At 55.7% G+C, this 57,671-nt stretch carries 35 protein-coding genes (1 of these 35 running past the window's edge); 22 read left to right on the forward strand and 13 right to left on the reverse strand.

Features of this window, described 5'->3' with window-relative positions:
- A protein-coding gene (locus RZA33_RS11285; RefSeq protein WP_317507810.1) for a diguanylate cyclase crosses the window boundary here: on the reverse strand, positions 1–65 show its 5' end (the start). 1,744 nt of this gene lie to the left of the window's left edge; the window shows 65 of its 1,809 coding nt (coding positions 1–65); the start codon lies at positions 63–65; its stop codon lies beyond the left edge, outside the window.
- 193 nt (positions 66–258) lie between these two features.
- Positions 259–1,125, reverse strand: coding sequence for a LysR family transcriptional regulator ArgP (locus RZA33_RS11290; protein ID WP_317507811.1), 867 nt, complete (start codon positions 1,123–1,125; stop codon positions 259–261).
- Between the two features lie 242 nt (positions 1,126–1,367).
- Between RZA33_RS11290 and RZA33_RS11295 the strand changes: the two genes are divergently transcribed.
- From RZA33_RS11295 to RZA33_RS11310, 4 genes are all read left to right on the forward strand, one after another.
- Positions 1,368–2,663: an imelysin family protein gene (locus tag RZA33_RS11295; protein ID WP_317507812.1), complete on the forward strand. Its 1,296-nt coding sequence runs from the start codon at positions 1,368–1,370 to the stop codon at positions 2,661–2,663.
- A gap of 92 nt (positions 2,664–2,755) precedes the next feature.
- Positions 2,756–4,183: a di-heme oxidoredictase family protein gene (locus RZA33_RS11300; RefSeq protein ID WP_317507813.1), complete on the forward strand. Its 1,428-nt coding sequence runs from the start codon at positions 2,756–2,758 to the stop codon at positions 4,181–4,183.
- Between the two features lie 23 nt (positions 4,184–4,206).
- Positions 4,207–5,232, forward strand: a complete 1,026-nt coding sequence (locus RZA33_RS11305; RefSeq protein ID WP_317507814.1) for an imelysin family protein — start codon at positions 4,207–4,209, stop codon at positions 5,230–5,232.
- A 3-nt stretch (positions 5,233–5,235) separates the two neighbouring features.
- The gene (locus tag RZA33_RS11310) at positions 5,236–6,324 is read left to right on the forward strand and encodes a DUF1513 domain-containing protein (RefSeq protein WP_317507815.1); all 1,089 of its coding nucleotides are present in this window, start codon (positions 5,236–5,238) and stop codon (positions 6,322–6,324) included.
- Positions 6,325–6,395: 71 nt separating this feature from the next.
- Here RZA33_RS11310 and pncB read toward each other — a convergent pair whose 3' ends face one another.
- The 3 genes from pncB to RZA33_RS11325 all read right to left on the reverse strand — a co-directional run bounded on the left by pncB (position 6,396) and on the right by RZA33_RS11325 (position 9,617).
- A complete protein-coding gene (gene pncB / locus RZA33_RS11315) occupies positions 6,396–7,595 on the reverse strand; it encodes a nicotinate phosphoribosyltransferase (protein ID WP_317507816.1) in 1,200 nt (399 codons plus the stop codon).
- A gap of 257 nt (positions 7,596–7,852) precedes the next feature.
- Complete coding sequence (locus tag RZA33_RS11320) at positions 7,853–8,620, reverse strand: ABC transporter ATP-binding protein (protein ID WP_317507817.1); 768 nt, start codon at positions 8,618–8,620, stop codon at positions 7,853–7,855.
- 199 nt (positions 8,621–8,819) lie between these two features.
- Positions 8,820–9,617: an inositol monophosphatase family protein gene (locus tag RZA33_RS11325; protein WP_317507818.1), complete on the reverse strand. Its 798-nt coding sequence runs from the start codon at positions 9,615–9,617 to the stop codon at positions 8,820–8,822.
- A 303-nt stretch (positions 9,618–9,920) separates the two neighbouring features.
- On the opposite strand from RZA33_RS11325, the gene RZA33_RS11330 reads away from it, so the two are divergent.
- From RZA33_RS11330 to RZA33_RS11370, 9 genes are all read left to right on the forward strand, one after another.
- A complete protein-coding gene (locus RZA33_RS11330) occupies positions 9,921–10,436 on the forward strand; it encodes an RNA polymerase factor sigma-70 (protein ID WP_317507819.1) in 516 nt (171 codons plus the stop codon).
- Between the two features lie 266 nt (positions 10,437–10,702).
- On the forward strand, positions 10,703–10,921 hold the full coding sequence (locus RZA33_RS11335) for a FecR/PupR family sigma factor regulator (RefSeq protein ID WP_317507820.1): 219 nt from the start codon (positions 10,703–10,705) through the stop codon (positions 10,919–10,921).
- Positions 10,922–11,177: 256 nt separating this feature from the next.
- A complete protein-coding gene (locus RZA33_RS11340; RefSeq protein ID WP_144810397.1) occupies positions 11,178–11,423 on the forward strand; it encodes an MbtH family protein in 246 nt (81 codons plus the stop codon).
- Positions 11,413–12,153, forward strand: a complete 741-nt coding sequence (locus RZA33_RS11345) for a thioesterase II family protein (protein WP_317507821.1) — start codon at positions 11,413–11,415, stop codon at positions 12,151–12,153. Before RZA33_RS11340 ends, RZA33_RS11345 begins: the two co-directional genes overlap by 11 nt.
- Positions 12,131–12,892, forward strand: a complete 762-nt coding sequence (locus tag RZA33_RS11350) for a 4'-phosphopantetheinyl transferase family protein (protein WP_317507822.1) — start codon at positions 12,131–12,133, stop codon at positions 12,890–12,892. Before RZA33_RS11345 ends, RZA33_RS11350 begins: the two co-directional genes overlap by 23 nt.
- Before the next feature lie 11 nt (positions 12,893–12,903).
- A complete protein-coding gene (locus tag RZA33_RS11355; protein WP_317507823.1) occupies positions 12,904–17,526 on the forward strand; it encodes a condensation domain-containing protein in 4,623 nt (1,540 codons plus the stop codon).
- Between the two features lie 25 nt (positions 17,527–17,551).
- Entirely contained in the window at positions 17,552–20,749 is a 3,198-nt protein-coding gene (locus RZA33_RS11360; RefSeq protein ID WP_317507824.1) for an amino acid adenylation domain-containing protein, read from the forward strand.
- A gap of 58 nt (positions 20,750–20,807) precedes the next feature.
- On the forward strand, positions 20,808–27,320 hold the full coding sequence (locus RZA33_RS11365) for a non-ribosomal peptide synthetase (protein WP_317507825.1): 6,513 nt from the start codon (positions 20,808–20,810) through the stop codon (positions 27,318–27,320).
- Positions 27,320–37,885 carry a non-ribosomal peptide synthetase gene (locus RZA33_RS11370; protein WP_317507826.1) on the forward strand — a complete coding sequence of 3,522 codons (10,566 nt, stop codon included), beginning with the start codon at positions 27,320–27,322 and terminating at the stop codon, positions 37,883–37,885. The genes RZA33_RS11365 and RZA33_RS11370 overlap by 1 nt, the downstream gene beginning before the upstream one ends.
- 304 nt (positions 37,886–38,189) lie before the next feature.
- Here the strand turns inward: RZA33_RS11370 and RZA33_RS11375 are convergent, their stop codons facing one another.
- From RZA33_RS11375 to RZA33_RS11395, 5 genes are all read right to left on the reverse strand, one after another.
- Positions 38,190–40,361 (reverse strand): TonB-dependent siderophore receptor, encoded by a 2,172-nt coding sequence (locus RZA33_RS11375; RefSeq protein WP_317507827.1) that lies wholly within the window; start codon positions 40,359–40,361, stop codon positions 38,190–38,192.
- A 262-nt stretch (positions 40,362–40,623) separates the two neighbouring features.
- Positions 40,624–41,601: an ABC transporter substrate-binding protein gene (locus RZA33_RS11380; RefSeq protein WP_317507828.1), complete on the reverse strand. Its 978-nt coding sequence runs from the start codon at positions 41,599–41,601 to the stop codon at positions 40,624–40,626.
- A gap of 156 nt (positions 41,602–41,757) precedes the next feature.
- Positions 41,758–42,711, reverse strand: a complete 954-nt coding sequence (locus RZA33_RS11385; RefSeq protein ID WP_317507829.1) for an alpha/beta hydrolase — start codon at positions 42,709–42,711, stop codon at positions 41,758–41,760.
- A gap of 65 nt (positions 42,712–42,776) precedes the next feature.
- On the reverse strand, positions 42,777–44,072 hold the full coding sequence (locus RZA33_RS11390) for a lysine N(6)-hydroxylase/L-ornithine N(5)-oxygenase family protein (RefSeq protein ID WP_317507830.1): 1,296 nt from the start codon (positions 44,070–44,072) through the stop codon (positions 42,777–42,779).
- Positions 44,073–44,095: 23 nt separating this feature from the next.
- Positions 44,096–45,202, reverse strand: coding sequence for a GNAT family N-acetyltransferase (locus RZA33_RS11395; RefSeq protein WP_317507831.1), 1,107 nt, complete (start codon positions 45,200–45,202; stop codon positions 44,096–44,098).
- 209 nt (positions 45,203–45,411) lie between these two features.
- Between RZA33_RS11395 and RZA33_RS11400 the strand changes: the two genes are divergently transcribed.
- From RZA33_RS11400 to RZA33_RS11410, 3 genes are read left to right on the forward strand one after another with little or no spacing between them, the layout of a single operon-like run.
- Positions 45,412–47,088 carry a cyclic peptide export ABC transporter gene (locus RZA33_RS11400; protein WP_317507832.1) on the forward strand — a complete coding sequence of 559 codons (1,677 nt, stop codon included), beginning with the start codon at positions 45,412–45,414 and terminating at the stop codon, positions 47,086–47,088.
- A gap of 29 nt (positions 47,089–47,117) precedes the next feature.
- Positions 47,118–47,315: a stability determinant gene (locus RZA33_RS11405; RefSeq protein WP_317507833.1), complete on the forward strand. Its 198-nt coding sequence runs from the start codon at positions 47,118–47,120 to the stop codon at positions 47,313–47,315.
- Positions 47,312–47,587, forward strand: a complete 276-nt coding sequence (locus tag RZA33_RS11410; RefSeq protein WP_317507834.1) for a type II toxin-antitoxin system RelE/ParE family toxin — start codon at positions 47,312–47,314, stop codon at positions 47,585–47,587. Before RZA33_RS11405 ends, RZA33_RS11410 begins: the two co-directional genes overlap by 4 nt.
- Before the next feature lie 57 nt (positions 47,588–47,644).
- Here the strand turns inward: RZA33_RS11410 and RZA33_RS11415 are convergent, their stop codons facing one another.
- Positions 47,645–48,262 (reverse strand): cytochrome b, encoded by a 618-nt coding sequence (locus tag RZA33_RS11415; RefSeq protein WP_317507835.1) that lies wholly within the window; start codon positions 48,260–48,262, stop codon positions 47,645–47,647.
- Entirely contained in the window at positions 48,255–49,187 is a 933-nt protein-coding gene (locus RZA33_RS11420; RefSeq protein ID WP_317507836.1) for a siderophore-interacting protein, read from the reverse strand. Before RZA33_RS11420 ends, RZA33_RS11415 begins: the two co-directional genes overlap by 8 nt.
- Before the next feature lie 187 nt (positions 49,188–49,374).
- On the opposite strand from RZA33_RS11420, the gene fhuB reads away from it, so the two are divergent.
- The 4 genes from fhuB (at position 49,375) to RZA33_RS11440 (ending at position 54,609) form a co-directional block, all read left to right on the forward strand.
- Entirely contained in the window at positions 49,375–51,375 is a 2,001-nt protein-coding gene (fhuB, locus tag RZA33_RS11425) for a Fe(3+)-hydroxamate ABC transporter permease FhuB (protein ID WP_317507837.1), read from the forward strand.
- Positions 51,372–52,163 (forward strand): siderophore-iron reductase FhuF, encoded by a 792-nt coding sequence (gene fhuF, locus RZA33_RS11430; RefSeq protein ID WP_317507838.1) that lies wholly within the window; start codon positions 51,372–51,374, stop codon positions 52,161–52,163. Before fhuB ends, fhuF begins: the two co-directional genes overlap by 4 nt.
- A 19-nt stretch (positions 52,164–52,182) precedes the next feature.
- Positions 52,183–53,841, forward strand: a complete 1,659-nt coding sequence (locus RZA33_RS11435) for a multidrug ABC transporter permease/ATP-binding protein (RefSeq protein WP_317507839.1) — start codon at positions 52,183–52,185, stop codon at positions 53,839–53,841.
- A gap of 162 nt (positions 53,842–54,003) precedes the next feature.
- Entirely contained in the window at positions 54,004–54,609 is a 606-nt protein-coding gene (locus RZA33_RS11440; protein WP_317507840.1) for a LysE/ArgO family amino acid transporter, read from the forward strand.
- Here the strand turns inward: RZA33_RS11440 and ltaE are convergent.
- Positions 54,596–55,603, reverse strand: coding sequence for a low-specificity L-threonine aldolase (gene ltaE / locus RZA33_RS11445; RefSeq protein ID WP_317507841.1), 1,008 nt, complete (start codon positions 55,601–55,603; stop codon positions 54,596–54,598). The two genes, RZA33_RS11440 and ltaE, sit on opposite strands and share 14 nt — an antisense overlap.
- A 115-nt stretch (positions 55,604–55,718) precedes the next feature.
- Between ltaE and RZA33_RS11450 the strand changes: the two genes are divergently transcribed.
- Complete coding sequence (locus tag RZA33_RS11450; protein ID WP_317507842.1) at positions 55,719–56,933, forward strand: FAD-dependent oxidoreductase; 1,215 nt, start codon at positions 55,719–55,721, stop codon at positions 56,931–56,933.
- An 84-nt stretch (positions 56,934–57,017) separates the two neighbouring features.
- Positions 57,018–57,569, forward strand: coding sequence for a spermidine N1-acetyltransferase (gene speG, locus RZA33_RS11455; protein WP_317507843.1), 552 nt, complete (start codon positions 57,018–57,020; stop codon positions 57,567–57,569).
- Positions 57,570–57,671: the final 102 nt, after the last annotated feature.

Consider the following 57,671-nt stretch of genomic DNA (forward strand, 5'->3'; position numbering starts at 1 on the left):
AAACATCCCACCAATAGTAATAATAAACCGGTGCAAATACCGGCCGTCAAGCGTCGAGAATGCATAGGGGTCGCTTTAATGGTTTTCTTTACCCCGTTCCCTTTTGACTAGGCTCCTTTCCCGTGCCGGGGCACCACTGGCTGTCTAAGTGGTTTTGAGAGTGGGCTTTCCATCATCGCCGGGGCAGCAAAGTTCTCACCGTCCATTAATGGTAGTTTGAGTGTAGTCGTTTTTCCGCCGCCCTAAGGTATTATGATGCTAAAGCGTTAGACGTTTAAGCCTTTCTGTTAGTCGCTGTATGAGCTGCCCGCTATGCCGCCAAAAATGCCAATACAACGGCACGGTTAAAAAATGGCTAGGGGCGATACTCACTAGTTGGCCGCTCGCCATTAATTCACCGACCTGACGTTGCGGCATCATGCCGTAGCCGATTCCCGCCGAGGCTAAGCGCGCAAACCCTTCTGATGAGGGGCAGAGGTGGTAAGGAAAGTGTCCGTGGTAGCCGCACTGGGCAAGAAAGCGATGCTGCAACTGATCGTGAGGGCCGAAGACGATGGCTGGCGCGCGCTGAAAGCTTTCCGGCGTCGGGCCTTCTGGAAAATAGCGCTCTACATAGCTGGGTGTCGCCAAGGGGTGATAGCGCATTTCACCCAGCGCAACACAGCGTGCCCCAGCGATTGGCTGCGGCGCGGCGCACAAGCAGGCGGCCACATCGCCATCGCGTAAGCGCTTAAGGCCGACATCCTGGTCTTCAATCACCAAGTCCAGCAGTAACCCCTCTTCCTGGCAAATAGCGGCCACGGCATCGGCCCACCAGGTGACCAGGCTATCCGCATTGATGGCAATGCGCAGGCGCGGTGCTTGGTCGTCGAGCGTGGGTAGTGAGCCGCGCAGATCGCGCTCTAACAGCTGTACCTGTTGGTAATGGGTCAACAGCCGCTGCCCCGCTGGCGTAGGCGCTAAGTGAGGATGACGAATGAGCACCGGCTGACCAAGGCGCACTTCCAGCGCCTTGATTCGCTGGGAAACCGCCGATTGCGAAAGCCCCAGCAGGTCGCCTGCGCGCTCGAAACCGCCACATTCGACCACGGTTGCTAAGGCATGAAGCAGTTTGTAATCGAGCATAGCGGTGTTCCCAGGGCAGCAAAAAAGTGACGTAAAGCAAAAAAAGGTTATCTAACGCAGTAGCGCTCATTATCTGGGATTAAATAGGATTGAATCTCATGAGCTAATGAATTACATTCCAATGGTAAGCACAAGACGAGATCCCAGCGTCAATGTTTCAGCATTCTATTGTTTCAACGCCCTATCGTTTCAGCACTTTATGTTAGTGCTTTGTTTAACGCCATCGCTAAAAGGACACTGTAATGCCCGCCATTATGCTCCGTCGCCCGCTTGCTAGCATCGTTGCGCTTAGCGCAGCGATGCCTTTTGCCTTCGTTGCTACCGACATCGCTGCTGACGATACCGTTAGCGCAGATGCCGTGGTGCATCATTACGCCGACCTGGCGCATGCTAATTACGCCGATGCGCTCAACGCTGCCGAAGTGTTGAACGAGCGCATCGACGAATTGCTGGCCAACCCCACCGCCCAGACCTTGGACGCCGCCAAGCAAGCCTGGTTGCAGGCGCGTATCCCTTATCAGCAAAGCGAAGTATTCCGCTTTGGCAATGCCGTGGTCGACGACTGGGAAGGGCAATTAAACGCCTGGCCGCTCGATGAAGGTATGATTGATTACGTGGCAGGCGATGACTACCAACACGAGCTGGGTAATGAAGGCGCCACGGCTAATATTGTCGCCAATGAGCAAATTGAAGTGGGCGGTGAAAGCCTGGATGTTAGCGAGATTACCCCACAACTCATCGCCGACCTCAATGAAATCGGCGGCTCGGAAGCTAACGTAGCCAGTGGTTATCATGCCATCGAGTTTCTGCTTTGGGGCCAAGACCTGCATGGCTTCGAGCTGGGTAACGGCGAACGACCGGTGAGTGATTACCAAACCGGCGACGACTGCACCCATGGCCACTGCGATCGCCGCCGCAACTACCTGGACGCGGTATCCGACCTGCTCGTTGATGATCTTGAGTGGATGGTAGCCCAGTGGGCGCCGGAAACCGAGGGCAACTATCGCCAGGAACTGCTGGCGGAAAGTGACCAGGAAGGCCTGCGCCGTATGCTATTCGGTATGGGCTCGCTCTCACTGGGTGAGCTGGCGGGTGAGCGCTTGAAAGTTGCTCTGGAAGCGAACTCTTTTGAGGATGAGCACGACTGCTTCAGCGACAATACCCACAACTCCCACTACTATAACGGCCAGGGTGTTCAGAATATCTACACTGGCAGCTATCAGCGCCTCGATGGCAGCGTCGTGGAGGGGCCTTCTCTGCAAGACCTGTTGGCTCAACAGGATGAGTCACTTGCCGACACTCTGAGTGAGCAGCTTGACGCCACCATGGCACGACTCAATGCCATCAAACAGGCGGCCGAGGCGGAAAGCTCGCCAATGGCGTTCGATATGATGATCGCGCCCGGTAACGAGCAGGGCAACGAATTGATCAACGCAGCGATTCTCACCCTAGTGGCGCAAACCGGATCGCTTGAAGAGGCCGCCGGTGAGCTGGGCGTGACGTCGCTGCAGCCGGATGATGCCGGTCACCGCTTCTAGTCAACCCGATGCAAGTCCCTAAGCCGCCGATAGCTCTGCTGTCGAGCGGCTTTTGTCGTCCTGACAAGCGAGTATGCACATAAGGTAGAGCGATGAATCACTTTCTGCGCTTTTTGTATCCCAATCGTTGTTTCCAACACGGCTTTTTCCTAGTGCTGTTGGCCGCTCCTCTATACGCCAGCGATCAAGCGACTCCTATTCAAAGTACGCCCATGAGCGGTGGCGATGGGTCGGTGGAGCAGTTCGACCATAATGCCTATTCGCTGCCACTGGGTAATATGTCGATGACCAAACGCTTGGATTTCAGCGTTGGCAACAGCTTTTTCCGTAACCCTTGGGTGGCGGCGCCCGCTAGCACCGAGGCCCGAGATGGCCTGGGCCCATTGTTCAATACCAATAGCTGCCAGGGCTGCCATCTCAAAGACGGGCGCGGACACCCGCCCACCGGCGACGAAAACCCCATCGCGCTGTTTCTGCGCCTCTCGCTGCCCGCTAGCCAAGCAGATGCCACAACGCTGGAACAGCGCGGTGCGCTGCCGGTGCCGAACTACGGCCTGCAGCTTCAGACTGCGGCGATTCCCAGTGCAGAGCCTGAGGGCAAGCTGGTTATCGAGTATCGCCCACGGGAGGTTAGTTTCGCCGATGGCGCCAGCGTTACTCTGCAGGAACCACTTTACTCGATTGCTGAGCCTGCCTACGGTGAGCTGCCTGAGGAGCTCCAAACCTCGCCCCGTCTGGCGCCACCCATGATAGGTCTGGGATTGCTGGAAGCGATTCCCGAAGCGGACCTGATCGCCGCGGCAGACCCAGACGACGCCGATGGCGACGGTATCTCCGGGCGCGCCAATCATGTTTGGGACGCGCGTAGTGGTACCACCGTCATGGGGCGATTCGGCTGGAAAGCCGGCGAGCCCAGTATCGAGCAGCAGAGCATGCACGCCTTCGCCGGCGACATGGGGCTGACCTCCAGCCTGGTGCCACACACCGACTGTATGGCAAGCCAGAACTGCGATGACTTCCCTGACGGTGGAACGCCCGAAGTCAGCGATGACGTGGCCGACTTTATAACTTTCTACGCCTCCAGCTTGGCGGTACCGATGCGCCGTAATATGGATGACCCAGCGGTGAAACAGGGCGCCGAGCATTTTAACGCGCTGGGCTGTGCCAGCTGCCATACGCCGCGCCATCGCACCGCTGCGGATGCCGACCGCCCGGCGCTGGCGAACCAGATAATATGGCCCTATAGCGACCTGCTGCTCCACGACATGGGCGACGCCTTGGCTGATCATCGCAGCGAGTTCAAAGCCGATGGCCGTGAATGGCGGACTCCGCCGCTGTGGGGCATCGGCTTGACACAAACCGTTAACCCGCGCGCGGGCTTTCTCCACGATGGTCGCGCCCGCACGCTAGAGGAGGCAATTCTCTGGCACGGTGGCGAATCCGAAAAGGCCATCCAAGGCTACCGTGAACTGCCTGAAGACCAGCGAGCGGAACTTATCCGTTTCCTTGAATCTCTGTAAGTTATTGCTGTTAAGGAGTTAACGTGATCGCATCTCTTCGCCGCCTGAGTTTGCTGGCCTGCGCGCTACTCGCAGCGCCGCTCTCTTTTGCTACAGACACCCCCACGCCGCGTGATATCTGGCACGGTGCAGTGGAAATGCAGTATGCCGAGCTGAATGCCGCCTCCGAGCGCCTGGAAGCCAGCGCCACACGCTTTTGCCAGCGCCCAGACGAAGCACTCAAGCAGCGGCTGGAAAATGACTGGCTGAGCGCCTATCAAGCCTGGCAGGCGGTGCGCTTTATCCAGTTCGGCCCGATCGAGCAGAATAGCCGAGGCTGGCAGCTACAGTTCTGGCCGGACCGTAAAAACCTGGTGGGCAGTAAGGTGCGCGGCTGGCTGAAGGCAGCCGAAGCCCCGGATGCCCAAGATATCGCCAGTGACAGCGTGGCGATCCAAGGCTTCCCCGCCCTTGAATACTTACTTTATGACGACGCCATGAACGAACCGGCCCTTAGCGATCCTGCCGCCTGCGACTTGATGCAGGCCATCACGACGCATCTCGCAGATACCACAAGCGCGCTGCATCGCGACTGGCAGGCCTTCGGTGAGCACTATCTTGATACTGCTGACTACACCGAAACCACGCTGGCCAGCGCCATCCAGACCCTCGAAATACTCGAAGATAAACGGCTCGGGGAGCCCATGGGCCTCAAAGGTGCTCCCCCCAACAGTTATCTGGCGGAAGCGTGGCGTAGCGGACAATCGGTTCGTTTGATCGTGAGTAGCCTGGAGGGCCTGCGTACCGGCTTCTTGCCGGGCCTTACCGCGCTGCTGCGCAAGGCTGATGCGCTACCACTCGCCGAGGCTTTCCGTGAGCAGCTGGATAAGACACTCGTTCAGGCCAGCGAGCTACCGCCGGGCTTGGTGCCCTCCCTTGACGACGAAGAGGCGTTTCGTGGCCTGCAGTCGCTCTACCTCGACATCAGCCAGCTACGTCATCTGTTGGGTAACGAGATCGCTGGTGAACTGGGGCTGGTGCGCGGCTTCAACTCCAGCGATGGGGATTAAGCCATGCATCGACGGCAGATACTTAAAGCAGGGCTGGGAAGCGTCGCCATGGCGCTGACCCCGCTGAGCTGGGCGCTGCCCGCTCGGGAGGAAGCCGCTTGGTTGTTCAGCGCGGTAGACGACCCCAGCGGAGGGCATTTTATCGCTGGTGTGGCGCTGGATGGTCAGACTCGCTTTATGATCGACGTGCCCGAGCGTTGTCACGGCGGTTGTCTGCGGCCGAACTCCCGCCAAGCGATGCTGTTTGCCCGCCGCCCCGGTACGCGCATGCATGTGATTGATGGTGACAGCCGCCAACTCGCCCACACCATTGCGGCGGGAAAGGGCTACCACTTCTACGGGCATGGCGTGTTCGACCTAAGCGGGCGCTACTTGTATGTCACCGCCAATCGTTTGGAGGACAGCGCTGGGCTGGTGCGGGTTTACGACGCAACCAATGGCTATGCCCATCTGCGCGATATGCCGCTGAATGGTATTGGTCCACACGAGCTTCGGTTAATGCCGGATGGCGACACCCTGGTGATTGGTTTGGGGGGCATTCAGACGCATCCTGACTACGGCCGGGTTAAGCTCAACCTGGACACCATGGCACCGGCGCTGATGCTGATGGATCGCCACAGCGGCGAAATTCTAGCCCGCCACGAACCTTCACACCACCAGCTCAGCTGTCGTCATTTGGATGTGGCGGCGGACGGCACAGTCATTGCTGGCTACCAGTTTGAAGGCCCTGAGTGGGAGGCCCATCCGCTCATCTGCCGACTGGATGCCGACGGGCATTTCTCTGAGCTGGCGTTACCCGTGGATGTTACTGACAGTCTGAAGCACTACACCGCCAGCGTAGCGTTTAGCCGTGTTTCAACCACCGTTATCGTCACCGCGCCCCGTGGCAACCGGGTACTGCTGCTGGATGCCGCGCAAGGCAAGCTAGTTGCCAGCTTAGCGCTACCCGACGCCGCTGGCGCCCGCTGCGACGGCAACGGCGGCTTTCTGGTTTCCTCTGGTCAGGGTGGGCTCTACCGGGTAACGCTTGGCTCGGCAACGCCCGAGCTGATCGCTAGTTTAGAGATGCTTTGGGATAACCACCTGACTTAATACGCAGGATTAAACATAGAAGGGGGCATGGTTGTTGATACCCCCTTAACCCCTTTCGCTTCCGAGTAGCCTCAATGCTCCACTTGGAATACCTTCTTTAGGTATTTAACGAAGCTCTGGTCTCTTGAGGTGGTTTTACCGGGTTCATCGGAGATCTTGGCGACGGGCTGGCCGTTGCAGGACACCATTTTGATCACCATGTTCATCGGCTTGAGACCAGGCACGTCGCAGGTAAGGCTGGTGCCAATCCCGAAACTGGTCTTGACCCTGCCTTCCAGTGCCGTTTTGATCTCCATGGCCTTGTCGAAGGTCAAGGCGTCACTGAAGATCAAGGTCTTGCTGTGCGGGTCGATGCCCAATGCTTCGTAATGGCGAATGCATTTTTCGGCGAAGAGCATCGGGTCGCCGCTGTCGTGGCGCAACCCATCGAAGAGCTTGGCAAAATATAGATCAAAATCATGCAGAAAGGCGTCGAGGGTGATGGTGTCAGTCAGTGCAATGCCCAGGTGTCCGCGATACTCCTGCACCCAGGCTTCAAGTGCGGCACGCTGGCTATCCACTAAGCGGCTGCCAAGTTGCTGGTGGGCCATGACCCATTCATGGGCCATGGTGCCCATGGGAGCAAGCCCGTTACGCCGTGCGATATCCACATTGCTGGTGCCCACGAAGTTACCAGGAAACTCCTGGCTTAATATCGTGATGATGGCTTCCTGCACCGGCTGGGAAAGACGGCGGCGGGTGCCAAAGTCGGCAAGATTGAAGCCTGCCAACTGGTCGGGAGTATAGTGCTGACGCAGGGTGGCGAGCTTATGACGCAGCTGGCTCACTGCCTCTTCAATGGTAACTTCAGGGTATAGAACTCGATTGCGCACCTCGCTGATGATCGCCAAAATAACGATCTCAAACAAGATACTGTGCGTCCAGGGGCCATCGATGACGATGCATAGCTCTTGCCCCTCCATAAAGACGTCGACGTACTCGGGGCGGAAGCGAAACAGCTCCAGAAAACGTATGAAGTCGGGTGTGAGATAGGGAAACGAACTGAGATACGCCGATTCATCCGCACTGAGTTTGAGCGTCGCTAGCCGATCGATCTGCTCGCGAATCTCGCTGATGTAAGGCGCGAGATCCTCCGAATTACGGCAACGAAACTCCCAGGCCACACTGGCGTTGGGGTATCTGTGGTGTACCCCCTGCATCATGGTGATCTTGTACCAGTCGGTGTCCAGCAGCGAGGTAATGATCGGCCCTTTGCGGTAAGTAGCTGTCATGAAACCTTCCTGGCATGGCGCTGGGTAAACAGGGCGCTCACGTAGTGCATGATGCCTCCTTGATCATAGTGAGTACTGATTAAGGGTGCCGCTGTCATCAATGTGCTCTCGTGTATGAGTAGCAAGCGAGCGGCATCGTTGTTGTTAGGATAGTTGACAGGAAAGCGCGATGAGTAGCCTTTGTTAGCATCGCAATTATCAACAGCGCCGACTGCTTACCGAAGAGCGCCTAGTATCATGATAGGCAATATTTTAATTTACTGTGCCACGGCGATATTGTGCTCTCCATTAGGGTGTTTCATGACCTGCATGGGGAGTCCGTAAATCGCTTCCAGCGTGCTATCGCACATCAGGTCGCTTGGAGAGCCGCAGGCCAATAAACGGCCGCTGTGCAATGCCATCAGTTCATCACAGTAGCGCGAAGCCATATTGATATCGTGCAACACGATAATCACACCAAGATTTAGCTCGTCACACAGCTTACGGATCAGCGCCAGCACTTCGATTTGGTGGGCGATATCCAGCGCCGCTAGCGGTTCATCCAACAGCAGGAATCGACTGCCCTGTGCGAGTAGCATCGCCAGCCACACCCGCTGACGTTCACCCCCAGAGAGTGTGTCGACCAACCGGTCGGCAAAGGCCTCTGTGTGGGTCAGGGCAATGGCGCGATCAATGGCGTCTTTATCTTTCTGGGTATGGCGGCCCAACAGCCCGTGCCATGGGTAGCGGCCAAAGGCGACTAACTCGCGCCCGGTAAGGCTCTCTGCACTGGGTAATTGCTGAGGCAGGTAAGCCACCTGGCGGGCGAACTCACGATTTCCCCAATCGCTCAGCGGGCGCTGATCAAAGTGAATCTCCCCGTGACTTACCGGCTGCTGCTGAGCCATGAGCTTGATCAGCGTCGACTTGCCCGAGCCGTTATGGCCAATCAGACCGTAAACCTTGCCCTCATGAAAGCTGTGGTCAATGGGATTTAAAATCTGCTTACCATTGATTTCAAAGGTGGCGCCTTTGACCTCGAACATGAATGACTCCTGGCGATAGGGTTGATGATAATGCCTCCATTCTAGTGCTAATGGTTCTCATTTTTAACAAAAAAATGAAAAGATTTATGTGACAGATGACAAACGCCGCTTGGGGAAAGCTGGCAAGGGGTAGGTCTCAGGCGGTTAGCCTCTGCTTGATTGGCTAACCGATGCGATTAGAGAGGGCGTTGATCGTTTATCAGCAGGACGCTAAACACGCTAGCAGTTGGCTATGTTTTTCGGGGTGTGCCGCCAGTAAGCTATTCCATTGAGCGGGATTCGGCTCGCCAGTGAGATCCGTGACGATGTAGCCAGCTTCTCTGGCAATCACAATGCCAGCGGCGATATCCCAAAAGTCGAGCGCAGCGCCTTGAGACCAAAAAGCATCAAACCGGTCCACGCTGGTATAGGCGAGTTCCAGCGCCGCTGAGCCTGGGCTGCGGAGACCGGCCACCAGGGGCATTAGGGCAGCGAGTTGATTTAGGGCCGTCGTGCAGTCGCCTTTAGCGTGGTAGGGCAGGCAGGTGCTTACTAACATCTCGTTCAGTGGGCGCGGTTCAGGCGTAGTGAGCGGTGTGTCGTTGAGGAAGACGCCGGTGCCAAGGCTTGCCCAGAGCATTTCATCAAGCAGCGGTTGATAAACAACACCGATGATCAACTCATCGCCCTTGGTGACCGCGATAGAGACCGAGAAGTGAGGCACCCCATGCAGAAAGTTACTGGTGCCATCAAGGGGGTCTATGATCACGGTATAGTTGCTATCGGTGGGCGTCAGGCCGCTCTCTTCGCCGAGGAAAGCGATATCGGGAAAAACGCTGCTGATGCAGTCGATAATGATGTTCTCAGCGGCCGTATCGTAGTAGCTGACAAAGTCCGATGCCCCTTTTTGCTCAAAGGCAATTCTTCCCTTTAGCGAATATCCCTCGCGTAATAGCGCACCTGCCTCGTATGCCGCTTGCTTCACCGTTTCGAGTAGGTCGTTACTGCTATCGAGCATTGTATTTCCCCTGGGCATTCATCGTGTTTAGTGAATCGCAAAACTGTATCCATTCAATGTAACTAGCCATTCATGACGCGGAGATGACAGGAGTAAATTTGGTTTAATGGTAGATCATCTATGCATTTGGCGTCTGAGAGATGCCCCCGCTACATGTCGCTATTAACTGAGTCAACAAAAAATCAACAAGCATATCGTTATAAAAAGTGAGTTAGCTCTCACCAGTTGACTTGTCAGGCTCTAACGCAAATAATAATTATTTCCATTTATTCCGTGGTGTTAATCAAGGCAGGAGGCCGAGCTGTGGATACCCAGACCTGGAGCGCTGAGTTAGAAGATATCTTCGTTAATCAGCGGCCCCGGCTCTGCTGTGTCGCCGCAAGAGTCTTGGGCAATGCTGATCAAGCCGATGATGTCGTGCAGGATGCTTATCTAAAAATTTCGGAAGCAACCACACTTTTTGAGGTGAAGCAGCCCATATCCTACGTGTCACGTGTGGTGCGCAACCTCGCCATTGACCGCTGCCGCCGTTCGGCGTTTGAGTCAACGCTGTTTGCAAAAGAAGAGGAGGGGGATACCACCTCTTACGCGTCACACTCTCCAGAGGTGATCGCGATTGATCGCCAGGCCTTGGCCCAGGTGGTTAACGCGTTGGACGAGCTGCCCGAGCGTACGCGGCGCGCTTTTGAGCTCTATCGTTCGGGAAGTCATACGCAGCGGGAAGTGGCCCACTTGCTAGGTATTTCCACCACGTTAGTTAATTTTATGATTCGCGATGCACTGACTCATTGCCGCCAGTCGCTACAGGGGAACCTCTGATTAACTATTGCGCTTGCCTATACGGCGTTAAAAATCGCCTCAAAATGCTCATTTACGACTCGTAAACTCCGCTTTTTCGTTGATTTTTGCCTTGTCTAGCCTTCGCTCATTACGTTAATCAGAGGCACCCTAGGTCAGACGTTGCCAGATCGGTAAGCCCACGTTCCGTCCCTTCTTTGTTGTCGCTTTGTTACACTGTCAGCAAATAGCGTTGATAATATACACGCTCCCCGAGGCAGGTATTCAGCAGGCAGCAGTAGCGAGGTTTGACAGTAACGATGGATAACGACAGCGGCGATGATGCCGTTTGGCAAACGGCGCTAGACTGGCTGATGCGCGAGCATGAGGAGACGTTGAGCGCCGCTGATCGCGAGGCGCTTCATGCATGGTTAGCGGCTTCTTCTCAGCACCGCCGGGTATTTCGTGAAGCCGAACAGCTATGGCTGCTAACGGGGATGATCCCAAGTGGTGATGAGCGCAGCTGATCAAGTCACTGTTTTTTGCTCTTCCTCCTTCGGTTGTCAGGCTAACTCAATGGTCGCGAGCTAAAGCTGCTTGCCACTGGTGCAGTTTTTAGCCTGGCAAGGGTAATTCTATGCCGACGCCTTAGCGGCCCCTCTCCTTATTTTTTCTATTTTCTTCCCCCCAGCATTAAATTTTCTGACGCCTCACTCGTCATTAAGTAATGAGAAGCAATTGCGTTTTATTTCTCATTTCTTAGACAACGGTGAGGTTAGTCCCATGACAAGCTGTTTTGATCGTGAAGATGGTGTCTTCCGCGTATTAGTTAACCACGAAGAGCAGTACTCCCTCTGGCCAGAATGGAAAGCGATTCCCGCTGGCTGGACCGATACCGGTGTGCTCGGCGATAAGCCAACCTGCCTCGACTACGTCGAAAAGACCTGGACTGATATGCGGCCATTGTCGCTGCGCCAGTGGATGGATGCGCAGGCCAAAAGTGAGGCGGAGCAGGTGGATGCAGGTTAAGCGTTTAAGGTTGCTCTGCCTGCCCTGTGCCGGGGCTAGCGCCACTATGTATCTGCGCTGGAAGCGTCAGTTGCCCGCCTGGATCGAGGTATATCCCGTCGAGCTGCCTGGGCGTGGTGAGCGCCTGGGTGAGTCGCTCATCGATGACTTTGAGACCCAGGTCGTGCGGCTGTGCGAAGAGCAGGCAACGCGGATGCGTGGCGACTTTGCCCTGTTCGGTCACAGCATGGGGGCGCTGTTGGCCTACGGCATGGCAGCTCGCTTGCGCGATGTAGGGCGGCCTCAGCCGCGGATGCTGTTCGCCTCAGGCAGCGCGGCGCCCTCAATGCGCGACTCAGACCGCTTGGCGGGCCTTGATAACGACAAAGCCCTGATTGCGGATCTTCGCCAACAGGGCGGCACCCCAGAGGAGGTGTTCGAAAGCCCGGAACTGCTGCGCCTCACTCTCGATGTCTTGGCGGCGGACTATCGCCTCTGCCGCAGTTTCCGCTATCGCGGCGGGTCGACGCTTGCTTACCCCTTACAGGTGTTCGCTGGGCGCGATGACGATATCGAAAGAGAGCGTTTAGAAGCGTGGCAGCGGGAAGCAGGCGGGGCGTTCTCGTTGGACTGGTTCGAAGGAGGGCACTTCTTTATTCGCCAGCAGCAAGCACAAGTGCTGGAGACTATCGAACGGGCACTGATCCGACGGCTTGAGGAGGTGCCCCATGCAGCGCCTGCAGTTAGCTGAAGGGGCTCCTGAGGGGCTTGAGGTATGGCGCTTATCGCTCGATTTGAACGCCCCAGTGGCTGACGAAGATGATCGGTTGCTGAGCCGAGCCGAGTGGCAGCGTGCCCAGCGGCTTCGTCATCACGCTGATGTCGTACGCGCCGTGGCGACTCGCGCGGCCCTGCGGCGACTGCTATCAGCGCACACCGGTATAGCGCCAGAAAAGTTGGAGTTCACTCAGAACGCTTACGGCAAACCGGCGTTGGAAAACGCTGATGGACCTGCTTTCAATGTCTCCCACTCTGGCCATGTCGCCCTGATCGCACTTGCTCCCGGCGGCGCGGTGGGGGTCGATATTGAGCGCTGCCGACCCGAGGCCGAACTGGCGCCGCTGCAAGGGCTGGTGCTATCGCCGAGTGAGCAACTCGACCACGCACTGCCCTTTATGGAGCGCTGGGTGGTTAAAGAGGCGGTGCTCAAAGCCCTGGGCCTGGGCATTGCTGATCATTTGCGGTCGCTCTCGATCACTTCCTCTTTAGGGCCGCCAGGCGCCTATCACCTTGAGCACTCGCTTCCCATTTCATCACCTTTGCAAGCATGGCCGCTGCCAGCGCCGAGCGGCTATGCCGCTGCCCTGGGTTATGTCGATATGGCGCATGTTGCCTGCGGGGTTGGGACTATAAAGCGTGAGTACCCCGCGGCACTGCCAAATTACCAACGTCATTTACTGACTCACTATCTCCAGGATTCGAACTTTTAGTAGGTACGCATATGGATACAAGGCACGCCCAGACAACTCGCAGTAGCCAGTCCCACAACGATGTTTCTAAAGACTATGTTTTTAGAAGCTATGTCGAGCATTTAAGTCGCCTGGCCCAGGAAAGGCCCAGCGACAGGGCGCTGATTGTAGTGAACGCGCAAGGTGAGACCACCCTTGACTACGCCACCCTGGAGCGGCGTTCCCGTGCCCTGGCCAGCGAGCTCCAGCAGCGGTTCCCGGCTGGTGAGCGTGCCTTGATTCTGCTGGATAACGATGAGCACTATGTGGTGGCGTTCTTCGCCTGCCTGTACGCCGGGGTGGTTGCCGTGCCGGTCTTTCCACCGGAGTCGGCCAAGCAGCAGCACCTGGCGCGCCTGCTCGCTATTGCCGCCGACTCCCAGGCCGCCTGTGTGCTCACCTCTACAACGATTATCGATGTGGTCGCATCGGCAAGCGAAGGCTTCGGCAGCACCGAACTGATCCCTGTGGATAGCGTAGATGAGAGCCACGCTGAACACTGGGTCGAGCATCACCCAAAGCGTGGTGATATCGCCTTTTTACAGTACACCTCAGGCTCCACGGCCACGCCCAAAGGCGTTATGGTTAGCCATGGGAACCTGATGGCTAACGAGCGTGCTATCGAGACAGGCTTCTCGATTGGTGCCGACGATGTTTTCGTCAGTTGGCTGCCGCTTTACCACGACATGGGGCTGATCGGTGGCCTGCTGCAGCCCATCTATCGCGGTATCCCTGCGGTATTGATGAGCCCCACCTTCTTTTTACAGCGGCCGGTACGCTGGCTGGAAGCGATCTCCCGCCACCGCGGAACTGTTAGCGGTGGCCCCGATTTCGCCTATCGGCTGTGTCTTGAGCGTATCCGCGACGAACAGATTGAGGCACTCGACTTATCTAGCTGGCGAGTAGCGTTCTCAGGCGCTGAGCCGGTACGCCACGATACCCTCACTGGCTTTATTGAACGCTTCCGCCCAGCGGGCTTCGCCGCTGACACCGCAGCACCCTGCTATGGCTTGGCTGAAGCCACGCTACTGGTTAGCTGTAATCCTCGCGGTACGGGCGTGGTGGGCACTGTTTTTTCTCAACAGTCGTTGGCCGAGGGAAAGGCTGTTTCAGCGGTTGAAGGCAACACCCTGGTGGGCTGCGGTACACCGGAACCCGGTCATGCTACCGATATTGTCGATCCTGAGGGGCTTCACTCGCTGCCCGAAGGTGACGTCGGCGAGATCTGGGTCAATGGGCCCAGCGTGGCGCACGGGTATTGGCGGAATCCCGAGGCAACGGCCAACACTTTTGTCACCCGTGATGGGGTCAGTTGGCAGCGCACCGATGATAATGATGCACAGAACCATGACGCCCGCGATGATCGCTGGCTGCGCACCGGCGACCTGGGCTTTCTGCACGAAGGGCAGCTGTATATCGCCGGGCGCATCAAGGATCTCATCATTCTGCGCGGCCATAACGTCTACCCCCAGGATATCGAGAGCGCTATCGAAGCCGAGGTGGAAGCGGTGCGTAAGGGGCGGATTGCAACCTTTGCCGTGACCACGCCGGGAGGCGCCGAGGGTATCGGCGTGGCGGCAGAAGTCTCCCGCGGTATGCAGAAACTAGTGCCCGCCGAGAAGTTGGTCGAAGCGCTAAGCGAGACAGTGGGGAGCACTTGCCATGAGCCGCTTTCGGTAGTGCTACTGCTCAACCCAGGTGGCCTTCCCAAAACCTCCAGCGGCAAACTGCAGCGCAGTGCCTGCCGCCAAGGCTGGGAAGCGGGCAGCCTGGATGCCTACGCCATTTACGCCTTTGGGCGTTTTGTCAGCGGCGGCGACGATGAGGACGCTAGTAGTGGAGAGTCATCACAATCTACTGCGGAAGCTGGGAGCGAAACAGAGCAGACGTTAGCGACGCTCTGGCGCCAAGTGCTGGGAAACAACAAGGAAACGCCTCTGGGAAGCAATGCCCACTTCTTCGCCAGCGGGGGTAATTCTCTGGCGGCGGTGCAGTTGGCTTCGCGCATTAGCGATCATTGGGCGATTGATTTCCCGACCAGATCGGTCATGGAAAAGCCGCGCTTTAGTGATGTGGTTGATGAAGTAGAGCGCCGGTTGGCGAATCCTTTGGCCTCCCATCAGGGAGGTTTCCAGAATCCACTGATGCCGATTCCCCGCCTTGCGGAACTACCTTTGGCACCTGTCCAGCGCCGGCTCTGGTTAGTTGATCGCTTGGCAAGTCAGGCGGGCGACCGTGAGCGTGCCGCCTATAACCTTCCAGCGCTGTTTTCCCTGAAAGGGGAGTTGAATATAGAGGTTCTAGAAAGAACCGTTAATGCCATCGTTGCGCGGCATGAAGCATTGCGTACCCACTACCCCGAAAGCGAGAGTGGTGAACCCATCGCGGTTATCGAGGATCAGCGAAACATCGAACTTCCTGTTTTGGATTGCAGTGATCTTTCTGAACGGGAGCAACAGCGATATCTGCAAGATACCTTCACCGAGTATGCGAACACACCGTTTGATCTTGTCACGGGCCCTTTAATCAAGGCGGGCTTACTGCGTTTTGGCGCACAAGAGCATGCCCTGGTTCTGGTGATTCACCACATCGTCTTCGACGGCTGGTCCACGAGCGTATTCATCCGGGAATTTGCCTCTCTGTATGGGGAGTTGCTGGAAGGGAAGGAATCTGGGTTACCCAAGCTTGGTATTCAGTACGTGGACTATGCCGCTTGGCATGAGAAAGCACTGTCGGGAGAGGCCTTCGAGCAAAGCGCAACCTTCTGGCGCCGCTATCTAAGTGATGCTCCTCCGCTCTCAACACTACCGGGGGATTTCGCTAGGCCTAGCCAAGTATCGCATGCCGGTCGTGCCCTGAGCATGACACTGAGTTCAGACCTATCACAAGCGTTGAACAAGCTTGCTGCACAGCATGGCACCACGCTATTTACGCTTCTATTGGCGAGTTTCCAGCTGTTGATGCATCGCCAGACCCGTCAACACGACCTGATTGTGGGAACCGATGTCGCTGGCCGTAGCCATCCCGATGTTGAGCCGTTGATTGGCTTTTTTGTCAATGTAATCCCGCTGCGGTCTCGTTTGTCTGATGGCCAGATTGATTTCGGCCACTGGCTTGAGCACGTACAGACCAGCGTGCTGGATGCCTTCGATCATCAAAATGTTCCTTTCGACAGAATTGTCGAGCTTTCGGGGATTGGTCGTGAGCGGGATCGTACCCCGCTAATACAAACCCTCTTCGTACTACAAAACATGCCAACCGAGCGGTTCTCACTTCCGGGTCTTGAGGTGGAGGTAATGCCTCAGCCCCGGCAGGAGTCGAAGTTCGATATGGCGGTATTCGTTGATGAGAGCGATACCGGACTATCAGTCGAGTGGGTTTACGCCACTGCTTTGTACCGACGCGAAACCATTGAGCACTTGACCGGTGCCTGGCAGTCGCTACTAGCGCAGATCGTGGAAGCTCCCAGCACGCCCGTTGAGGAGTTTCGCTTACCCCTAATGGAGAAACACGCTATGCAAAACAAGCTTTCAAAAGGTTCCAAACTCAACAAGCTTGGCAGCTTGAAATCCCAGCCAGGTGCACGCCCCTCGACCAATAGTGACTCACCGGTACGAACGGCATTGCTCGATGAAAAAAGGGTCTTTCCTCTCATGATCGAAGCGACGGACCCTGACCTTGATGCGGTGGCGTGGGCAACGTCCCAGCGTGACTTTATCGAGCAACACTTACGCACGCACGCAGGCATCCTGTTCCGTAATTTTGGTCTGACCACACTGCAAGAGTTTGAAGCCTTTGCCGAGGCTATCCAGCCGGGCCTGTACGGCAATTATGGTGACCTGCCCAAGAAAGAAGGGGGGCGCAATACCTACCGTTCAACCCCCTATCCCGAGCGCCAGATGATTCTTTATCACAATGAGAGTTCGCATTTGGAGCGTTGGCCGCGCAAGCAACTGTTCTTTTGCGAATTCCCCTCTCCCGTAGGAGGTGCCACACCGATCGTGGACTGCCGGGAGATGTTGCGACAACTGCCCGCCGACGTGGTGGAGGAGTTCGAGCGCAAAGGGCTGCTTTATGTACGTACCTTCACCCGCAACCTGGACGTGAGCTGGCGAGACTTTTTCAAAACCGACAGCAAGGAGGAGGTGGAAGCGCGGCTCAAAGAAGCGGGCATCGAGTGGCAGTGGTTGGGTGATGATGAGCTGCAGACACGAACGCGCTGCCCTGCAGTGGTGACGCATCCCGTGACTGGCGACCGGGTGTTCTTCAATCAGGTGCAGCTCCACCACGTCAGCTGCCTTGAGCAAGATGTGAAAGAAGACCTGCTTGGCATGGTTGGCCAGGAGCGCCTGCCGCGCAATGTTTATTTCGGCGACGGCTCCGTGATTAGCGACGAGATGATGAAGGTTGTCGGCGAGGCCTACGAAGCCTGTGCCGTGCGCTTCGACTGGCGCCGGGGCGATGTGGTGATGGTCGATAACATGTTAGCGGCCCATGCCCGGGATCCCTACGAGGGGCCACGCAAGATTGTAGTGGCGATGGGAGACATCTATGAGCGTTCGGCGCTGGAAGAGGCCCAAGGGGCAAGCGCCGATGCCGAGTTGGTCGATCAATAAAGTCACGGGTATGGGGAGTCGATAAATGAATGCGATAACGGAACAGCAGAACCTTGCCCATTGGCCGCTTAGCCCTGAGCAGCGCGCGGTGCTGACGGTGGCGGAAGCTAATGAAGGTGACACCCAGCAGTCAGCGTCGACGCAGGTCAACGTCATGGTGGTAGATATTCAGGGGACGGTCGTTAAATCACGGCTGAAGCGCGCACTGAGCGACCTTAGGCAGCAGCATGAAGTCCTATCAACGGCTTTGAAGAGCGTGGCGGGGTATCGCGGGCTTCGTCACCAGGCGCTTGAAGAACTACCTGCTATTGAGTGGTGGTATGAGGACTTACGCGGCAGCGATGACCAGGAACCACTGCTCGACGGCGATCTCAACGACGCTCTCAAAAACTATAGTGAGGCGCTCAAGCTTCGGCCCATGGCCGTCGAGAGTGGCGAGCTGCTACGTCCAGCGCTGCTGCGTACTGGTGAAAAAAACTGGGTATTAGTGCTGGCTGTTTCGGCGTTGGTGGCGGATCGCGGCAGCCTGGAGTCGCTGTTCTCGGCGTTGGTGGATGCTTACGAGCAGCGTGGCGGAACCGACGATGAGGCTGCGCTGCAGTATTCCCAATTCATCGAGTGGCGCGCTTCCCTCGAAAACGACGATGACGCCGAAGAGGGCCGAGAGTATTGGCAAAACCGCCAGCAGCATGCCGAGCAGGCAGGAGCATGTCGTTTACCCGCCAGGCAAGTTAACCGCCATGACGTGCGGGTAGAACATGAATATGTGGCCTGTCCGCTCGGACCAGACCTAGTAGCGCGTATCGATAGCCTGGCAGATGAGCTTCAAGTATCCGCAGAGGCAGTATTGCAGGCGGCCTGGTGGGCGCTACTCGCTAGGATTAGCAGCAACGAGTTTGTGCTGGGCGGCTGGCAACACGACTGCCGCCAGGATTACGAGGTGATGCAAGGGGCAATCGGGCTCTTCGACAAGGTGCTGCCGGTGCTGGTTGAAGGTGTCGCTGATAGTGACTTCTCTAGCTGGATTACCCGTTTAGCAGAGCAGCTAGAGGCGCATACCCAGGCTCAAGAGTATTGGTCGATTGATGCGCTGCCCGATAAGCGCCACCTCGCAGCGGGGTTCGCATTTTCAGAGGGTGTGAGTGAGTTAAAGTCGGCGGGTTTGCAGTGGCGCTTGCGAGAATTGCCAGGGCCATCAGCAGAATTTGAACTTGCCTTGCACATTGACCGCAGTGAGAGCGGCGTGGTGGCGACGCTCTATACCGACCCATCATGCTATAGCCGAGCGGCGGCCGAGTGTTTGCTGGGTCAGTACCAGACGCTGCTACAGGCGGGCCTAGCCGACCCCGCGCAAAAGCTACTTTTGGTGCCGCTTGTTTCCCCTGAACAGCAGCGGGCATTGTTGTTGGCCGATGATGAAGAAGTTGATGTTGGGGAACGTAGCGTAGCGGCCCATATCGCTGCCTGGGCGGCTTCGACGCCGGATGCCATTGCCATTGAAGAGCAGGGCCGCACGCTGAGCTACGCCCAATTAGAAGCCCGCATCAATGGTATCGCGCGGTGGTTGGATAATCAGGGCGTCAAACATGGAGATTATGTAGCGCTCAATTTGCCCCGTTCCACTGATTTGGTCGTGCTGCTACTGGCAGTATGGCGTGTAGGTGCCTCCTACCTGCCGCTTGATCCAGAGTGGCCCGTAGACCGTAAACGGCGGGTGCTTGAGGATGCCCAGCCTGCGCTAGTGGTGAGCGCTGAAAGCGTGGCGGAACTCGCAGCACTGGCCCTTCCGGGTATCCACAGTGTAGGGCTGCCACAAGAAGTGGATGAAGCGGGTAGTGAATTGTCGTTTCCAGAGCCTGTCCTCGGCGAGGTGGCTTACCTTCTTTATACCTCTGGTTCCACGGGCACGCCAAAAGGCGTGGTAATTGAGCATAGCCAACTGCTCAATTACGTCGCCGGTGCCACAAAGGCCATGGGGCTATCGGCATGCCAGCGCTGGGCATTGACCGGGTCGCTGGCTACTGATTTGGGTAATACGGCGCTGTTCGGCGCCTTGTTCAATGGAGCCCGCCTGGTGATCGCCGCACCTGACGATATGCAGGATGGTGACCACTTCGCGCGCTTTATGTCGGCGGCCGATATCGATGCGCTCAAGATAGTGCCGTCTCACTTGGAGGCCCTGCTGGAGTGCGAAGCTCCCCGGTTACCGCAAACGCTGATTTTAGGCGGTGAGGTAACTTCACCTGCCTTACTTTCGAGCATTGCGCGGATCTCGCCCGATTGCCAGCTATTCAACCACTATGGCCCTACAGAGGCCACGGTGGGCGTTATGGTGCACCCGGCATCGCTGGCGCAAGATATTACAGGCCCGCTTCCGCTAACCCAGCTGCTGCCGAACTGCCGCTATCGCGTGCTTGACGATAACTTGCACGCGACCCCCACCGGTGCCGTGGGTGAGCTGTATCTGGGCGGCGCCCAACTGGCGCGCGGCTATCTCAATAGCGATGCTTCCGCGTTTGTCGAAGATCCCTTTATTGCCGGTGAGCGTCTCTATCGCACCGGCGATCTGGCGTGCGTGCTGCCTGAGGGTGGCGTACGCCTTATTGGGCGAGCCGACGATCAGATCAAGCTGCGTGGTTTTCGGATCGAACCGGCGGAAATCGAAATTATGTTGCAAGCACAGCCAGGGGTTAAGCAGAGTCTGGTTCGTCTAATAGGGCGGGGCGGTGATACCCAGGAACTCGTAGCGTTCCTGATCGCTGACTCCGAGGTAACGTCCATTGAGGGCCAAGCCCAGCTTCGCGAGCAGCTGGCTGTGCTATTGCCTGAGCCCATGCGTCCTTCTCGTTTTATCCCTGTTGAGCATTTCCCTCGCCTAGGTAACGGCAAAGTAGACACCCCCGCGCTGGAAGCCTTGGCCCAAAAAACAGCGGAAAGCAAAACCTTGGTGAAGCCCCGGGATGCCGTGGAAGCCAACCTGTGTCAGGCCATGGCTGAGCTGCTTGGTCGTGATGAGATCGGCATTGATGACGACTTCTTCGAGCTGGGTGGGCACTCCTTGCTGGTGATCAAACTGGTGGCCCGCATTCGTAAGCAGTTTGGAATCGAGATAGCTCCCGGCGTGGTATTCGATCATCCCTCTGTCGCTGAGCTGGGTGCCGCTCTACGCGAGAGTTGTGCTGAGGCCAGCACGAGCGGCCTAGCCGAGCTTGATAGCAACTGAGTAGACAAACTTGCCTAGTAACATCATTTGTAACGCGGTACATGAAGAGGATTTAGCGATGAAGGAATTGGCTCATCCACAAGATGTGGCAGCACCTGGTAATTGCAGGGAAGGGCAAGAAGGAGTGTCTGAAGCAGTTCGTGAAGATGATGTATTGCCATTGTCATACTCCCAGCAGCAGCTTTGGTTCCTGCATCGTTATTCGCCGGATCTTACCGCCTACAACCAGCCGCGTGCTTACCGGCTTACCGGAAATGTGGATGCGAGGGCTTTAGAATGTGCTTTTCAAGCGCTGATTCAACGCCATAGCGTATTTAGAACACGATTCTTTGAGAGCAACGGCGTACCGCAGCAGGTCGTACTCCCCGGCGTCTCTTTTTCTATTCATAGACAGGATCTCTCTGAGTTGGCTGCACCAGAGCAGGACGAAAGGCTGGAGCGGTCGATCAAGAAAGTCGCGCAGCATGTCTTCGATCTTGGTGAGCCACCGTTGCTAGTGGCTCGGTTGATAAAGATGGAAGAGCGCCGACACGTTCTGGTTGTCTGCCTTCACCACATCATTTCAGATGCTTGGTCTAACCGCATCATCGAATCCGATCTGAGTGAAGCCTATCGTCAGGCGTTGGGCCAAAACGAAGATGCGCAGCTTCCAAGCTTGCCCGTGCAATATGGCGATTACGTTCGACAACAACAGAAGAGAGTGGCGTCGGGCGATATTGACAAGGAACTTAAGTATTGGAATGAGCATCTGGGGGATGATGTCCCACCGTTAGAAATCACTACTGACCATGTCTATCCCAAACAGCAAGAGTTTCGGGGTGCCACAAAGCGTTTCGTGTTGGATAGCAGCCTCGCCAGTTCCCTGCAAGCCTTTTGCCAACAACAGCGCTTTACTCCTTTTGTGCCACTTTTCGCCGCCTGGCAAGTAGTCCTGGCCCGCTATTGTGGGCAGCAAGACTTTGCCATTGGCGTTCCTTCGTCAGTTCGCCAGCAAGAGGAGTTTCAGGAGGTCGTTGGCTTTTTCATCACGACATTGCCTTTTCGAGTACGAGTGAATCCAGCCATGACGCTGCGTGACGTATGTCAGCAGGTTAAAAAAGATGCAGTGGGATCCCTCAATTATGCTGATATGCCATTGGAGGTCTTGCTCGAACAACGGAAAGTAAAGTGCGATCCCGTTCGACAGCCGCTGTTTCAGGTTATGTTTGGTCTCCAGTTTAGGTCTGATGAGGAGCAGCTTCAGTTAGATGATGTGTCTGTCGAACTGATCGATATTTCGCAGACGAGTGCAAAGTTTGAGTTATCTCTGGATATTTTCATCGAGCAGGAGCAAGTGGTTGGCGCTCTAGAGTTCAATTCCGATCTATTCGATGAAAAAACCATCCACCGATTGATTGGTTATTACCAGGAAGTACTAGGAGTCTTATTAGAGAAGCCAGAAACACAACTCTGCTCTATCGAACTACCTGACAATGCGGAAAAAGCATTGCTGCTCGACTGGGGAAGCCGCGCAGCAACCGATAGTTCGGTCGAGCCCATCCATCACGTGATAGAGCGCCAAGCTGCGGCAACCCCAGACGCTACGGCACTAGTATTCGAAGATCAGTCGCTCAACTACACTGAGCTCAATGCCCGCGCCAACCAGTTGGCCCACTACCTGATCGGTCTAGGCGTAAAACCTGAGACGCGGGTGGGCATTGCTGTTGAACGTTCCATCGAGATGGTGGTGGGGCTGCTGGGTATCCTCAAAGCGGGTGGGGCATATGTACCGCTAGATCCCGATTATCCAAGTGATCGGTTGGCCTATATGGTCGAGGACAGTGGTATTGAGCTTTTTCTTACCCAGCAGCACCTGCGCGACATCTTGCCGGTGGCGGAAAGGCTGAACGTTATTGAGCTGGATCAGTTGGATGTGACGCCTTATTCGTCAACCAACCCTGAAGTGGCCCTGCATGGCGAGCATCTTGCCTATGTCATTTACACCTCGGGCTCTACCGGGCGCCCCAAAGGCGCGGCCAACCACCACCATGCACTGTCCAATCGCCTACAGTGGATGCAAGACGCCTATGGCCTAACGACCGACGATGTGGTGCTACAGAAAACACCATTCAGTTTCGATGTTTCCGTGTGGGAGTTCTTCTGGCCGCTGATGCAAGGCGCGCGGTTGGTGATGGCGCCACCAGGTGCTCATCGCGAACCGGCACACCTGGTCGAGCTGATCCGTACCCACAAGATCACCACGCTGCACTTCGTGCCCTCGATGCTGCAGGCCTTCCTGTCCCATGGCGAAGTAGAAGCCTGCACCAGCCTGACACGCTTGGTATGCAGCGGTGAAGCGCTGCCTGCGGAGCTACAGAATCAGGTATTTGCCCGCTTACCTCAAGTGAAACTCTACAACCTCTATGGCCCCACCGAAGCGGCCATTGATGTTACCCACTGGTCTTGCCAAGACGATGGGCGCAACCAGGTAGCGATAGGCCAACCGATTGCTGGTATTCGTACCTATGTGTTGGATGGCGATCTTAACTTGGCACCGCCTGGCGTCGCGGGGGAGCTCTATCTCGGAGGCATTGGGTTGGCTCGGGGCTACCTACACCGCCCCGACCTTACTGCAGAACGTTTTGTCGCTGATCCATTTGCGCAGGGCGAGCGCCTCTACCGCACCGGTGACCTGGTGCGCTGGCGGGAGGATGGCCAGCTCAAGTATCTGGGCCGCCTTGATCATCAGGTGAAAATACGCGGTCTACGCATCGAACTAGGTGAGATCGAAGCCGAACTACTCTCTCAGCCGAAGGTTCGCGAGGCGGTGGTGGTGGCACAAGAAGGCCCCGTTGGTTCTAGGCTAGTCGCTTATTTGGTTCCCCAAGCCGATAGTGAGCTCGATACTAGCTCACTACGTGAAGCGCTGGGCCAAAAGCTACCGGACTATATGGTGCCGGGCGTTATGGTAGAACTCGATGCACTCCCGCTGAATGCCAACGGCAAGGTAGACCGCAAGGCGCTGCCCTCACCGGATTTGGTCAGCGGCTCGGAGTACGAGCCGCCTCAAGGCGAAGTGGAGGAAGCGCTGGCGGAGATTTGGTCAGAGGTACTTGGCGTCGAAAGGGTGGGCCGCCACGACAACTTCTTTGAGCTGGGGGGCCATTCGTTGTTGGCTCTAAAGGTATTGGAGCAAATGCGGCATCGGGGACTAACGGCGCAGGTGCGTACGCTGTTCCAACACCCGGAACTAACAGCTTTTTCGCAAGCGCTGATGCAAGCACCTGAGCAAACTGAGATCACCATCCCACCCAATCTGATTCCTCACGATTGTCAGGCTCTCATGCCCGAGATGATGACGCTAATCGAGCTCAATGCCGAAGAGCTTCGTGAGATCGAAGCGGGAGTGCCCGGCGGTGCCAGTAATATTCAGGATATCTATCCGCTAGCACCGCTGCAGGAGGGGATTCTCTTCCACCACCGGCTGCAGGAAGAGGGCGATGCCTATGTCACCCCGCGTCTGCTTGGCTTCGACAGCCGAAAGCGGCTGGAAGCCTTTATTGCAGGTTTTAACCAGCTGATTGCCCGCCACGATATTCTACGTACAGCGGTGCTCTGGGCTGGGCTCCGCCAGCCTGTACAGGTAGTTTACCGCCGTACTGCATTAGCCCTCGAATGGTTAGACTTAGAGCGAGATGGTTCTCGCTGCGCCGCCGAACAGCTGAAAGCCGAGGTGGATTCTGAGCATCATCGTATTGATGTGCGTCGAGCCCCTATGCTTCGGGCAGTTGCTGCATTCGATGCCGAGCAAAATCGCTGGCTGCTGCAGCTACCAAGCCACCACCTCGTCATGGACCACACTACCCTCGAACTACTGGTGGAAGAAATTTCCCTGATCCAGCAAGGCCGCGAAGATGAGCTGCCTCAACCACTTCCATTCCGCAATTTCGTTGCCCAGGCCCGGCTAGGAGTAAGCCTGGACGAGCATGAAGCCTTTTTCCGCGAGCAGTTGGGCGATATTGAAGAACCGACCGCACCCTTCGGGCTACTAAACGTTCGTGGCGATGGCAACGATATCGAAGAAGTAAGTGTTCCTTTGTCGACGAAGCTGGCCCAGCAGGTACGGCAACAGGCCCAGCGCTATGGTGTTAGCACGGCTAGCCTATTCCATCTAGCCTGGGCCTTAGTGCTGAGCAAGACCACTGGTCGGGACGATGTGGTGTTCGGCACCGTGCTGTTCGGGCGTATGCAGGGCATCGAAGGTGCTGAGCGGGCGCTGGGGATGTTTATCAATACACTCCCTGTGCGTATCAAAATGGGGACTCAAGGTGTCAATCAGTCCTTGCGAAAAACCCACGAGGCTTTATCTGCCCTGTTGCACCACGAACATGCCAGCCTTGGACTAGCGCAGCGCTTCAGCGGATTGCCCGGCGGAACGCCGCTCTTTACTAGTTTGCTGAACTATCGTTACAGCGCACCTCAGCAAGAGGGAAGCATCGCGCATACCTGGGAAGGTATGGAGGTGCTGGGGGGCCAAGAGCGCACCAACTACCCGATCACGATGTCGGTGGACGATCTAGGTAACGGCTTCCAGTTGGTAGGGCAGGTTAGCCGAACGATAGGTGCACAGCGGCTGTGTGACTATCTGAGCGCGGCCATTGCAGGCATCGTAGAAAATCTGCAAGCGGCGCCGCAGCGAGCGATGAGCGATATCGAGCTGCTTGATAAAACCGAGCAGCATCAATTGCAGGCATGGGGAGTCAATACTCAGTATTACTCCGATGCTCCGCCGATTCACCACCTGATTGAGCGCCAAACTGTGGCAACCCCAGAGGCCCCGGCGCTAATCTTTGAAGATCAATCACTCAACTACGACGAACTTAACTCCCGTGCCAATCGCTTGGCACATTATCTGATAGGGATGGGAGTGCAACCTGAGACCCGCGTTGGCATTGCTATGGAGCGCTCCATTGAAATGGTGGTGGGGCTGCTGGGCATTCTCAAAGCGGGTGGTACTTATGTGCCGCTGGATCCAGAGTATCCGACTGATCGGTTGGCATACATCGCTGAAGACAGCGACATTGCGCTGCTGCTGATACAGCAGCATCTTCGCGATACGCTTCCGATGGTTGAAAGCCTGAACGTCATTGAGCTGGATCAATTAGACGTTGATCACCATGCATCGACCAACCCGGGTGTGGCGCTGCACGGTGAGCATCTCGCCTATGTGATTTATACCTCAGGTTCTACTGGGAAGCCTAAAGGTGCGGCCAATCGCCATCACGCGCTGACCAATCGGTTGCAGTGGATGCAGGAGGCCTATGGACTGACGGCCGACGACACGGTGCTTCAGAAAACGCCATTCAGCTTTGATGTTTCTGTATGGGAATTCTTCTGGCCGCTGATGCAGGGCGCACGGCTGGTGATGGCCCCACCTGGTGCTCATCGAGAACCAGCCGAACTGGTCGAGTTAATCCACACCCACAAAATCACCACGCTGCACTTCGTACCTTCCATGCTCCAAGCCTTCATGGCGCATAGCGATGTGGAAGGTTGTACCAGCCTGATGCGCTTAGTGTGCAGCGGTGAGGTGCTACCGGCGGAGCTGCAAAATCAGGTATTTGCCCGTTTGCCTCATGCGGTGTTCTACAACCTCTATGGCCCCACCGAAGCGGCTATCGATGTTACCCACTGGACGTGCCAAGACGACGGGCGCAACCACGTAGCTATCGGACGACCAATCGCTGGTATCCGTACCTACGTGCTGGATGGCGATCTTAACTTGGCGCCGCCCGGGGTCGCGGGCGAACTCTATCTTGGTGGTGTGGGCTTGGCGCGGGGCTACCTGCACCGCCCTGACCTTACCGCAGAACGTTTTGTCGCCGATCCATTTGCGCAGGGAGAACGCCTCTACCGCACCGGCGATCTGGTGCGCTGGCGAGAGGATGGCCAGCTCGAGTATCTGGGGCGTCTTGATCACCAGGTGAAAATCCGTGGGTTGCGTATCGAATTGGGCGAAATTGAAGCTGGACTACTGACGCAGCCAGAAGTTCGCGAGGCAGTTGTGGTGGCCCAAGACGGCCCCAGTGGCTCAAGGCTGGTGGCATATGCGGTACCCCAAGCCGACATTGAACTCGACACGAGTGCATTACGCGAGCGACTGGGACAACAGCTACCGGATTATATGGTGCCGAGAGTGATAGTAACGCTCGATGCACTACCGCTAAATGCCAACGGCAAGGTAGATCATAAGGCGCTGCCCGAGTCTGACTTGGCTAGTGGTTCACAGTATGAACCGCCCCAAGGCGAGGCGGAAGAAGCGCTGGTAGCGATCTGGGCCAAGGTGTTGGGTGTGGATCGGGTAGGGCGTCATGACAACTTTTTTGAGCGTGGTGGGGATTCGTTACTTGCTGTGCAAATGGCGGCTCACGTTCAAGCTGATATGCAAGTTGAGTTCAAAATATCAGAGGTGTTTAAAAAACCACTACTTCGCGACTTAGCAGAATGCATTACCAAGATAAACAGTGGGCATTCCTTTGAGCAATCGCTTTCTGACATTGATTCCTTTATCGACAGCATGGATACCGTTTAATGAGTAATATCGATCCCCATCGTATTGCGGAACGCTTTGCCGGATTGCCTGTCGAGCAGCGCCGCGTGGTTTACGACAAAATTCGTACTCAGGGTTTGGGTATTGGCCAGTTCCCAATTCTTTCACGCCCTGCATCAGAACAGAAAACTTGCTCACCCTCTTATGCCCAACTTCGCCAGTGGTTTCTGTGGCGCCTGGATCCCCAAAACAGCGCTTATCATATTACTGGTGCCCTGCTCCTTAAGGGGGCTCTTGATTCTGAAGCCTTGTGGGGTAGCTTCGCCGATTTAGTAGCTCGCCATGAGGCATTGCGCACGACGTTCCGTGACGATGGCGAGGGTGGGGTGATGCAGGTGGTGCAGGCCGAGAGCAACTTCGTATGGCATGAAGTTGACCTAACTCATATGCCGAAAGATGAGCGAAAAGCGGAGATAGAGAATCAAGTTACGCAGCTATGTGGTGCTCCCTTCGATCTGGAGCAGGGGCCGCTATTGCGGGTGGCGTTGCTGCACTTGGCTGAAGATGAGCACATGCTAGTGGTGGTGATGCACCACATCGTCTCTGATGGTTGGTCGATGCAGTTGATCATTGATGAGTTTACAGCTGACTACCACGCCTGGGTGACGGGGAAGGCTTGGCAGCCGTCAGCCTTGCCGATTCAATATGCCGATTATGCGCTATGGCAGCGTCAATGGATGGAAGCGGGTGAGAAAGAGCGGCAGCTGGTTTATTGGCAGCAGGCATTGGGAGATGAACACCCGGTACTGCAACTGCCGACTGATCGCCCGCGTCGTAACGATGGACATTATCATGCTGAGCGTCACCAACTGATGCTCCCTGCATCGCTGGTGAGCGGATTGCGTCAGCAGGCACAAGCTAAGGGTGCCACCCTGTTTATGACGCTACTGACAGGCTTCCAAGCGCTGCTGTATCGCTATACAGGGCAGGAAGATATTCGGGTCGGCGTGCCAATCGCCAACCGCCATCGGATGGAAACCCAAGGTGTGATAGGGCTTTTCGTCAACACCCAGGTACTGCCCAATACGTTATATGGTCGCCTGAGCTTGTCCGAGGCGCTGGATCAGAGCAAACGTGAATCACTAGGGGCACAAGAACATCAGGATCTACCGTTCGAGCAATTAGTGGAAGCGCTGCAACCCGACCGTAGCCTGAGCCACACGCCGCTGTTCCAGGTGATGTTCAATCACCAGCGGCAAGATCATGGATCGCTGCAGACGCTACCAGGACTGGAACTGAGCACCTGGCCACTGGAGCAGCGAAGAGTACAGTTAGAACTGACGCTAAATGTGGTAGAACGCGAGGATGGTTGCCTGGAGGCAAGCTTCGTTTATGCAAAAGAGCTTTTTGATGCAACCACCATTGAGCGTCTAGCTCAGCACTATAAGGTCATTCTACAGGCGCTGGCAGAGATGCCGGAGCGCGCGTTGAGCGATATCGAACTGTTAGATAATGATGAGCAGCTGAAATTACAGGAATGGGGCGTAAACACACAACAGCATTCCGCTGCCCAGCCAATCCATCACCTAATTGAACGGCAGGCTGAGGCAACCCCAGAGGCCACGGCGCTAGTATTTGAAAAGCAGTCACTCAGCTACTCTGAACTCAATGCCCGTGCCAACCAACTGGCCCACTACCTGATCGGGCTAGGTGTCAAACCTGAAACCCGGGTGGGCATTGCCATGGAGCGTTCCATCGAGATGGTGGTGGGGTTACTGGCGATTCTCAAGGCGGGCGGCGCCTATGTGCCGCTGGATCCCGAGTATCCCGCGGAGCGGCTGGCCTTCATCGCCGAGGATAGTGGCATCGAGCTGTTGCTGACTCAGCACCACTTGCGCGAGTCATTGCTGGTAGCTGGTGGCCTAAGCGTCGTTGAGTTGGATTTGCTGGATGTTGCCCATCACGACGCTACCAATCCAGCGGTAGAGCTTCACGGCGAGCACCTCGCCTATGTGATTTACACCTCAGGCTCTACCGGGCGTCCTAAGGGCGCGGCCATCCGCCATGATGCCTTGACCAACTGCATGGTCTGGATGCAGAAGACCTACCAACTCACCGATACTGATGCCGTACTACATAAGGCGCCATTCGGGTTCGACGTCTCGGTATGGGAGATTTTCTGGCCGCTAAGTGTTGGGGCACGTTTGGTGATCGCCCAGCCGGGCGACCATCGAGATCCAGAGCGCATCATCGAGCTGATCCAGCGGCACGGCGTTACTACGCTCAACTTTGTGCCCTCAATGCTCAAGGCCTTCCTGGCCTACCCCGATGTTAAGACCAAGACGCGGCTCAAGCATATTATGTGCGGTGGCGAGGCCGTGCCAGCCACGTTACAGCAGGACGTGGCTGATTGCCTCGATGGCGCTAACCTTCACGATCTCTATGGCCCCACCGAAACCACCATTCATGTCACGCACTGGTGGTGTCGTGATGACACTCACCGCCAGATCCCCATCGGGCGACCCATTAGTGGTACCCGCACCTACGTCTTGGATGGTGAGCTCAACCTGGTACCACAGGGTGTCGCAGGAGAGTTGTACCTGGGCGGGGTAAGCCTGGCCCGTGGCTATCTCAATCGCAGTGATCTGACGGCGGAGCGATTTATCGCCGATCCGTTCACGGCGGGCGAACGCCTCTACCGTACGGGCGATCTGGTGCGCTGGCGGGAGGATGGCCAGCTTGAGTACCTGGGTCGCCTTGATCACCAGGTGAAGATCCGCGGCCTGCGTATCGAGCTGGGCGAGATCGAAGCCGAACTGCTCTCTCAGCCAGAGGTACGCGAGGCGGTGGTGGTGGCCCAAGAAGGCCCAACCGGCTCTAGGCTGGTGGCCTATGGGGTTGCCCGGACTGACAGTGAACTTGATAGCGCTGTACTGCGTGAGCGACTAGGGCAAAAGTTACCGGATTATATGGTGCCGAGCGCGGTGGTAGAACTCGATGCACTACCGCTGAATGCCAACGGCAAAGTAGACCGCAAGGCTCTGCCCGAGACTGATCTTGCCAGTGGCTCGCAGTACGAGCCGCCTCAAGGTGAGGTGGAAGAAGCGTTAGCGGCCATCTGGTCAGAAGTCTTGGGCGCTGAGCGGGTCGGTCGTCACGACAATTTCTTCGAGCTAGGGGGCCATTCGTTGTTGGCTCTGAAGGTGCTTGAGAAAATGCGGCATCGGGGACTGGCGGCGCAGGTACGTACTCTGTTCCAACACCCGGAACTAACAGCCTTGGCTCAAGCGTTAATGCAAGCGCCCGAGCAAGCAGAGGTTACCATCCCGCCCAATCTGATCCCTCAGGATTGCCAGACTCTCCAACCTGAGATGTTGACACTAATCGAGCTCAATGCCGAAGAACTTCGTGAGATCGAAGCCGCTGTGCCCGGTGGCGCTAGCAATATTCAGGACATCTACCCACTGGCACCATTACAGGAGGGGATTCTCTTCCATCACCGGCTGCAAGAAGAGGGCGATGCCTATGTGACGCCCCGGCTGCTGGGCTTTGATAGCAGGGAGAGGCTGGAAGCATTTATTTCTGGTTTTAATAAGCTCATTGCCCGTCACGATATTTTACGTACTGCGGTGTACTGGGAAGGACTCCGCGAACCGGTGCAGGTAGTGTATCGACATGCCATGCTGGATATAGAGTGGCCGACCGCTCCAGATGTGGCCACCGGCGGTGTGGCCGAATGGTTATACACCCAGGTGGATCCTGAGCACCATAGCCTTGATGCGCGCCAAGCGCCTATGATTCGGGCGCTGGCTGCATACGATGCTGAGCAGGGACGCTGGCTGCTACAGCTACCTAGCCACCACTTGGTCATGGATCACACCACCCTCGAGCTACTAGTGGAAGAAATTGCCCTCATCCAGCAAGGCCGTGAAGATGAATTGCCCAAACCACTGCCCTTCCGCCACTTTGTAGCACAGGCCCGGCTAGGGGTAAGCCTGGAAGATCACGAGGCTTTCTTCCGTGAGCAGTTGGGCGATATTAAAGAACCGACAGCGCCCTTTAGGCTACTAGACATTCGCAGCAATGGCAGCGATATCGAAGAAGTACACGTTCCTTTGTCGATGGAGTTAGCCCAGCAGGTGCGGCAACAGGCTCAGCGCCATGGTGTTAGCACGGCTAGCCTGTTCCATCTAGCCTGGGCATTGGTGCTCAGCAAAACGACTGGGCATGACGATGTGGTATTTGGCTCTGTGCTGTTCGGGCGTATGCAGGGTGCTGAAGGGGCCGAACGGGCACTGGGGATGTTTATTAATACGCTACCAGTACGTATTAAAATGGGAGCTCAAGGTGCCGATAAATGCCTGCGCCAAACCCACGATGCCCTATCTGAGCTAATGCACCATGAACATGCCAGCCTTGGCCTCGCACAGCGCTGCAGCGGGCTACCTGGCGGGACGCCGCTATTTACCAGTTTGCTGAACTATCGTTACAGCGCACCTCAGCAAGAGGGAAACATCGCTCATACCTGGGAAGGTATGGAAGTGCTGGGTGGTCAGGAGCGTACCAACTACCCGATCACGATGTCGGTGGACGATCTGGGGAACGGCTTCCAGTTGGTAGGGCAGGTGAGCCGTCTAATCGGTGCTCAGCGGTTATGTGACTATCTGAGCACAGCCATTGCAGGGATCGTAGGAAATCTGCAAGCGGCGCCTCAACAACCATTAAGTGAGATCAACCTGCTCAGAGCAGACGAACAGCAGCTGTTGAGCGAATGGGGAGAGAATACGCAAGAGTATTTAGGCACTTCTCCAGTCCATCACCTAATTGAGCGCCAAGCTGCGGTAACATCCACGGCCACTGCGCTAGTATTCGAAGATCAGTCACTTAGCTACGCCGAGCTCAACGCTCGTGCCAACCGCTTGGCTCACTATCTGATCGGAATGGGAGTGCGTCCTGAAACCCGAGTGGGTATCGCTGTTGAGCGCTCAGTTGAGATGGTAGTGGGGCTGTTGGGTATTCTCAAAGCGGGTGGTGCTTACGTACCGTTGGATCCGGATTATCCGAGCGACCGATTAGCCTATATGGTCGAAGACAGTGGCATCGAGCTGTTACTCACTCAGCGACATCTGGTTGAGTCTCTGCCTTTGACCGATGGTTTAAGTGTTATCGAGCTGGATCAGTTGGACGTCACGCATCATGCTTCGGCCAATCCGAAAATTACACTGCACGGTGAACATCTCGCTTATGTGATTTACACCTCGGGTTCTACCGGGCGTCCCAAGGGCGCCGCCAACCGTCACCATGCGCTGACTAATCGCCTACAGTGGATGCAGGAGGCCTATGGCTTAACGGCCGACGATGCGGTGCTACAGAAGACGCCTTTTAGCTTCGATGTCTCTGTATGGGAATTCTTCTGGCCGCTGATACAGGGCGCCCGGCTAGTGATGGCGCCACCAGACTCCCACCGCGAGCCAGCCCAACTGGTCGAATTGATCCGTACCCATGGAATCACCACGCTACATTTCGTACCTTCAATGCTGCAGGCCTTCCTGGCCCATGGCGAGGTCGAGACCTGCACCAGCCTGACACGTCTGATATGCAGCGGTGAGGCACTACCAGCTGAACTGCAAAACCAAGTATTTGCTCGGTTGCCTCGCACGGGGCTCTACAACCTCTATGGCCCCACCGAAGCGGCCATTGATGTTACTCACTGGTCTTGCCAAGACGATGGACGCAACCACGTAGCCATAGGTCAACCGATCGCAGGTATCCGTACCTACGTACTGGATGGCGATCTTAATTTGGCGCTGACAGGAGTCGTTGGTGAACTCTATCTCGGTGGCGTGGGTTTAGCACGAGGTTACCTCCATCGCCCTGACCTTACCTCAGAACGTTTTGTCGCCGATCCTTTTGCGCAGGGCGAGCGCCTCTACCGCACCGGCGACTTGGTGCGCTGGCGTGTCGATGGTCAGCTCGAGTACCTGGGCCGCCTTGACCACCAAGTGAAGATCCGCGGCCTGCGTATTGAACTGGGTGAGATCGAAGCCGAACTATTAGCTCAGCCGGAGGTTCGCGAAGCAGTAGTGGTCGCCCAAGAAGGCCCCGGTGGTTCTAGGTTAGTCGCTTATGTGGTTCCCCAGGCCGACAGTGAACTCGATACCAGCTCACTACGTGAAGCGCTGGGTCAAAAACTACCGGATTATATGGTGCCGGGCGTCGTGGTCACGCTTGAGGCACTGCCGCTGAATGCCAACGGAAAAGTAGACCGCAAGGCATTGCCCGAGCCGGATTTGGCCAGTGGCTTGCAGTACGAGCAGGCTCAGGGCGATGTGGAAGAAGCGTTAGCGGAAATTTGGTCAGAGATACTTGGCGTTGAGCAGGTGGGCCGACACGACAACTTCTTTGAGCTGGGGGGGGATTCGATTCTCAGTCTACAGATCGTCTCCCGGTTGCAACGGGCTGGTTGGACAGTTACTCCTCGGCAAGTCTTTGAGCATCAGAGCATAGCCCAGTTGGCGCTGAACTCGACCAGTGCGCAGGTGGAAGCGCAAAAACGTAAAGTCGAGCTAAATGGATTGGCGGATTATCTGAGCAGTGAGCAGATCGAAGCCCTAGGATTAGACCAAGACAATATCGAAGATGTTTACCCCCTGTCGCCCACGCAAGAGGGGATGTTCTTCCACTCTCTTGAAGCGGAAGAGCCGGGGCTCTACGTCAATCAATTGAACGTAGACGTCAGTGGCCTGGATGCCGATAGGCTAGTAAGGGCTTGGCAAGCTATGGTCGAGCGCCATGCCACGCTAAGAACGGGGTTCTTATGGCAGGCGGGTATGGCGCGTCCACTACAACTCGTCTTTACGCAAGTGGAGCCAGAAATAATTCAGTTGGATTGGCGCGATAGGAAAGGTGAGATCGAAGAATCCTTAGCCACCTATGCTAAGCAAGTGCTCAAGCGCCAAATTGACTGGTTGACACCACCCTTAGCCTGGTTGCATTTGATTCGACTCGATGATGACCGCTATCAACTGATATGGACTCGGCACCATATCTTGTCCGATGGCTGGTCAGAAGCCCATCTAATCAACGAGTGGCTGGCCAGCTATGCGGAAGAGCCCTTGGCGGCTGTTGGGCGACCCTACGGTGACTATATTCGCTGGTTGCAGCGCCAGGATGCCGCTTCGACTCAAGCCTTCTGGACATCGGAACTGGCGGGGCTGGAGGGGCCGACACTGTTGGCCGAGTCGAGCCGTCAAGAGAGTGAGGCCCAAGGCTTCGCCAAACGCTATACCCATCTAGGACGGCAAGATACCGCGCTACTAAAAGCTGCTGCTCAGCGGCAGCGAGTGACCCTAAATACTTTGGTACAGGCAGCCTGGGGTGTGCTATTGCAGCGCTACTGTCATCAGGAACGGGTGGTGTTTGGCGCGACGGTATCCGGTCGCCCACCAAGCCTGCAAGGCGCTGAGGAGATGGTCGGCCTGTTCATCAATACCATCCCTGTGGCGTTGACGGCGCGCCCTGAGCAGAGTGTGAGTGCTTACTTGCAGAGTGTGCAGGCGACCAATCTGGGCATTCGTGAGTATGAACATGCCGCGTTAGCAGATATCCAACGCTGGTCTGGGTCATCGGGCCGCGCCTTGTTCGACAGTATCATTGTATTTGAGAACTTCCCCGTCGATAGAACAATGCGTGATCAGCAGCGGCATGGTCTGCGCTTTGGTGAGGTTGCCGGGGAAGGCATAACTGGCTACGCGATGGATCTGCAGGTGGTGATCGACGATGAGCTGGAGATTGAGTACTGTTATAGCCGAAGGGATTTCCCTGAGCCGTTCGTTGATGAACTGAAATATGCTATGGAACTGCTCATTCGTCAGATGTCGGAGTCGCCGGATCGGCCTGTGGGTGAGTTGGAATGGATTGAGTCGACTCAATGGGATGCACTAAGTGAATTGGGCCAGAGTGGCCGCGGTGGGTTCTCACGCATGCCAGTGCATCGCCGCATCGCCGCGCATGCTGTTACTCGGCCAGATAATATTGCGCTTCGAATGGGTGACCAAGCTTTAAACCATGCGCAGTTGAATGCTCAGGCTAATCGCCTTGCCCATTATCTGTGCGAGCAAGGTGTGGGGCCAGATGTGCGGGTTGGCGTGGCGCTCGAACGCTCGCCTCAGGTCATTGTGACCTTGCTGGCTGTGCTCAAGGCGGGCGGTGCCTATGTACCTCTCGACCCGGCCTACCCACCCGAGCGCTTGAGTTTTATGATTAAAGATAGCGGTATGACCATGCTGCTAACGCAACGTAATGTACTGCCGCGTTTAGCAAAAGTGGACGGTATACCTTATGTCGATTGCGAAGCGCTCGATCTAACCCATTATAACGATACTGACCCCGGCCTGGCAGTGCACGAAGAATCACTGGCTTACGTGATCTATACTTCGGGCTCCACCGGCACACCGAAAGGCGTCACGGTGGCTCATGGCCCGCTGGCGATGCATTGCCAGGCGATCAGCGAGCTCTATGATATGGAACCAGACTCCTGCGAGTTACATTTCATGTCATTCTCCTTCGATGGTGCCCATGAGCGCTGGCTGACAGCCCTGTGCTCGGGGATGAGCCTAGCAATTCGGGAAGAAGAGCTATGGACAGCGGAACAGGCCTACACGGCCCTGCAACACTATCATGCTGCGAATGTGGCCTTCCCGCCGGCCTATTTGAATCAAGTCGCTGACTGGGCAGAAGGTCGTGATGATACGCCACCGGTGGAGTTATACGTTTTCGGTGGTGAAGCGATGCCCAAGACAGCCTATGACAAGGCGCGCCGCACGTTGCGGCCTCGCTGGTTCATTAATGGCTATGGGCCCACCGAAACAGTGGTGACACCACTGCTGTGGAAGACACCCGCCGAGGAGACCTTTGACTGTGCCTATGCACCGATTGGTCGCCCCGTTGGCGAGCGGTCGCTCTACGTGCTGGACGACAATCTACAGCCGGTACCCAAGGGCATTGTGGGCGAGTTGTATATCGGCGGTTATGGTTTGGCGCGGGGCTATCTTGGACGTACCGGCTTGACCGCCGAGCGCTTTGTGGCCGATCCCTTCGACACCTTGGGTGGGCGCCTCTACCGCACTGGAGATCTGGTGCGCTGGCGGGAAGATAGCAATATGGAGTATATGGGCCGTGCAGATCACCAAGTGAAGGTACGCGGCTTCCGTATTGAACTGGGTGAGATAGAAGCACGTGCCCGCGAGATACCTGGCGTAAGTGACGTCGCCATCGTTACCCATGAAGTCTCGAATGGACATCAATTGGTTGCTTATCTGGTAGCTGATGAGGCGGATGACACTCGATTAGTGCGCCGTGCACGCCGACACTTCGAAGCGCATCTGCCCGACTACATGGTGCCAGCACATATGATGGTGCTGACAGCCCTGCCACGTATGGTCAATGGCAAACTGGATCAGTCGGCGCTGCCTGAGCCGCAGCTAGATGAAAACCGCGAGCATGTGGTTCCCTCTACACCGGAAGCCCGCCAGCTCGCCGAGATTTGGCAGGACGTATTGGGCATTGAGCGGGTCGGAGAAACCGACAACTTCTTTGAGTTGGGTGGAGACTCTCTACTAAGTCTGAAGGTGTTGAGCCGAGTGCGCGCTCTAAAGGAGAGTACGCTTGATTTCAAACTGCGAGACCTGATGCAGAAACCAACCATTGCTGGCTTGCTGGGGCTGAGCGAATCTTCGGACGCCTCGCTGGATGGTGTGGTTATGCTCAATGGCGAGAGTCAGGGGCAGTCACCGCTGTTCTGTGTTCATGCTGGTATGGGCACCCTTTACGACTACCAGCCGCTGGCACGGAGTCTACAGGGAGTATGCACGGTTTACGGACTGCCTTGCCGAATGCTGACCGACCCTCAGCATTGTGATACGTCGTTTGAAGCGATGGCTGATGACTATGCAACCACTATCCGTAGCTTGCAGCCTCAGGGGCCTTACCGGATATTAGGCTGGTCTCTAGGTGGTACCTTGGCAGCAATGGTTGCGGCACGGCTTGAAAAGCAAGGCCAGGAGGTGAGCCTGTTGGCGCTGGTGGATCCCTATATCCCCGGTAGCGGCCAGAAGAGCGTTGATAACTGGCAGGAGGATTTTGCTGCTTATGCGTCGGTAATCTTGCCAGGTATCCCGTCCGAGATGATAGCCAATATTAACAACGCAACACCTCATGAAGAGCCGGGTGAAGCGGAACTGGCCATTATGCTAGAACGCCTGCTGGCGTCGGATAAGTCCTACGGGCGTGAAGGTTATGCCGCTCTGGGTGGTGAGGAACTGGCACGAATCTTCTGTGTAGCACGGCATCTGAAAAGGCTCTCTCTGCAGACCGGTACCTTGCCAGCGTTGTTCTGTGAAGCGGATTGTTGGTGGTCAGAAGGGCGTCCGCAAAAGGAGCGGCAAGCATTAACACATCAGTTAGGGCAAGCGCCACGTCGCACTCTTGAAACTTCTGAGGATCACTTCTCGATTGTATCCAGTAATTCGCTGTTGCCACAGGTGGTGGAAAAACTGCAAGTGGAGCCCCACCCATCAAAGCGTGTAGTAGAGAACTCACTAGTCTAAGGGGTAATGCCAATCAGTTAAGGATTTTTTCAATTAGTTCGTAGTGACGTGTTCCGGTGTCAGTTATCTTCTGATACCGGATTTTTTTATGCATCTTAGTCAGTCGATTGATTCAATCGCCTGTTTTTTTTAAATTACTTGTAGGGAAATCTATAGAGCTTTATGATCTCTATAGACTAAGGAATAAGAATTCCTGGAAGTAAAAGATTAAGATAAATATATGCATCGTTTGAGAAATGTTTTTAATAAAAAAACAGCCCCTTATAGGGGCTGGTTAATATATAAAATATTCTTTTTCTAATCTTTAGAAGTCATACTTCATTGTTATCATGAAGTTGCGTGGCGCTCCATAGTAGTTGTTTCGTGTTGCTCCCCTAACTGAGGAGTAATACTCTTTATCAGTTAGGTTGTTGCCATTTAATGAAAGATCCAAGTTCTCATTTACTCGATAGCCTACCATGGCAGACACAGTGGTATAGCCTCCTTGTTCGATACGAGTATCACCGCTTTCGGTATACATGTTGCTGACAGTATTTAAACCAGCACCAAGGCGCCAACCCTGATTTGGGTTTTCGCTGAAGCGGTAACGTGACCATAGGTTAAAGTTATGTTCTGGAGTGTCCGGCGAGAACGTGAGCCCCTCGGAGCTAGCATCTCTCACGTACTCAGTTTGTGTATAGGCATAACCTGCACTGAGATCCAAGCGGGGTAACAGTTGACCGCTGACTTCCAACTCTAAGCCCTCACTCTTTGTTTCGCCAATGGGAATAGAGAAACCAGGGTTGTTAGGATCCGTATAGGCGCGATTTGAGTCTTCAATTCGGAAAACTGCGGCATGCCAGTTCAAGTCGCCTCCTGCATGGGAGCCCTTAATGCCGACCTCGTACTGCTCACCTTCTCTTGGTTTGATAGCATCGCCATTGCTACCCACAGCCGTTTGCGGCTCAAGTATACCCGTGTAGCTAGTGTATAAATTGAGTTCTTCGTTCAAGCGATAGATCAAACCGGCATAAGGAATGAACTCAGTGCCGTCATCACCGGATGCATTACCACTAGTAAAATCAGTGTAATTGTCAGTTTTCCATCGATTGAAGCGGCCACCAAGGGCGACAGTAAGGTTATTTCGAACATTGAAGCGTGCTTGAGCATAAGCAGCGTACTGTTTGGTGTTAAATTCAGACCTACTGCGGTCTCCATCGAAATCTGGTTCAGAGCGTCTGTATACGGGATCAAACAAATTCTGGGGAAGGTATATAGGGTCGCCGTATACCCAATAGCTATTCCGGTCTCGATTCTGATAACTCGCGCCTACTACTACTTCATGGGCACGTCCTGCTAGTTGGATGGGGGATCTAACTTGCGCCTCTAGATAGTCGTCCTGCTGTTCAAAATCGAGATCGATTTGTCGGATAGCAAAGTCGCCAGTATCTTGATCGGCTGTAAGCACACCTTCACTGCTTTTCCTTTGGCTTGCATCGCGCTCCAACCTGTTGGCTTTGAGCGTTAGTTCGCCACCGTTGGTGAGGCGATGTTCAATCTCCAGAAAATAGCGCTGTGAATCTGCCGTTTGTTTGTCCCAGTCGGATCCGAGGAAGGTAGAGCGGTCTACATTAGGCAGGGAGCCATCACTGTATGCCGGTAATCCAGAGTTGGGTCGGAACTCTTCATCTTGTACCGTAACGCCCAGTGACATTGTGGTGCTAGGAGATAAGTCGAACTCAAGGGTGCCATAGCCGATTTGATTCTCTGAATATACGTGGTCAATAAAGGATCCTCTATCATCGTAGACGCCGACGAAGCGCCCCCGAATTCGCCCTTCGCTGTCTAGTGCGCCGGTAACGTCGACAACGCTTCGATAAGCATCTTCCGTACCTGCAGAAAGAGAGGCAGAAGCTTGGTTTTCAGCTAAAGCACGTTTGCGAACCAAATTGATGGTGCCGCTGGGTTCCCCGGAACCATGGAGAATGCCTGCTGGCCCACGCAGCACTTCAATACGGTCTAGTAGTGCTGTATCAAATACCCCGGTGCTTCCCCATGCGCCGCCAACATCCTGGACTGGACTACCGTCCATGAGAAAGGAATCAATAGAGTAGCCTCGTGCCTTGATCTCGAACTGATTGGTTCCATACCCGTTTACGGTGATGCCCGTGACGTTGCGCATGGCTTCAGAGAGAGAGGTAGTTCCTTGGTCGTCTAGGCGTTCTCGTGTCACAATGCTAACTGACTGAGGTGTTTCCTGTACTAATTGTGGCACCAAACCGATGTTAGTACTTTCACTCGTATAAGAATTACTATTTTCGGTCATTCCATAGGGCAAACGCTCTCCGGTAACCGTTAGCTTAGAAAGTTCACTGTTATCACTGTCCGAGCTATTTGCCGATGTAGCATCCTGAGCAAGCACAGTCGCGGAAGCACTATAAGCAGCAACCGCAATGGCGGTCGTTAGCCACCGCTTACGGTAAGTGAGTTGACTCATAAATGTTCTCCTTGGATGATTTTCGTTTTATCTTTAGTAAATATTAATTGTTATCGTTTGTATTATCATTATATGTGGCTCGAAGTCAACACTAGGGATGTCTGAAAGTTAGAGAGTGTGGTTTCTTGCTAGAAGGAGGACGCGATCAATCCTATCGTTGCCTGAATGCTTGCCGGACAATATTTTCAGGCGAAGAAGAGCTGGCTTATGTTGCTAGAAGCATGCTTTTTCTTGGGCGTCAAATGTCGTTGACCAAGAGAATCTATGTATCCTCAAGGACTTCTACAAGAGCCTCGGCGAATCGCATGGCAGAGGGGAGCCCCCCTAGAGGCCAGTAGTCTACGGGGATATAGACAGTACTGCTGTTACGTAGACTTAATAAAGCTTGCCAGAGTCCACTGTGATTGAGGCGATCACTAATGGTAGAAATATAAAGAGGACTCCTCATAATAACCAGTTGTCCTTCAATGGTAGGTAGTTCGTCAATGCTGACGACAGAAACTCCAGCGTGGCTGGTTGGCTTATCCCAGGCATTGGTAAGACCGAGTTGATCTAAAACACCCTGAAGTAAACTGTTCTGACCATATATCCAAACGTGCCGCTCATCTCTGAACTGGGCTATAATAATTGGCTTCTGATTGTCAGGTAGCCGATAGCTTAATCTGGAAAGCTGCTGCTCAGATTCATCAATGAAACGCTGAGCAACTTCCTGAAGACTCAGGCGCTCCGCTAACGCCATAGTGAAGTCTAGAGTCGCCGTCCAAGGGGCTCCCGTAATAGGAAAAAGGGAGACGTTTTCGGTGGGGGCGATGCGCGCAAGAGCTTGGCTCAGGCGTACATTGTTTACCAATATCAGAGAGGGCTCTATGTGTGACATTAGCTCAAGGTTTGGCATAGGAGTTAAGCCTAGATCTATAGTCCCAACTGGAATTAATTCTCCGTTTGTCCATGTGTTGTATCCTTTCAGTAACGTTACACCGAAAGGCTTGACATCTAACATGGCTAATGTTTCTGCTGTAGCCCAGTCGAAGGTTAGGATTGGCTGCTTTGTATCGGAATGAGCTATGTTACAAAATGTAAAATATGTGATCAATATAACTGCAAGTTTTGTCAGCCGCATTTTGAAACCGTATCGTGATTTATAAATAAAATTTATAATGACGTGTCGATGGTACTTACTATTCAAATCGAAGGTTCTCTCTTTCTGATGATGACTTCTCATTATTAACGTTGAGTGCATTTACCCATAACCTTAACGAAATAAATGTTAATTACAATTATTATCATTAGTATTATGCTCTGAGTTTGCGCTTACATGCAACCACCTGTTGCTCAAAATGGTGCCTGCAGCAAGAGGCGCCACGGCACCAATCATGCCGTGCCCCATGGGAGGAAATTAAAAATCAACAGGGCTGGGGTGCTTACTAAGATGGTGCTGAAGTGCTTTGGCGATATCCGCGCGTACTTGACCGGTAGCATCGGGCGTAATGCTGCCCAGGCGTGCGAAGTCATGCACCATGCCGGGGTATATAGTCAGTTGGGTATCCACGTTCGCTTCCTGTAAACGATTCACGTAGGCGATGCCTTCGTCGACTAGGGGGTCGTGTTCGGCCAGGGCGATGAAGGCAGGTGGTAGGTTTTTGAGTTTCGCAGCCTCCAACGGCGCAAAACGCCAGTCGTGGCGTTCCTCATCGCTATTTAGGTAGTGGCCAAACATCCACTGCAGGGTGTCTGCTTCCAGCAGGTAGCCTTGTGCGTATCGGCGGTGAGACTCGCTGTCCTGCCAGGCACTGGTACAGGGGTAGAGCAAAATCTGGCAGCGTGGAAGGTGCCAACCATTATCACGCGCTGACATGCAAAGAGCCGTGGCCAGGGTGCCACCTACACTGTCACCACCCACGGCGATACGTGAGGTATCGATGCCCATCGCTTCGCCATGCTTCAGCAGCCAGCAATAGGCATCTTCAGCATCGTGAAAAGCCGTCGGAAACTTGTGCTCGGGGGCCAAGCGATAGTCGACAGCCAACACTGTGTAGCCAGTTGCTTGAGCGATGCTTTGGCAGAGCGAATCGTGAGAATCCAGGCTGCCCAGTAGGTAGCCGCCACCATGGAAGTAGAGCAGGGTGGGCGCTAAAGACTGCTCGCCTTGGTAGCGGCGTAGTTCAAGAGGGTGGCCATCTCGACAGGTAATGCTCAGTGCCGTTGCATCGTTAGATATTGGCTCATCAAGCATCTGTGATGATGCCTCGTAGGCAGCGCGTGCCTGTTGTGGTGAGAGCGAGTGGAAAGGCGGATTGCTGCTATCGGCGACCAGGTCTAAGAAAGCGGCGACATCAGGATGTAAGGACATAATGGGCGTAAGTCTCGGTATTAGGGGCCGCTCTGAGAAAGCGGCCATGCGTTAATAGTGCTTGGTTAGTCCGCGCCTACTAGTGAGGGAGTTGATACTCCTGAATAGGATGTTGGCAGTGCCTCATTAAGCACTTCACAGATCTCACTTGTCCTGGCTGCCAAAATCGACAGCAGGGTATCGCTTAAACCATGGGTGGGCTCGCAGCTGCCTTGCAGGAAGATCGCAGGTTTGAACTCAGGCTTGGTATAGAGCTGATAGTGGCGGTTGACGGCAAATTCAGGCAGGTAGTCTGCAACAGGGGCCAGTAGCTGTTTATGGGTGTCGCGTACATAGCCGGTGGCTAACACCACGGCATCGTAGCGGGTGATATCCGTATGGCCACTCTCCAAATCACGCACATTTAGCTCAACGCCTTCAGGGCCTGCTTGGCTGCCGATCACCTCATGGCGGCGGCGGAAGCGGTGGCGAGCCTGGCCGGTCACTTTTTGCTGATAGAACACATCGTAAATCTCCTGAATCAGCGCCAAGTCAGGGGCTGAGTAGTTGGTGCTTTTGTACTCCTGCAGCAGTGCTTCCCGCTGGCCGGTGGGGTTGTTGAACACGTAATCGGTGTATTCGGGGTTGAATATCTCGTTGACGAAGGGGCTATCGTCGGAGGGTTTAAAGGCCCATGCCCGGCTAATAAGATCCACCTGGATGCCTTCGCGGCCGTGCAGGTCAAGGAATATCTCAGCGGCGCTCTGGCCGGCACCGATCACGGCGATGCGTTTGGGGGCGTCTTGCTTCGCCAGCTCTCTCAGATAGTGGCTGGAGTGGAAGACCCGTGGGTCGTCTTTTAGCCCGGCGAAGCATTCAGGCACATTGGGCGCGCCCCCCACGCTAATTACCAATGAACGGGTGAGTCTTTCCTGCACCGCGCCACTCTCATCCCGTGAACGCACGCGGAGGTAGGCGACCTCGTCGTTATCAGTTTCGGGCAGCACTTCAAACACATCCTCTCCATAGGTGCACTGGTGTTCAAAGTGGCTGGCAGTCCAGCTTAGGTAGTCATTGAACTCGTGGCGGCTGGGGAAGAAAGTTTGTAGATTGATAAAGTCCTGCAGGCGGCCTTTGCTGTGGAGGTAATTGAGGAAGCTGAAACGGCTCCCAGGGTTGCGCGGCGTGACGAGGTCTTTGAGAAAAGAGATCTGCATATGGGCATTTTCCAGCAGCATATGCGGGTGCCAAGCAAAGCAGGGCTGGCGCTCAATAAACAAGGCATCCTTCGCTTGCCCTGCCTGGCGCTGTTCGTCGAGAGCTATGGCCAGGGCAATATTGGAGGGGCCGAAGCCGATGCCGATCAAATCGTGAATATGCATAAGAGTCCTCGTGGCTGATGTGTCTATGGGGTGAAGCGTGGATCGGGTCGTGGGGCTGACCCAGGGTGCGAGGGCTGCGGAACCCAGCAGCGCTCGTTGAAAAAGTGTTCGCGTAGCTGCATGCCGAGCATGGCCCGCTTATGGGGGAAATCGAACGCCTTTACATGGGCATAACCGCACTGGGCAAGGTTGCGCAGCATCTTGGCGTTATCCACGCGGGGTTCAATCACCAAGCGCTGGGTGCGGCAGTCGTCCAGGAACAGGTAGTGAGAGATAGAGGGCAGCCAAGCGGCGACATAAGGCCGCCCGCGAAAAGCGGCTTCGCCGATCAGCACGTGCCAGCCGCGGTCAAAGTCACCGACGTCATAATAAGCGCCGATGCGATCCTCCTTGGCCCAGTAGGTCTCGAAATAACCGAAGGGCTCACCGTCGATACAGCCAATCAGCGGTACCACGCTGGAATTTTGCAACGTGCTCTCCAGCCGTTCGCGGTGCTGTTGCAGATCACCCTGCTCTTCCCAGAAGTGGGCGACGACCGGGTCGTTCATCCAGCGGTTAAAGCGTTCAAGATCAAGTTCCAGGTCAAGCACTCGGAAACTCAGGGTGGCATTCAGCCAGGCAATATGGCGCTGATAGACCGTGCCACTAGGGCGCGGCGGACGGCGTGGGTGTCGCTTTCCATTCTCCAATATGGGTTGCTGCGGGTAAGGGCGCGTGGGGGGCGAGTTAAGCCAAAGCGTGGGTAACTGCCAAAAGAGCTCTGCATAGGCCCAGAGCTCTCCATGGCTATCTTTAACCGCGATGCCGGCGACACAAAGGTTGGCGTGCAAAGCACTAGGTAGCTGAAGGCGTAATGCAACAGTGCCTGGGTAAAAGGCAAAAGCGCCTTCGATAGCGGCAAGCAGTGCCGGGAACGGTGGTGCTGAGCGCTGCGGCCAGCGCAGCGTCAAGCAGTGGTTGTCATCCACCAGTGCCCACTCAAGGCGCTCTTGATCACCCTTCACATAAAGCGACTGCGTGGTGACCTCGTAGCTGACTTGATAGGCGTAGCCCTCGGGGCGTGAGATCAGCGAGGCCACCGCGTGACTTTCAGAGGGTACCTGTGGTTGTGCCTGGACAGAACTGGACACCGCTAAGCTCCTATCAATAAGAACGAATCAAAGAAACGAATTAAAATCACCCCGCCGGAGGGCGGCGTTACTGACTTCCTTATTTAATGACGAATGAGAATGAGGCTTGTTTACATAAAATTGGTTAACTTTTTACGCGAGCGGTTCGTCATTAGAGATAGGTGCCGATTTCCAGTCGCTTTTTCTAATGGCTTTCCAATGAGGTGAATGTGCTTCCCTATCTGATTCGTCGAACTCGCGGGTTGATGACCGCTGCTGCGCTGGCCAGCATTCTCTCGGGGCTTTTCAGCGTGATGCTGATTGCCCAAATTAATGCGGCGTTAACCAGCGACTCCGCCAGCCGTGCCAGTGCGGCTTGGGCTTTCGCGGGTATCGCCGTGGCCCTAATGGTCTGTCGGATGGTGTCGACGGCGCTGTTTGAGCGGTTAGGGCAGCGTGCTCTGGCGGAGTTGCGCAGTTTTGTCGCCCAGTGCGTGGCCGAGACCCCCTTTGCTCAGTTCGAGCGTGTGGGCAGTGCGCGGATCCAGTCGGCACTCACCGAGCACAGCAACAACGTGGCGGTGCTGTTCGTTAGCTTGCCGGTGATTTTGACCAATACGGTCATCGTGGTGGGGTGCTTGGGCTATCTGGCAATGCTTTCATGGCAGGTGTTTTTGTTTGCACTGGGGGTGATTGGGCTGGGTGCTGTCGGTTACCACCTGGTGCACTTACGCGCTATTCATTACCTCCAGTCCGCATCATCCGAGCAGGATCGTCTGTTTGGACATTTCCGCGCGCTGACCGATGGTGCAAAAGAGTTGCGGCTACACCAACGCAAGAGCCGGGTCTTTATGGATCAGATACTGGGGGAGTCGGTTGAAGGCGTGCGGCGACTGCGTACCTATGGCATGTCGCTGTTCGTAATCTCGACCAGTTGGGGGCAGTTCCTGATGTACGCCTTTATTGGCCTGGTGCTGTTTGTGTTAGCGGGCGATGGGCCTAACCAAACCCAGGTAATGACCGGTTTTGCCCTGGTGTTTGTGTTTATGGTGACGCCCCTTGAAGGCTTGCTGATCAATATTCCGCGGATCAATATGGCGCGGGTAGCCGCTAGTCGAATTGATGTCATCACACGAGAGATGCCCCAGGGGGAGGGGAGGCAAGCGTCACCTCAGGTGCCTGCTTTGCAGCGTCTTGAGTTGCGCGACGTCACCCATCAGTACTACCACGAGCAGAGCGATGACTTCTTTGAGTTGGGGCCGATTAATCTGAGCTTTACGCCGGGGAAAGTGGTGTTTCTGGTAGGAGGTAACGGTAGCGGTAAGACCACGCTGGCCAAAGTAGTGGTGGGGCTTTACCCGCCTGAAGGTGGCGAGGTATTGCTCAATGGCGAGCGGGTCGAAGCGGATGGCTGGGATGCCTACCGGCAGCTCTTCTCGGTGGTTTTCTCAGACTTCCATCTCTTTGAACGCCTGTTAGAGGCACCGCGTGATGGCCTGGACGAGGAAGGCAATCGCCTGCTGGCCAAGTTGCACCTGCAGCACAAGGTGCGGGTTGAAAACGGTGCGTTTACCACCCAAGCACTCTCCCAGGGCCAGCGTAAGCGTCTGGCGCTGGTGGTTGCCTACCTTGAGGATCGGTCCTTCTTGGTGTTTGACGAGTGGGCGGCGGATCAGGATCCGTTATTCAAAGAGGTGTTTTACTGCGAGGTGTTGCCCGAGCTAAAACGCATGGGCAAAGCGGTGCTGGTCATCACCCACGATGACCGCTATTTCCACCTCGCGGATCGGTTGGTGCGGCTAGAGAGCGGCAAGCTGTTGGGTGCTGAGCAAACGGCTGACGAGCAGTCGACTGGCGCGGAGCTGGGAGCTTCTGAGGAAGATGTTAAAATAAGGAGTATCAATTAGACTGTATAGGTAACCGAGGAGAGATGATCATGAATACCCAGCTAGATCCTATCGTTTCGGAATTCGAGACGCAGGAACAAGCCGATAGCTATGATCGTTGGCTCAAGGCCAAGGTTCAGCACAGCATTGACAACCCGGGCCAAGGAATGCCTCATGACCAAGTTATGACCAAGATTGATGCGATCATCGCCGACGCGGAGCAACGCCAAAGCGGCGGAGTTTCGTGAGTCTGCTTATCCACTGGCATGACGAGGCGATTAACGACTTGGTTGAGCTTGTTGTATACATCGCTGAGCGCGATCCTCAAGCCGCTCGGCGGCTGCGTATTCGTATTGAAGCAGCTGTCTCCTCAGTGGCTGAACATCCTTACTTACATCAAGTGGGCCGCTTGCCGGGTACGCGAGAAATTGTTGCTCATCCAAATTTTATCGTTGTCTACCAAGTGACGGATCGCATTGAGGTCATATCAGTGGTTCACTCTCGCCAAAATTATCCCTGACGCCTAGCCGCCTTGAGTTAGCTTTTAGTAATTTTTAAGCAGTTGGTTAAAATTTTATTAATTCGCCCCCACCATACGCGCCAGTACCCGGTCTTTGAGCCAGAAACGGTGAGTCAGCGCCATAGTTATGTGGCCGATGACTAATCCACTTAGCAGCCAAGAGAGCGGGCCGTGAAGGAGCTCGGCGGGGGCGATCATCCAGGTGATGTCGCGTTCCGCTTCGGTTAGCAGCTCCATGCCATAAAAGCGCAGCGCCCCGCCGCGGCCGTACTGGCGTAAAATAGCGAAAGCGGGCAACCACATTAGTAGCCCATAAAAGGTTATATGGGCAAAGCGCGCCAAGCGCCCACCTAGCCCTGGCGTGCGGGGCGGGCGCTGTTTGCGATTTATCCATGCCCAGCCAAGGCGAGCCAGCGTCACGATCAGAATCATAAATCCTAACGAGCCGTGAGGCCCGATGCTCGCCAAGAACAGCGTGATAACGTTTTCGCCCATTCCTCGCCAGGCCAGCAACACGGTAAATTGCAGCGTGACCAGCGCGGCGGTCAGCCAGTGAAGTGCACGGCTTATGCGCCCGTAGTGGCTGGGACTGTCTCGCCAACCAATAGGTGTTTGAGCCAGCGTGCTTTCCTGATCACTGTGTATTGCTGTGCTGTTGGCTGCGCCTTTAACCATTGGCCTTGCCCTGGCGCCAGTAACCCATGCTGGTAACGTACTGCCTGGGTAGCCCACATTCGTTGACCAAATAGCGGCGCAGTTTCATGGCGACCTTGGTTTCAGCGGCGATCCAAGCATAGAAGGGCGCGCTGTCGTCCTGGGTGGCGGGTTCCCAGAGTGGGCCGTCCTCATCGTCGCTTTCGTCGTAGGTAGTGGCTGTAGCAGGAGTGCCGACTAGCGCTTGAATTTCCTTATGTAAATCAATATCGCGCAGCGCCCTCATCAGCAGCTCACCGTGCTGGCAGCCGGGCTCATTTTCGCGAGCCAGCCAGTGCAGTTTGGCGGCCTGGGGGAGCGGCTGAACATCGTCGCTACGGGGCACTTCAAACAGCGCTTCGACCTTGGGTTTGAGCGGCAAATCATCAAGGGTTTCCAGAATGCCGGCGGCGGCGGGGAGGGCGGTTTCATCGGCGATGATCAGAATACGGCGTACACCTTGGGGCGGCTTCCACTCGTAGCCCAGCTTTGGGCCTTCCGCAATGGCGTCGGGGGCTGTCATCGCTAAGCGGTCGCCCGGGCGGGCGTGCATTGCCCAGCGTGAGGCGGGGCCATTGTCACCATGTAGCACGAATTCTACGTCCACCTCGGCTTGCTCCGGGCGCAGGGCGCGGATGGTATAGGTGCGCGCTGAGGGTCTTTGGGCATCCGGCAGTGCGCGGTAGGCGCCGTACCAGTCGTGCTCTGCCAGCTTGGCAATCTCAAACAGCGGATCGAGACTACCACCGCCTTCGGGGAAGAACAGCTTGACGCGCTGATCCGGGGCGTAGGTCGCCATTTGGCTGACTTCCGGGCCAGTGAAAGTAAACCTGACTAATGAGGCACTGACTTGGGTGCGCCGCGCGAGGGTGATATCAAAAAGCCGGTAGCTCGGTTTGGCTGCCATTGTGATGTCTCCTTTATATAAGGAGTCAATTGTAGTGCTAATTATTATCATTTAGAATCGTTGTTAGTTATTCAATCGCTAATTTCCATAAACTCGTTTGCATAAATAGTAAGGCTAAGAAAATGACGCTGCTGCCTACCACGTCTCTTTTGGCGAACTGTCCGGTTATCACAAAAGGGTGCTCGCTATGTTAGGCGCCGCGCAATTTACCCAAAGAATGGGGGGAATGTCGCCTGCTAAAGCCTGCCTATTACTTAGCCTGCCGATGGTGGTGCTGTTTTGGGTGGGCCTAGAGAGCCAGGGCGGTTTTGCGCTGGGCCTGCAGGCATTAGTGGCCCCCTCTTTTGAGAACGTTGACGAGCTGTTGCTTTACTACGCGTGGTGGCCGCGCCTTTCGATCGCCCTGCTCGCCGGGGGCGGCTTGGGGTTGGCAGGCGTGCTGATGCAGCAGGTGCTGCGCAACCCGCTGGCCTCGCCCACCACCCTGGGGGTGGCGTCGGGCGCTAATTTGGCGCTGATGACCGCTACCTTGCTGGCGCCGGGGCTGCTTGTCGCCGGGCGCGAATGGGTCGCCTTATTGGGCGGTGCGCTGGCGGTTGGATTAGTTTTTCTGCTCTCCTGGCGGCGCGGGCTGGCGCCGATCGTGGTTGTGCTGGCTGGTCTGGTAGTTAACCTGTACTTGGGAGCGCTCTCTACGGCGCTGCTGCTGTTTAACCATGAGGCGCTCTCGGGGCTGCTGATCTGGGGCGCGGGTTCACTGGCGCAAAACGGTTGGGACGGCGTCGCAGTGCTCTGGCCTCGGTTGGCGATTAGCTGCGTGGCCGCGTGGTTTTTGCTACGCCCTTTGGCGGTACTGGAGCTGGATGATGCCAGCGCCAAGAGCCTGGGAGTCTCGCTGACCTATCTGCGCTTTGCGGGGATGGGGTTGGCAGTATTTATTACCGGTAGCATTGTCAGTGTGGTGGGCATCATCGGTTTTATCGGCTTGGCAGCGCCTAATATCGTGCGCATGGCCGGGGCACGCCGGTTGGGCCCACGGCTGTTATGGTCGACCCTGCTGGGGGCGGTGCTGCTGGCGACCACGGATCTGCTGCTGCAACAGTTCGGTGGCATGGTGGCAGCCTTTATTCCTACCGGGGCGATTACCGGTGCCCTGGGGGCGCCGCTGTTAATGTGGCTGATCCCACGCCTGAAACTGCAGGGTGATAAGCCGCCGCAAGGGGCGGGTGTTTTCGCCCATCGTCATCCTGCGCCTTCTCGCCTGGCCACCGGATTGATCTTCGCGTTACTTGGCGCCACGCTGCTTGGACTGCTAGTGGGTCAGGGTGTTGATGGCTGGTACTTATTGTCGCCGGATAATTGGAACGTGATGCAGTGGCGCCTGCCTCGAGTGATGGCGGCTGCAGCCAGCGGCTTAATGCTGGCGATTGCGGGAACTATTCTCCAGCGCCTTTCCGCCAACCCCATGGCCAGCCCCGAAGTACTGGGTATCAGCGGTGGCTGTGCCATTGCGCTGATTTTGGGGATTTTCCTGCTGCCTGCGCCCACCAATATGATGCTGATTGTCGTGGGTACCCTGGGTGCTTTCGCGACGCTGCTGGTGTTGGTGGGGATCAACCGCAAGAGCGGTTATCTCCCCGAGCGTTTGCTGCTCACCGGGGTGGCGGTCAGTGCGTTGTTTGACGCCGTTCGCAGCGTGATGCTGGCAGGCGGCGATCCGCGTGGCCAGCAGGTAATCGCCTGGTTGGCGGGTTCCACTTATTACGTGGATATCACCAACGCCGTGGTGGTCGGGGGCATTGCCGCGGTATTGGCGCTGGTTACACTGCCTTTCACCCGCTGGCTGGATATCTTGCCCCTAGGCGCACCGACGGCCAAGGCCCTTGGGGTAACGCTTAACCGTGCCCGTTTGGCGTTGCTGTTACTGGTGGCACTGCTCACCGCTTGCGCCACCCTAGTGGTTGGGCCGCTTTCGTTTATTGGTCTACTCGCGCCGCACATGGCGCGCTTGGTGGGCTTCTCCCGTGCAGGGCAGCACCTGCTGGGTGCTGCGTTGATCGGCATGCTATTGATGGTGTTAGCTGACTGGGTGGGGCGTCAGATTATTTTCCCCTATGAGATACCTGCGGGATTGGTCGCTTCACTGATTGGTGGGGCTTACTTTATGTGGGGGCTGCGGCGGCTATGAGGAACCTGGCGACCCAGCCGAGCGGGCTTTGTGCCGCAATGGATCCTGCGGAGGCGTTGTTGGCGCTCTACCAACAGCCACCGATGGATAAAATGAAGGCCCCCGCGTTTGGTCAACCAGATGAACCGACGCTAGCGGCCTCTGCGTTGCTGGATCGAGACTTCTTAAGCGAGCAGTTGGTGCGTTATGGCCGCAGCCAAGGTGACGACGCCGACTTTCTGGCCGTGGCTTCGATATGGTCAAAATTTCATTTCAGCAGCGTCGCTATACCGGCGCTGGTGGCCAACCTGCTGTTGGGCTACGACCTGCCGGTGGGTGGGGATGAACTGAAGCTGGCGTTGGGTGATCATGGCCAGACAGCCCGTATCTGGTTGCCGCATGGAGGCGTACCGCTGGCCTCAAAAGCACTCCAGGCACGCTTCAGCAGCCTCTTCGATGATCACTGTGCGCCGCTTATAGAGGCCCTGGCCGAGGTCTCTGGGCTGTCTGCCAAGGTGTTCTGGAGCAATCTCGGTCACTATGTTGAGTTCGTGGGCAAGACCTGTTCGCAGCATCCCGCCTTTACCGGCGCAGGCGAGCCGCTGCTGGATTACCTCGCCACCAAGACGCTCCCCGATGGGCGTTGTAATCCGCTCTATCAGCCGGTGCGTTATCTGGAATTGGGCGGTGAAACGCCTGCTCGGGTGCGGCGGCTGTGTTGCATCAAGTACCGACTCCCCGGCGAGTCTCTTTGCGGCGGCTGCCCGTTGAAACCCGAAAATAGACCGGCCAAGCGCCGACGCAAATAACCGCCCGGAGGCCTTGTTCATGGAGTTGTTAAGGATTGTATGGCGTGATTATCGCTGGCCGTTTGTGGCCGTGGTAGTGCTTAGCTTGGCAAGTGCGGGCCTGGGCATCGGTGTTATCGCTTTTATTAATCAGCGGCTGTTGGGTACCTTTACTGACCCCTGGCGAATCCTGCCTGAGTTTCTGGGGCTGATAGCGCTGTTACTGGTTATTACCCTGGCATCTCAATTGGCGCTGACCACGCTGGGCCACCATTTCGTTTACCGGCTGCGGGGGCAGTTGATCAAGCGGATTCTGGATACCAGTATCGAGCGGATTGAGCAGATTGGTAGTGCGCGCTTGATGGCCAGCTTATCGACCGACGTGCGCTATATCACCGTCGCCTTTGTTCGCTTGCCGGAGCTGGTGCAAGGTGGGGTGCTGACGGTGGGGGTAACCCTTTACTTGGGCTGGCTATCGCCTTCCATGCTAGGCGTTACCGCGCTATGGGTGATTGGCACTATCCTGGTGGGCGTGCGCCTAGTGGCTCGGGTTTATCAGCATATGGCCAAGCTGCGTGAGTCTGAAGACCGCCTTTACGCGGATTACCAGGCGGTCATTGAGGGGCGCAAGGAACTGGCGCTCAACCGCGACCGAGCCGAGTGGCTATATCGCGATGTCTACACCCCCAACGCCGAGGAGTACCGGCGGCATATCATTCGTGGCGACACCTACCATCTCAGCGCGGTGAACTGGTTCAATATCATGATGCTGGGCGCCATCGGCGTGGTTTTCTTTTTAGCAAACGGCCTGGGCTGGGCATCCGCGCAGGTAGCCACCACCTTCTCACTCACGCTGCTATTTCTGCGCGCGCCGCTGATTCAGGCGATTGGCGCTTTTCCGCCCTTGATCAATGCTCGAGTGGCGTTCGAAAAAATCAACAGTTTAGACCTGGCCGAGCACCATAAGGCGTTCGAGCACTCTGCGCTGCGCCATGATTGGCAGGTGCTAGCCCTGGAACAAGTTAGCTATCGCTATCCGGACGAGGAATCTCGGCAGGGTTTTGCCATCGGCCCTATCGACCTGACCTTGAAGCGCGGCGAGGTGGTATTTCTGATCGGCGGTAACGGCAGCGGTAAATCGACCTTGGCGAGGCTGCTAACTGGGCTTTACCAGCCTCAAAGCGGCTGCGTGCGAGTCGATGGCAGGCCGCTGCGGGAAGAAGACTGGACACGCTATCGCCAGCACTTCTCGGCCATTTACACCGATCTGCACCTGTTTGATCGTTTGATGGGCCCCGCGGGCGAGTCACCCAACCCGGCGCTGGTGGAGGAGTGGCTGGCAGCCCTTGGTATGCACAGCAAGCTCGATTTCGACGGCGATCGCATCACCAATATAAATCTCTCCCAGGGACAGCGTAAGCGCCTGGCGATGCTGCTGGCGGTCGCTGAACAACGCGATCTGCTGTTGCTTGACGAGTGGGCAGCCGACCAAGACCCGCAGTTTCGTCGGGTCTTTTATCGTGAGCTATTACCCCAGCTCAGAGCGCTGGGTAAGACACTGGTAGTGATCAGCCACGATGACCACTACTTCGACCAGGCCGACCGGCTGCTGGAAATGCGCCAGGGGCAGTTGGTAGAACTCACCGGCGAACAGCGAGAAGCCGCCAGCCGCGACGCGGTGGCTCGGGTGAATGGGTAATTGATGACTAATTGCTCAATTTTATTCCATGTCTCATTAATACCTCTTTATAAGAAAAACTAATACTCCATTAGCAGGATGATTTTTAGTAATCATCATTCCCAGTTACTTTATTGCCAGGTTAATTGACGCGACGCTAATTCTGGCAATGGGAGCAGGACAATGTGGGAAAGTTATATCACCGGGCTGGTGGTGTGCGGTGGGATTATCATGGCGATTGGGGCGCAAAACGCCTATATCCTAGGGCTGGCGATTCGTCGTGAATACCATTGGTGGTCGGCTGGCTTGTGCATGAGTGCGGATATTATCCTGCTCACGGCAGGCATGTTTGGGGTGAGTGCTTTTCTGCTGACCATGCCCAGCGCATTGGAGGCAATGCGCTGGGTGGGCGTGGTGTTTTTAAGTTGGCTGGCGGCGCAGGCGTTATTTCGGGCAGTCAGCGGGCGGCAAGGGCTAAGCGCCGAAGCGGCCAAAGCGCCCAGTTTAATGAAAGTGATTTTTGCCACGCTAGCCGTCACCGTGCTCAACCCCCAAGTGTATCTGGATACGCTACTGCTGATACCCGCCATTGGCGCCCAGCAGGAGAGCGCCGGTATTTTTGTGGCGGGGGCATCTACCGCTTCGATACTCTGGTTTAGCCTGCTGGCCTGGGGAGGTGCTGCGCTGTCTCCTTGGCTTTCTAAGCCTAACGCCTGGCGCACCATTGATGGCCTGATTGGCTTGATGATGGCGGGCATTGCCGTGCATCTAGCCTTTAATGCCGGCTGAAATACGCTTCCATCACCGCGATGACCTTGTCGATATCTGCATCGCTAATATCACGATGTGCAACGAAACGCGTGGCATAGAGTAGCTCAATCAAAATGCCATGCTCTTTGAGCCAGGCGGAGAGCGGCTGAACGTGTTCGTCAGGGAAATGCGCGAATACCATATTAGTCGCCTGGGAGGTGATTTCGACCCCTGGCAGCTTCGCTAAGCCTTCTGCAAGTCGCGCTGCACGGTGATGATCGCCTGCTAGGTCCGCCACGTGATGATCTAACGCATACTGGCAGGCGGCGGCAATAATGCCTGATTGGCGCATGCCGCCACCCACCACTTTTCGCCAGCGACGGGCGCGGTCGATCAATGCTTGTGAACCGACCAGTGCCGAGCCAATGGGCGCTCCCAGGCCTTTTGAGAAGCACAGCGACACGCTATCGAACGGTAGGCAAAGCTGTTTAAGAGGAATGTCGCTCGCTACGACGGCGTTAAACAGTCGCGCCCCGTCCAAGTGTGTGGCCAGGCCTCGTTCCCGGGCCAGTTCGGTGGCTTTCAAGACGTAATCTGCGGGCAGCACTTTGCCGCCGATGGTGTTTTCCAGTGCCAGCAGGCGAGTGCGGGCGAAGTGAAAATCATCGGCTTTAATCGCCGCGCTGATTTTCTCCAGGGGCAGGCTGCCGTCGGCGGCGTTTTCAATCGGCTGCGGCTGGATGCTACCCAATACGGCTGCGCCACCACCTTCCCATCGATAGGTATGCGCGTACTGCCCCACAATATATTCATCACCCCGCTCGCAGTGAGCCATCAGTGCCACCAGGTTGCTTTGTGTGCCGCTGGGAAACAGTAGTGCTGCCTCTTTGCCTGCCTGTTCGGCCAAGTTAGCTTGAAACGCGTTCACTGTTGGGTCATCGGCCCACACATCATCGCCTACCGGCGCGGTCATCATGGCCTCGCGCATAGCGGGCGTGGGGCGGGTTACCGTGTCGCTGCGTAAATCAATCATGGGCATTTCCTTTTTAATGTAGAAGCGACTACTTAAGCAGGCTTTATCAAGCAAGTTCGCAGGAACCATCTATGGTTAACAGCATACTGCACGTTGAACTAGCATAGGCAATCAGATGGATCTGAAAAGCGGTTACCCCTTTTGGGCGGTCAAAAATGGCCTGTTGAAAACTTTTCCCCAGTTGATGCGCGATCACCAATGCGAGGTGGCGGTAATTGGGGGCGGCATTACCGGCGCCTTAATCGCCGATGAACTGAGCCGTCACGGTCACCATGTGGTGGTACTTGAGCGACGGGACGTGGGCTGGGGAAGCTCAGCTGCTAGCACGGCCTTGCTTCAGTATGAAATTGATACCCATATGACCGACTTGGCCAAGCGCTACGGGGAGGCTGATGCAGTCCTCGCCTATCGTGCCTGTGCCGAGGCTATCGGTGAGCTTGAGACGTTGGCCGCCGGTATGGGCGATGTGGATTTTGAGCGCCAGCAAAGTCTTTATTATGCCAGTAACGAAGAAGATGTTGCGCCACTCAAAGAAGAGTTGGCACTGCGCCAAAAATACGGTTTTGAGGCCGCTTGGCTTGGGCGCGATGCTATTTTAGCGGAGTACGGCTTTGAGGCGCCTGGCGCTATTCTTACCCAGTTAGCAGCCAGCATGGATCCTTATCGCATGGCTTATCAGCTATTTGCTCAGGTTGTCGAACGTGGGGGAGAGGTATATGACCGCACGCAAATGGAGACGATGGCGCCGGACGATCAGGGTGTCACGCTCACGCTGGCCAATGGTGCCAAGCTGCGTTGCCAGCACTTGGTGATGGCCGCTGGGTATGAGTCGCAAGCCTGGCTGCCAGAGGCGGTGGCGTTTAATCGCAGCAGTTACGCGTTTATCACTGACCCGTTACCACCAAAGGCATTAAGCACGTTACGCCGCACCATGATGTGGGAGTCTGCACGGCCTTACCTTTATATGCGTACTACGCGGGATGGTCGCCTTCTCGTGGGCGGTGATGATGACGATGAAGATATTCCCCAACGCCGCGATGCGCGGGTAGAAGAGAAGGCCAAAGGGCTAGTAAGAAAGATAGAGGCGCTATGGCCTAGGCTCGATATCAACCCGACGTTTTCCTGGGGTGGCACCTTTGCCGAAACCGACGATGGCCTGCCGTTTTTTGGCCCTCATGATGCCCAGGGTCCGCGCGTTCACTTTGCCATGGCCTATGGTGGTAATGGGATCAGCTACAGCATGATTGGTGCCAAGCTGCTGCGAGCGCTTATTGAGGGTAGAGAGCACCCTTTGGCCGCGCTATTTTCGTTTCAGCGTGTGAGCAAATAGCATGACCAAGTTCAGTAGCCGGTGCTAGTAGCTAGTCAGTTGAAAGCGAGTATTCTTAACAAGTGTTCATAAGGATAGCGGGCGATGGGACATACATTGTATTTACGTGCACTGGAGCGTAACGACCTGCGCTTTGTCCACGAGCTAAATAATAACCAAAGCATCATGTCGTATTGGTTTGAAGAGCCGTATGAATCGTTTGACGAGTTAGAGGAGCTGTATAACAAGCATATTCATGATAATGCCGAACGGCGATTTGTCGCGGAAGATAGCCATGGCAACGCCATTGGCCTGGTAGAGCTGATTGAGATTGACTATATCCATCGCAGCGGCGAGTTCCAAATCATTATTACCCCCGACCACCAAGGCAAAGGGTTTGCCCGCCCGCTTATCCAACAGGCGCTGCACTACTCGTTTACGATTTTAAATCTTCACAAAGTGTATCTCATCGTGTCGGTAGATAACGTCAAAGCGATTCATCTTTATAAGGCGAGCGGTTTTATTGAGGAAGGCCATTTGGTGCAGGAATTCTTTATCAATGGCCAATATCGCGATGTAAAGCGGATGTATATCCTACAAGACGCCTACCTTTCTAAGCTCGAGACCACTGAAGCGCCTGAAATGGACTGGTTGTAAACGGCGCGCCAAACGCCTCGCATTAACGAGGCGTTTGGCGCGCTGAGAAAGGGCACGATGAAAGACTTCCTTAGCGTAAATAGGCCTTAATGGCATCAAACG

It is taken from the genome of Halovibrio sp. HP20-59, from assembly GCF_033052795.2.
Taxonomy (GTDB): Bacteria; Pseudomonadota; Gammaproteobacteria; order Pseudomonadales; family Halomonadaceae; genus Vreelandella.

What these genes read in the sequence shown, in the direction of transcription:
- RZA33_RS11385 (WP_317507829.1), bottom strand. Translation starts at nt 42,711, where the DNA reads ATGTCCTTACATCCTGATGTCGCCGCTTTCTTAGACCTGGTCGCCGAT.
- fhuF (WP_317507838.1), top strand. Translation starts at nt 51,372, where the DNA reads ATGAGGAACCTGGCGACCCAGCCGAGCGGGCTTTGTGCCGCAATGGAT.
- RZA33_RS11380 (WP_317507828.1), bottom strand. Translation starts at nt 41,601, where the DNA reads ATGCACTCAACGTTAATAATGAGAAGTCATCATCAGAAAGAGAGAACC.
- pncB (WP_317507816.1), bottom strand. Translation starts at nt 7,595, where the DNA reads ATGACAGCTACTTACCGCAAAGGGCCGATCATTACCTCGCTGCTGGAC.
- RZA33_RS11340 (WP_144810397.1), top strand. Translation starts at nt 11,178, where the DNA reads ATGACAAGCTGTTTTGATCGTGAAGATGGTGTCTTCCGCGTATTAGTT.
- RZA33_RS11345 (WP_317507821.1), top strand. Translation starts at nt 11,413, where the DNA reads ATGCAGGTTAAGCGTTTAAGGTTGCTCTGCCTGCCCTGTGCCGGGGCT.
- RZA33_RS11405 (WP_317507833.1), top strand. Translation starts at nt 47,118, where the DNA reads ATGAATACCCAGCTAGATCCTATCGTTTCGGAATTCGAGACGCAGGAA.
- RZA33_RS11320 (WP_317507817.1), bottom strand. Translation starts at nt 8,620, where the DNA reads ATGTTCGAGGTCAAAGGCGCCACCTTTGAAATCAATGGTAAGCAGATT.
- RZA33_RS11290 (WP_317507811.1), bottom strand. Translation starts at nt 1,125, where the DNA reads ATGCTCGATTACAAACTGCTTCATGCCTTAGCAACCGTGGTCGAATGT.
- RZA33_RS11325 (WP_317507818.1), bottom strand. Translation starts at nt 9,617, where the DNA reads ATGCTCGATAGCAGTAACGACCTACTCGAAACGGTGAAGCAAGCGGCA.
- RZA33_RS11375 (WP_317507827.1), bottom strand. Translation starts at nt 40,361, where the DNA reads ATGAGTCAACTCACTTACCGTAAGCGGTGGCTAACGACCGCCATTGCG.
- RZA33_RS11350 (WP_317507822.1), top strand. Translation starts at nt 12,131, where the DNA reads ATGCAGCGCCTGCAGTTAGCTGAAGGGGCTCCTGAGGGGCTTGAGGTA.
- RZA33_RS11450 (WP_317507842.1), top strand. Translation starts at nt 55,719, where the DNA reads ATGGATCTGAAAAGCGGTTACCCCTTTTGGGCGGTCAAAAATGGCCTG.
- ltaE (WP_317507841.1), bottom strand. Translation starts at nt 55,603, where the DNA reads ATGATTGATTTACGCAGCGACACGGTAACCCGCCCCACGCCCGCTATG.
- RZA33_RS11370 (WP_317507826.1), top strand. Translation starts at nt 27,320, where the DNA reads ATGAGTAATATCGATCCCCATCGTATTGCGGAACGCTTTGCCGGATTG.
- RZA33_RS11365 (WP_317507825.1), top strand. Translation starts at nt 20,808, where the DNA reads ATGAAGGAATTGGCTCATCCACAAGATGTGGCAGCACCTGGTAATTGC.
- RZA33_RS11300 (WP_317507813.1), top strand. Translation starts at nt 2,756, where the DNA reads ATGAATCACTTTCTGCGCTTTTTGTATCCCAATCGTTGTTTCCAACAC.
- fhuB (WP_317507837.1), top strand. Translation starts at nt 49,375, where the DNA reads ATGTTAGGCGCCGCGCAATTTACCCAAAGAATGGGGGGAATGTCGCCT.
- RZA33_RS11435 (WP_317507839.1), top strand. Translation starts at nt 52,183, where the DNA reads ATGGAGTTGTTAAGGATTGTATGGCGTGATTATCGCTGGCCGTTTGTG.
- RZA33_RS11355 (WP_317507823.1), top strand. Translation starts at nt 12,904, where the DNA reads ATGGATACAAGGCACGCCCAGACAACTCGCAGTAGCCAGTCCCACAAC.
- RZA33_RS11440 (WP_317507840.1), top strand. Translation starts at nt 54,004, where the DNA reads ATGTGGGAAAGTTATATCACCGGGCTGGTGGTGTGCGGTGGGATTATC.
- RZA33_RS11295 (WP_317507812.1), top strand. Translation starts at nt 1,368, where the DNA reads ATGCCCGCCATTATGCTCCGTCGCCCGCTTGCTAGCATCGTTGCGCTT.
- RZA33_RS11420 (WP_317507836.1), bottom strand. Translation starts at nt 49,187, where the DNA reads ATGGCAGCCAAACCGAGCTACCGGCTTTTTGATATCACCCTCGCGCGG.
- RZA33_RS11390 (WP_317507830.1), bottom strand. Translation starts at nt 44,072, where the DNA reads ATGCATATTCACGATTTGATCGGCATCGGCTTCGGCCCCTCCAATATT.
- RZA33_RS11360 (WP_317507824.1), top strand. Translation starts at nt 17,552, where the DNA reads ATGAATGCGATAACGGAACAGCAGAACCTTGCCCATTGGCCGCTTAGC.
- speG (WP_317507843.1), top strand. Translation starts at nt 57,018, where the DNA reads ATGGGACATACATTGTATTTACGTGCACTGGAGCGTAACGACCTGCGC.
- RZA33_RS11310 (WP_317507815.1), top strand. Translation starts at nt 5,236, where the DNA reads ATGCATCGACGGCAGATACTTAAAGCAGGGCTGGGAAGCGTCGCCATG.
- RZA33_RS11415 (WP_317507835.1), bottom strand. Translation starts at nt 48,262, where the DNA reads ATGGTTAAAGGCGCAGCCAACAGCACAGCAATACACAGTGATCAGGAA.